Source organism: Agrococcus casei LMG 22410 (assembly GCF_900163565.1).
GTDB classification, from domain to species: domain Bacteria; phylum Actinomycetota; class Actinomycetes; order Actinomycetales; family Microbacteriaceae; genus Agrococcus; species Agrococcus casei.
Window position 1 is genome coordinate 1 of record NZ_FUHU01000045.1, and the last position, 57671, is coordinate 57671.

53 protein-coding genes and 1 pseudogene (1 of these 54 running past the window's edge) are annotated in these 57671 nt (G+C 67.1%); 48 read left to right on the forward strand and 6 right to left on the reverse strand.

Annotated features, from left to right (window positions below; genetic code table 11):
• Positions 1 to 176, forward strand: a pseudogene (locus CZ674_RS14440) (IS30 family transposase); the annotation flags it as partial.
• 111 nt (positions 177 to 287) lie between these two features.
• Here CZ674_RS14440 and CZ674_RS12250 read toward each other — a convergent pair.
• The gene (locus CZ674_RS12250) at positions 288 to 1202 is read right to left on the reverse strand and encodes a LysR family transcriptional regulator (RefSeq protein WP_086992806.1); all 915 of its coding nucleotides are present in this window, start codon (positions 1200 to 1202) and stop codon (positions 288 to 290) included.
• Between the two features lie 167 nt (positions 1203 to 1369).
• Between CZ674_RS12250 and CZ674_RS12255 the strand changes: the two genes are divergently transcribed.
• The 5 genes from CZ674_RS12255 (at position 1370) to CZ674_RS12275 (ending at position 7331) form a co-directional block, all read left to right on the forward strand.
• Positions 1370 to 2953, forward strand: a complete 1584-nt coding sequence (locus CZ674_RS12255) for an amidohydrolase (RefSeq protein WP_086992807.1) — start codon at positions 1370 to 1372, stop codon at positions 2951 to 2953.
• Positions 2954 to 2962: 9 nt separating this feature from the next.
• The gene (locus tag CZ674_RS12260) at positions 2963 to 3934 is read left to right on the forward strand and encodes an ABC transporter substrate-binding protein (RefSeq protein WP_086992808.1); all 972 of its coding nucleotides are present in this window, start codon (positions 2963 to 2965) and stop codon (positions 3932 to 3934) included.
• 25 nt (positions 3935 to 3959) lie between these two features.
• Positions 3960 to 4916: an amino acid ABC transporter permease gene (locus CZ674_RS12265; protein ID WP_086992809.1), complete on the forward strand. Its 957-nt coding sequence runs from the start codon at positions 3960 to 3962 to the stop codon at positions 4914 to 4916.
• Positions 4913 to 5683, forward strand: coding sequence for an amino acid ABC transporter ATP-binding protein (locus tag CZ674_RS12270; protein ID WP_086992810.1), 771 nt, complete (start codon positions 4913 to 4915; stop codon positions 5681 to 5683). The genes CZ674_RS12265 and CZ674_RS12270 overlap by 4 nt, the downstream gene beginning before the upstream one ends.
• A 64-nt stretch (positions 5684 to 5747) precedes the next feature.
• Positions 5748 to 7331, forward strand: a complete 1584-nt coding sequence (locus CZ674_RS12275; protein WP_086992811.1) for an amidohydrolase — start codon at positions 5748 to 5750, stop codon at positions 7329 to 7331.
• 18 nt (positions 7332 to 7349) lie between these two features.
• On the opposite strand, the gene epsC is transcribed toward CZ674_RS12275, so the two are convergent.
• Positions 7350 to 7904, reverse strand: a complete 555-nt coding sequence (gene epsC, locus CZ674_RS12280; RefSeq protein ID WP_086992812.1) for a serine O-acetyltransferase EpsC — start codon at positions 7902 to 7904, stop codon at positions 7350 to 7352.
• 1 nt (position 7905) lies between these two features.
• The gene (gene cysK, locus CZ674_RS12285; protein ID WP_086992813.1) at positions 7906 to 8835 is read right to left on the reverse strand and encodes a cysteine synthase A; all 930 of its coding nucleotides are present in this window, start codon (positions 8833 to 8835) and stop codon (positions 7906 to 7908) included.
• Between the two features lie 143 nt (positions 8836 to 8978).
• Here cysK and prmC point away from each other — a divergent pair, with 143 nt between their 5' ends.
• The 23 genes from prmC (at position 8979) to CZ674_RS12400 (ending at position 37402) form a co-directional block, all read left to right on the forward strand.
• The gene (gene prmC, locus CZ674_RS12290; protein ID WP_234988577.1) at positions 8979 to 9833 is read left to right on the forward strand and encodes a peptide chain release factor N(5)-glutamine methyltransferase; all 855 of its coding nucleotides are present in this window, start codon (positions 8979 to 8981) and stop codon (positions 9831 to 9833) included.
• 18 nt (positions 9834 to 9851) lie between these two features.
• Complete coding sequence (locus CZ674_RS12295; protein WP_086992815.1) at positions 9852 to 10607, forward strand: L-threonylcarbamoyladenylate synthase; 756 nt, start codon at positions 9852 to 9854, stop codon at positions 10605 to 10607.
• Between the two features lie 2 nt (positions 10608 to 10609).
• On the forward strand, positions 10610 to 11806 hold the full coding sequence (locus CZ674_RS12300; protein WP_234988578.1) for an MraY family glycosyltransferase: 1197 nt from the start codon (positions 10610 to 10612) through the stop codon (positions 11804 to 11806).
• Complete coding sequence (locus CZ674_RS12305; protein ID WP_086992816.1) at positions 11803 to 12261, forward strand: hypothetical protein; 459 nt, start codon at positions 11803 to 11805, stop codon at positions 12259 to 12261. The genes CZ674_RS12300 and CZ674_RS12305 overlap by 4 nt, the downstream gene beginning before the upstream one ends.
• A 145-nt stretch (positions 12262 to 12406) precedes the next feature.
• Entirely contained in the window at positions 12407 to 13246 is an 840-nt protein-coding gene (gene atpB, locus CZ674_RS12310) for a F0F1 ATP synthase subunit A (protein WP_086992817.1), read from the forward strand.
• A 60-nt stretch (positions 13247 to 13306) separates the two neighbouring features.
• Complete coding sequence (gene atpE / locus CZ674_RS12315; RefSeq protein WP_086992818.1) at positions 13307 to 13543, forward strand: ATP synthase F0 subunit C; 237 nt, start codon at positions 13307 to 13309, stop codon at positions 13541 to 13543.
• A 10-nt stretch (positions 13544 to 13553) separates the two neighbouring features.
• Entirely contained in the window at positions 13554 to 14093 is a 540-nt protein-coding gene (locus CZ674_RS12320) for a F0F1 ATP synthase subunit B (protein ID WP_086992819.1), read from the forward strand.
• Positions 14093 to 14878 carry a F0F1 ATP synthase subunit delta gene (locus tag CZ674_RS12325; protein WP_086992820.1) on the forward strand — a complete coding sequence of 262 codons (786 nt, stop codon included), beginning with the start codon at positions 14093 to 14095 and terminating at the stop codon, positions 14876 to 14878. The genes CZ674_RS12320 and CZ674_RS12325 overlap by 1 nt, the downstream gene beginning before the upstream one ends.
• A 31-nt stretch (positions 14879 to 14909) precedes the next feature.
• Positions 14910 to 16538, forward strand: coding sequence for a F0F1 ATP synthase subunit alpha (gene atpA / locus CZ674_RS12330; protein WP_086992821.1), 1629 nt, complete (start codon positions 14910 to 14912; stop codon positions 16536 to 16538).
• Between the two features lie 3 nt (positions 16539 to 16541).
• Positions 16542 to 17432 (forward strand): F0F1 ATP synthase subunit gamma, encoded by an 891-nt coding sequence (locus CZ674_RS12335; RefSeq protein WP_086992822.1) that lies wholly within the window; start codon positions 16542 to 16544, stop codon positions 17430 to 17432.
• A gap of 23 nt (positions 17433 to 17455) precedes the next feature.
• Positions 17456 to 18919, forward strand: a complete 1464-nt coding sequence (gene atpD / locus CZ674_RS12340) for a F0F1 ATP synthase subunit beta (RefSeq protein ID WP_086992823.1) — start codon at positions 17456 to 17458, stop codon at positions 18917 to 18919.
• A complete protein-coding gene (locus tag CZ674_RS12345; RefSeq protein ID WP_086992824.1) occupies positions 18919 to 19176 on the forward strand; it encodes a F0F1 ATP synthase subunit epsilon in 258 nt (85 codons plus the stop codon). Before atpD ends, CZ674_RS12345 begins: the two co-directional genes overlap by 1 nt.
• The gene (locus CZ674_RS12350) at positions 19177 to 19890 is read left to right on the forward strand and encodes a YaaA family protein (RefSeq protein WP_086992825.1); all 714 of its coding nucleotides are present in this window, start codon (positions 19177 to 19179) and stop codon (positions 19888 to 19890) included.
• A gap of 91 nt (positions 19891 to 19981) precedes the next feature.
• Positions 19982 to 20170: a hypothetical protein gene (locus tag CZ674_RS12355; protein WP_086992826.1), complete on the forward strand. Its 189-nt coding sequence runs from the start codon at positions 19982 to 19984 to the stop codon at positions 20168 to 20170.
• A gap of 5 nt (positions 20171 to 20175) precedes the next feature.
• Positions 20176 to 21129: an aldo/keto reductase gene (locus tag CZ674_RS12360; protein WP_086992827.1), complete on the forward strand. Its 954-nt coding sequence runs from the start codon at positions 20176 to 20178 to the stop codon at positions 21127 to 21129.
• Between the two features lie 80 nt (positions 21130 to 21209).
• Entirely contained in the window at positions 21210 to 22352 is a 1143-nt protein-coding gene (locus CZ674_RS12365; protein ID WP_086992828.1) for a DUF4192 family protein, read from the forward strand.
• Between the two features lie 54 nt (positions 22353 to 22406).
• Positions 22407 to 23219 (forward strand): PP2C family protein-serine/threonine phosphatase, encoded by an 813-nt coding sequence (locus CZ674_RS12370; RefSeq protein WP_086992918.1) that lies wholly within the window; start codon positions 22407 to 22409, stop codon positions 23217 to 23219.
• A gap of 65 nt (positions 23220 to 23284) precedes the next feature.
• Positions 23285 to 24643, forward strand: coding sequence for a serine/threonine-protein kinase (locus tag CZ674_RS12375; RefSeq protein WP_159456994.1), 1359 nt, complete (start codon positions 23285 to 23287; stop codon positions 24641 to 24643).
• Positions 24640 to 30345 (forward strand): Ig-like domain-containing protein, encoded by a 5706-nt coding sequence (locus CZ674_RS12380; protein WP_086992830.1) that lies wholly within the window; start codon positions 24640 to 24642, stop codon positions 30343 to 30345. The genes CZ674_RS12375 and CZ674_RS12380 overlap by 4 nt, the downstream gene beginning before the upstream one ends.
• A gap of 12 nt (positions 30346 to 30357) precedes the next feature.
• On the forward strand, positions 30358 to 31311 hold the full coding sequence (locus CZ674_RS12385) for an AAA family ATPase (protein WP_086992831.1): 954 nt from the start codon (positions 30358 to 30360) through the stop codon (positions 31309 to 31311).
• Between the two features lie 2 nt (positions 31312 to 31313).
• On the forward strand, positions 31314 to 32492 hold the full coding sequence (locus tag CZ674_RS12390) for a DUF58 domain-containing protein (RefSeq protein ID WP_086992832.1): 1179 nt from the start codon (positions 31314 to 31316) through the stop codon (positions 32490 to 32492).
• Positions 32489 to 34717, forward strand: coding sequence for a transglutaminase-like domain-containing protein (locus CZ674_RS12395; RefSeq protein ID WP_086992833.1), 2229 nt, complete (start codon positions 32489 to 32491; stop codon positions 34715 to 34717). Before CZ674_RS12390 ends, CZ674_RS12395 begins: the two co-directional genes overlap by 4 nt.
• Positions 34718 to 34750: 33 nt before the next feature.
• A complete protein-coding gene (locus CZ674_RS12400; protein WP_086992834.1) occupies positions 34751 to 37402 on the forward strand; it encodes an FtsK/SpoIIIE domain-containing protein in 2652 nt (883 codons plus the stop codon).
• Between the two features lie 8 nt (positions 37403 to 37410).
• On the opposite strand, the gene CZ674_RS12405 is transcribed toward CZ674_RS12400, so the two are convergent.
• Entirely contained in the window at positions 37411 to 38742 is a 1332-nt protein-coding gene (locus CZ674_RS12405; RefSeq protein ID WP_086992835.1) for an aminotransferase class III-fold pyridoxal phosphate-dependent enzyme, read from the reverse strand.
• An 81-nt stretch (positions 38743 to 38823) separates the two neighbouring features.
• Between CZ674_RS12405 and CZ674_RS12410 the strand changes: the two genes are divergently transcribed.
• The 16 genes from CZ674_RS12410 to dapF all read left to right on the forward strand — a co-directional run bounded on the left by CZ674_RS12410 (position 38824) and on the right by dapF (position 53967).
• Positions 38824 to 39318, forward strand: a complete 495-nt coding sequence (locus CZ674_RS12410; protein ID WP_086992919.1) for an OsmC family protein — start codon at positions 38824 to 38826, stop codon at positions 39316 to 39318.
• Complete coding sequence (gene dxr, locus CZ674_RS12415; protein WP_086992836.1) at positions 39318 to 40391, forward strand: 1-deoxy-D-xylulose-5-phosphate reductoisomerase; 1074 nt, start codon at positions 39318 to 39320, stop codon at positions 40389 to 40391. Before CZ674_RS12410 ends, dxr begins: the two co-directional genes overlap by 1 nt.
• A gap of 92 nt (positions 40392 to 40483) precedes the next feature.
• On the forward strand, positions 40484 to 41614 hold the full coding sequence (locus CZ674_RS12420; protein ID WP_086992837.1) for an efflux RND transporter periplasmic adaptor subunit: 1131 nt from the start codon (positions 40484 to 40486) through the stop codon (positions 41612 to 41614).
• Positions 41611 to 42315: an ABC transporter ATP-binding protein gene (locus tag CZ674_RS12425; protein WP_086992838.1), complete on the forward strand. Its 705-nt coding sequence runs from the start codon at positions 41611 to 41613 to the stop codon at positions 42313 to 42315. The genes CZ674_RS12420 and CZ674_RS12425 overlap by 4 nt, the downstream gene beginning before the upstream one ends.
• Positions 42312 to 43526: an ABC transporter permease gene (locus CZ674_RS12430; protein WP_086992839.1), complete on the forward strand. Its 1215-nt coding sequence runs from the start codon at positions 42312 to 42314 to the stop codon at positions 43524 to 43526. The genes CZ674_RS12425 and CZ674_RS12430 overlap by 4 nt, the downstream gene beginning before the upstream one ends.
• A gap of 66 nt (positions 43527 to 43592) precedes the next feature.
• On the forward strand, positions 43593 to 46298 hold the full coding sequence (locus CZ674_RS12435; RefSeq protein ID WP_086992840.1) for an FtsK/SpoIIIE family DNA translocase: 2706 nt from the start codon (positions 43593 to 43595) through the stop codon (positions 46296 to 46298).
• A 9-nt stretch (positions 46299 to 46307) separates the two neighbouring features.
• Complete coding sequence (gene pgsA, locus CZ674_RS12440) at positions 46308 to 46964, forward strand: CDP-diacylglycerol--glycerol-3-phosphate 3-phosphatidyltransferase (protein WP_086992841.1); 657 nt, start codon at positions 46308 to 46310, stop codon at positions 46962 to 46964.
• Positions 46961 to 47464 (forward strand): CinA family protein, encoded by a 504-nt coding sequence (locus CZ674_RS12445; protein WP_200810108.1) that lies wholly within the window; start codon positions 46961 to 46963, stop codon positions 47462 to 47464. The genes pgsA and CZ674_RS12445 overlap by 4 nt, the downstream gene beginning before the upstream one ends.
• Positions 47465 to 47556: 92 nt before the next feature.
• Positions 47557 to 47904, forward strand: a complete 348-nt coding sequence (locus CZ674_RS12450) for a helix-turn-helix domain-containing protein (RefSeq protein WP_086992842.1) — start codon at positions 47557 to 47559, stop codon at positions 47902 to 47904.
• Positions 47905 to 47910: 6 nt separating this feature from the next.
• Positions 47911 to 48135, forward strand: coding sequence for a DUF3046 domain-containing protein (locus tag CZ674_RS12455; RefSeq protein WP_086992843.1), 225 nt, complete (start codon positions 47911 to 47913; stop codon positions 48133 to 48135).
• A 152-nt stretch (positions 48136 to 48287) separates the two neighbouring features.
• Complete coding sequence (gene recA / locus CZ674_RS12460) at positions 48288 to 49349, forward strand: recombinase RecA (RefSeq protein WP_086992844.1); 1062 nt, start codon at positions 48288 to 48290, stop codon at positions 49347 to 49349.
• A 6-nt stretch (positions 49350 to 49355) separates the two neighbouring features.
• Positions 49356 to 50033: a regulatory protein RecX gene (locus tag CZ674_RS12465; RefSeq protein ID WP_086992845.1), complete on the forward strand. Its 678-nt coding sequence runs from the start codon at positions 49356 to 49358 to the stop codon at positions 50031 to 50033.
• A 78-nt stretch (positions 50034 to 50111) separates the two neighbouring features.
• Positions 50112 to 50612, forward strand: coding sequence for a hypothetical protein (locus CZ674_RS12470; RefSeq protein ID WP_086992846.1), 501 nt, complete (start codon positions 50112 to 50114; stop codon positions 50610 to 50612).
• Between the two features lie 88 nt (positions 50613 to 50700).
• Positions 50701 to 52185: a tRNA (N6-isopentenyl adenosine(37)-C2)-methylthiotransferase MiaB gene (miaB, locus tag CZ674_RS12475; RefSeq protein ID WP_086992847.1), complete on the forward strand. Its 1485-nt coding sequence runs from the start codon at positions 50701 to 50703 to the stop codon at positions 52183 to 52185.
• Positions 52185 to 53090: a tRNA (adenosine(37)-N6)-dimethylallyltransferase MiaA gene (miaA, locus tag CZ674_RS12480; protein WP_086992848.1), complete on the forward strand. Its 906-nt coding sequence runs from the start codon at positions 52185 to 52187 to the stop codon at positions 53088 to 53090. Before miaB ends, miaA begins: the two co-directional genes overlap by 1 nt.
• A gap of 4 nt (positions 53091 to 53094) precedes the next feature.
• On the forward strand, positions 53095 to 53967 hold the full coding sequence (gene dapF / locus CZ674_RS12485) for a diaminopimelate epimerase (RefSeq protein WP_086992849.1): 873 nt from the start codon (positions 53095 to 53097) through the stop codon (positions 53965 to 53967).
• Here the strand turns inward: dapF and CZ674_RS12490 are convergent.
• A complete protein-coding gene (locus CZ674_RS12490) occupies positions 53964 to 54560 on the reverse strand; it encodes a class I SAM-dependent methyltransferase (RefSeq protein ID WP_086992850.1) in 597 nt (198 codons plus the stop codon). The genes dapF and CZ674_RS12490 overlap by 4 nt on opposite strands.
• 16 nt (positions 54561 to 54576) lie before the next feature.
• Between CZ674_RS12490 and hflX the strand changes: the two genes are divergently transcribed.
• On the forward strand, positions 54577 to 56088 hold the full coding sequence (hflX, locus tag CZ674_RS12495) for a GTPase HflX (RefSeq protein ID WP_086992851.1): 1512 nt from the start codon (positions 54577 to 54579) through the stop codon (positions 56086 to 56088).
• A gap of 22 nt (positions 56089 to 56110) precedes the next feature.
• Here the strand turns inward: hflX and lexA are convergent, their stop codons facing one another.
• Complete coding sequence (gene lexA / locus CZ674_RS12500; RefSeq protein ID WP_086992852.1) at positions 56111 to 56731, reverse strand: transcriptional repressor LexA; 621 nt, start codon at positions 56729 to 56731, stop codon at positions 56111 to 56113.
• Positions 56732 to 56987: 256 nt separating this feature from the next.
• Here lexA and CZ674_RS12505 point away from each other — a divergent pair, with 256 nt between their 5' ends.
• Entirely contained in the window at positions 56988 to 57347 is a 360-nt protein-coding gene (locus CZ674_RS12505) for a LysM peptidoglycan-binding domain-containing protein (RefSeq protein WP_086992853.1), read from the forward strand.
• A 65-nt stretch (positions 57348 to 57412) separates the two neighbouring features.
• On the forward strand, positions 57413 to 57671 hold the 5' end (the start) of the coding sequence (locus CZ674_RS12510) for a histidinol-phosphate transaminase (RefSeq protein ID WP_086992854.1). 854 nt of this gene lie beyond the right edge of the window; the window shows 259 of its 1113 coding nt (coding positions 1–259); its start codon is at positions 57413 to 57415; its stop codon lies off the right edge, out of view.

Genomic DNA, 57671 nt, shown 5'->3' on the forward strand with positions numbered 1-57671 from the left:
ACACCAACGGACTCTTACGCCAGTACTACCCGAAATCCGTCACCGATTTCCGCACCATCACACAAGACGACCTCGACACCACAGCCCACGAACTAAACACCCGACCACGCCAAACACTGCAATGGGCCACCCCAGCTGACAAACTGAACCAACTACTCGTTGCAACGACCATCTGAAACCGCCCACGAGAAGCCGCAGAATCTGCGGTTTCTGGTGACATTGCGGCATCTCGTGACGCGCCGGCGCAGCACGCACCGCGCACGCGCCGCCGCACCGCAGCACCGCCGTCACTCGTACCCGAGCTGCCCCATCGCCTCGCGAACTGCAGACATCACAGTGTCGATCCGCGCAGCCGGAGCAACGGTCGACCGCAGGGCATAGATCTCACGCCGCATCGGAAAGTCGTCGACTTCGACCTTCATCACACCTGCCGGCATGCGCTCGACGATGGGCCGCGGCACGAACGCCGCAGCCATGCCAGAGGCCACCAGGTCGAGTGTCGCAGCATAGTCATCAGACCGGCCGACAACCTGCGGCCGGATGCCGCGGGACGCGAACAGCTCGGCGATCACCTCGGCGTCGCTCGAGTTCGGGTGGTGCAGTATCCACGGCCGCTCGGCGAAATCGTGAATCGACGCACCGCCACCGTCGCCGCCGCGCATGCCCCACGCCGCCGGCGCGACGACCGTGAACTCGTCGTGCGCGAGATGCTCCGGCTCGTACGACGAAGGCCACCAGAGTCCCGTGCCGCCCATCCGGTAGACGAGGGCGACGTCGATCGTGCCGTGAGCGCGTAGCTCCTGAATTGCCAGCGACGGGTCGTGCAGGCTGACCGAGACAGACAGCTGCGCCGCAGCCAGGTCGGGGGAGTCGAGCAGCAGGGGCACGATGCGCGAGCCGAGGCTCGGATACGCACTCAGCCGCGCAACCCCTTCCTGCCTGTGCGTCGCGGTCGTCGCCGCGATCATCGACTCCATGCTCGCCAGCACGGCTGCGGCGCGCTCGGCCATGGCAGCGGCCGCGGCGTTGGGGCGAACGCGCCTGGCAGACCTGTCGAAGAGCTCGATGCCGAGCTCGGTCTCGAGTGCGGCCATCTGCTGCGACACCGCAGACGGCGTGTACCCGAGGCGATTCGCAGCTCCGACGAAGCTGCCCTGGCGCACTGCCTCCTGCAGCGTGCGCAGGTGGACGGGGTTCAGCATGTCGGTCCTTCCGCTTCACGAGCGACTTCTCTCCCAACAGTTAAGCATTGCTAATTCTCGTCATGTCGAGCCCGCGCGCAGACGTGACGGTTCTGTGACCGAATCCGGCGCATCGCACCGTAGAGTCAAATCACTGTTCAACATCGCTGTTGATTCGAAAGGCTGCAATGACCACCGCCCTCTACTTGCACCCGCGCATCCGCACTCTCGCGGACGACCGCCACATCGACGGCGCGATCGCCGTCCGTGATGGCCGCATCGCACACGTGGGCACGATCCAAGAGGCGCGCGATGCCCTCGGGCGGTCAGCAGACGAGATCGAGCTGCCGGGCGCAGCGGTCATTCCGGCATTCCACGATGCGCACATCCACTGCGGCAACCTGGCCCGCGAGATGGTCGCGCCAGACCTGCGCGATGCCCTGTCGCACGATGACGTGGTGAGCCGACTGCGCAGCTACGTGATTCCCGCAGGAGCAGAGTGGGTCGTCGGCGGCCGCTGGGACCGCAACGCCTGGAGCGACCGCACGGCACCGCACCGCAGCACCCTCGACGCGATCTTCGGCGATGCTCCCGTCTCGATGCCGAGCATCGACGGCCACGCCAACTGGGTCAACAGCGCAGCCCTCCGCATTGCCGGCATCGACAGCTCGACCCCAGACCCGGCCGGCGGCAGGATCGAGCGCGACGAGCACGGCGAGCCGACCGGCCTGCTGCTCGAATCGGCGGCGAGCCAGGTGCGCGTCATCGCCGAGGCATCGCTCGACAAGCAGCTGCCGGCGCTCATGCTCAGCGTGCAACGCGAGCTGCTCACGGCTGGCATCAGCCATGTCACAGACCTCGACGGCGAAGACGTGCGCGCTGCGCTGCTCGCCATGCACTCCAGGGGCGAGCTCACCGTGCGAGTGCACAAGGGCGTGCAGGCGAAGTTCCTCGACATCGCAATCGAAGAGGGCCGTCGCACCGGCGAAGGCGACGCACGCTTCACCAACGGCCCCGCCAAGTTCTTCGCAGACGGAGCCCTCGGCCCCAAGAGCGCACTCATGCACGCGGCCTACGAAGGCACCGATGACACCGGCATCGCCGTGACAGAGGCGGATGCGCTGCTCGACGGAGTGCGACGTGCAAACGAGCGCGGCATCGCGGCGGCGGTGCACGCCATCGGCGACCTGGCCAACTCCACCGTGCTCGACGTGTTCGCGCGGGTGGCCGAGACTGCACACGCCCACGGCCTGCGGAACCGCATCGAACACGCGCAGCACCTCCGCCCATCCGACCTCGCCCGCTTCGCCAGGCTGGGCGTGATTCCCTCGCAGCAGCCGGTGCACGCGACGACAGACTTTCCGCTCAGCGTGCAGCTGCTGGGCGACCGGGCCACCATGCACTACCCGTGGCGATCGCTGCTGGGCTCAGGAGCAACGCTCGCATTCGGGTCGGATGCGCCGGTCGAGCCGATCAATCCGTTCTACGGGGTGCACGCCGCAGTCACGCGCAAGACGAGAGACGGCGAACCCGATGGCGGCCGCGAGCCGCAGGAGCGGCTGAGCGTGCTCGACGCCCTGCGCGGATTCACCTCAGGCCCTGCATACGCAGCCGGCCTCGAAGACTCGACCGGCGGCGTCGAGGTCGGCAAGCACGCCGACTTCATCGCCGTCGACCAAGACCCATTCACCATGAGCGGCGACGACCTGTGGAAGGCCAAGACGCTGACCACGGTCGTCGCAGGCGCAATCGCACACACAACAGCAAGTTAGGAAGACATCATGAAGAACACCAGAACCATGCGTCGGGCGATGGCGCTCGCCCTTGCCGGCATTCTCGCAACGTCGCTCGTCGCCTGCGGCGGCCAGTCGCTCGAAGAGGTCGAAGGCGGCGGCGACGGCGAGGCAGTCGACCTCTCGTCGGTCGAATTCGCCGAGGTGCACGACGAAGAGGCAGCGAAGGACATCATCGAGGCACTCGAGCCCGTGCAGGAGATCCACGACCTGCTGCCAAACGAGTACAAGACCGGCCTCACCTGGACGACCTCGAGCGGCTACCCGCCCATGGAGATCTTCGCCTCGAACAACAAGGACCTCCTCGGCGTCGACCCCGCCATGGCCCACGCCATCTCGCGTGTGCTCGGCGTGCCGATGACGATGGAAGACGCTGACTTCAACGCGATGATCCCGGGCCTCGTCTCTGGCCGCTACGACGTGCTCGTCTCGTCGATGACCGACACCGAAGAGCGCCGCGAGACGACCACGTTCGTCAACTACGTGCAGTCGGGCAACGCGTTCCTCGTCGAGGGCGGCAACCCGCTCGGCATCGAAGAGCCCATGGACCTCTGCGGCAAGACCGTCGCAGTCGTCGACGCGGGCTCGAGCGCAGCATTGGCAGAAGAGCTGTCGGCTGCATGCGAGGAAGCCGGTGAGGCTCCCTACGACATCCTGCCGTTCCCCGGAGACCAGGACGCCAACCTCTCGCTCGAGAGCGGACGCTCGCAGGCGACCGTGACCGACTACCCGGTCGCAGTGGCTCGCGCCGCCGACGAGAACAACAACATGGACGCAGTCGTCATCGAAGGCGGCGAGTCGGTGTGGGGCATCGGAGTCGACAACGCCAACGCCGACCTCGCGGTCGCAATCCAGGCTGCGCTCCAGCACCTGATGGACGACGGCGCATACGCCGAGATCCTGGCCGCATGGGAAGTCGACGCCATGGCGCTCGACACCGCGACCATCAACGGCGAATAGGCATCAGGGCAGAAGGAGGCACGCAGTGACTCGCAGAACGGCACCATTCATAGGCCCGCAGGGCGAAGAGCTCTCGATTGCGCGGCGATGGCACATCAGACGCTGGATCGTCGGCGCGATCGCGCTGGCGGCAGTGCTCTGGTTCGTGAGCATCTTCGTGTTCAGCGACCGCATCCGCTGGGAGCGCGTCGGAGAGTACCTCTTCTACGAGCACATCCTGAACGGTGTCGTCGCGACGATCTGGATCAGCCTCGCGGCAACGGTGCTGGGCCTCGTGCTCGGCGTGCTCTTCGCGATCATGAAGCTCGCGAAGAACCCGGTGCTGAAGTGGATCGCAGAAGCCTACATCTGGTTCTTCAGAGGCACCCCGGTGCTGGTGCAGCTGATCTTCTGGTTCAACCTCGCCCTCCTTCTGCCCTACATCACCCTCAAGATCCCCTTCACCTCGATCGGGATGCGCTGGGACACCAACTCGCTCATCTCGGGCGACACCGCGGCGATCCTCGGCCTCGGCCTCAACCTCTCGGCCTACTTCGCCGAGACGGTGCGCGCCGGCATCATGGCCGTCGACCGCGGCCAGACCGAGGCGGCGAAGGCCGGTGGCATGACGAGCTCGCAGACGATGCGCATCATCGTGCTGCCGCAGGCGCTCAAGATCATCATCCCGCCGACGGCCAACGAGTTCATCTCGATGCTGAAGACGACCTCGCTGATCGTCGTGGTGGCCGGAAACGACCTCATGACCAACGCGAGCAACATCTACAAGCAGAACAACCTCGTGATCGAGCTGCTCATCGTCTGCAGCATCTGGTACATGTTCATGACAGCGATCGCGACGTATCTGCAGTCGCTGCTCGAGAAGCGATTCGGAGCAGACCGGGTGCGTGCCATCCGAGGCACATCGATAGGACAGCGGATGCTCGATGCGGCGACGGGCGCCATTCGGCTTCCCGTGCGCAACGGCGGAAAGGGAGCGCGATGAGCGAGTCGAACAGCCTGCTGGTGCAGGCAAAGGGAGTCCGAAAGTCGTTCGGCACGCACGAAGTGCTCAAGGGCATCGACTTCCAGGTGCACAAGGGCGAGGTGAGCGTCATCGTCGGGCCCTCGGGCTCGGGCAAGTCGACGTTCCTGCGAGCCATGAACGGTCTCGAGCTGATCGACGCCGGCAGCCTCATCGTCGACGGCGAGCAGGTCGGCTACAGCCTCAGCGACGGACGCTACCGTGAATGGGGCGACGGCGACTGGGCGAAGTTCCGCAGCCGAATCGGCATGGTGTTCCAGCGCTTCAACCTCTACGCGCACTTCGACGCCCTCGAGAATGTCGCCGCCAGCCTCATCCACGTCAAGAAGCTCTCGAAGGCGAAGGCTCGTGAGCGCGCTCGCGAGCAGCTCGACCGCGTGGGCCTCGCCGACCACTCGCACAAGCGGCCGCACCAGCTCTCGGGCGGCCAGCAGCAGCGCGTGGCGATCGCAAGGGCGCTCGCGATGGACCCCGACCTGATGCTCTTCGACGAGCCCACCAGCGCGCTCGACCCCGAGCTCGTCGACGAGGTGCTCGAGACGATGAAGGCGCTCGCAGAAGGCGGCATGACGATGGTCGTCGTGACGCACGAGGTCGGATTCGCACGCGAAGTCGGCGACTCGCTGGCCTTCTTCGACGAGGGAATCGTCATGGAGAAGGACGAGCCCGAGCTGCTGCTGAAGACCGAGAATCCTCGTGTGCGCAGCTTCCTCGATCGTGTCCGCTGAGGCAGGCGGCGCGTCGTGTGCTGGGGTGCATCTGACCGCGCAGAAACTCGGCTAGCGTCTAACCATGCCGAAGTCGACGCTGTTCCTGCACCCCCGCATCCGCACCCTCGCAGACCCCGAGCCGTTCGACGGCGGCATAGTCGCCGTCGACGGCCGGATCGCGTTCATCGGCGCTCCTGACGAGGCGCGCGAGTTCGCGGGCCACGGCGCAGAGACCGTCGAGCTCGGGGGTGCGGCGCTGCTGCCCGCGTTCCATGACGCGCACATCCACACGGGCATGATGGCGATCGACAGGCTCGGCCCCGACCTGCGCGGCATCGGGTCCTACGCAGAGGCGCTCGAGGCTCTGAAGGTCTTCCGCGACGAGAACCCCGGAGACGGATGGGTTGTCGGAGGCAGCTGGGATGCCAATCCGTGGACAGACGGCGCACCGCACAAGTCTGATCTCGACGCCATCTTCGGCAGCCGCCCGGTCATGCTCGCCACCATCGACGGGCACGCCGACTGGGCGAACTCTGCAGCCCTCGAACTCGGCGGAATCGGCCCCGACTCGGTCGACCCGGAAGGCGGGCGCATCGAGCGCGACGCACAGGGCGAAGTCACGGGCGTGCTGCTCGAGTCGGCGTCAGCGCCGCTTTCAGCAGTTGCGATGCCCACCCTCGAGCACCGCATGGCTGAGCTGCTCGACGAGCTCCAGCATGAGCTGCTCGCAACCGGCCTGGCACACGTCACCGACATCGACGGCGAATCGGTGCGCGAAGGCTACCTGCAGCTGCGCGACGCCGGGCGACTGCACCTGCGCGTGCACAAGGCGGTGCAGGGCGGCGACCTGCAGAGGGCCATCGCCGAGGGCCGCCGCACGGGCGACGGCGACGACTGGGTCACGACAGGCCCCGTCAAGCTCTTCTCAGACGGAGCACTCGGCCCCCACACCGCGCACTTCCACGAGGAGTTCGAGGGCGAGCCGGGCAACACCGGCATCGCCGTGACGTCGGCCGAGCAGCTGCGCGAGTCGATGCGCGCGGCGTCAGAGGCTGGGCTCGCCATCGCCGTGCACGCGATCGGCGACATGGCCAACACGATCGTGCTCGACGCATTCGAGGCGACCGCGAAGCATGCGCCTCAGACCGGGCTGCGCAACCGCATCGAGCACGCGCAGCACATCAAGCCCGCTGACCTGGCGCGGTTCCACGAGCTCTCGGTGATCGCTTCCATGCAGCCGACCCACTGCACGAGCGACTATCCGCTCAGCATTCGCCTGCTGGGCGAGCGCGACACCCTGCACTACCCGTGGCAGACGCTGCTGAACGACGGCGCTGCGCTAGCATTCGGGTCGGATGCGCCGGTCGAGCCCGCAGACCCATTCTTCGGCATTCACGCGGCGGTGACCAGACAGCGTCGTGACGACGAGCCTGCCGGCGGGCGCGAGCCGCACGAGCGGCTGACGGTCTGGGATGCGATGCGGGCCTACACGCTCGGCGCCGCATACGCGGCAGGCCTCGAGCACGAGACCGGAACCCTCGAGACGGGCAAGTTCGCCGACTTCATGGTCGTCGACCAGGATCCGTTCGACATCGATCCAGAGGCCCTGTGGCGCACACAGGTGCTGACGACAGTCGTCGGGGGAGTCGTGCGCTTCGAGCGCTGACCAGGCGGCCTGAAGCCGTCAGATCACGTACTCGATCAGCCCGACGTCGGCTGCGCTGCTCGGCTCGAGCAGCTTGGCCGGAATGCCGACTGCGGTGTGCTCTGCCGGCACGTCCTTCAGCACGACGGCGTTGGCGCCGACCTTCGCGCCGTCGCCGAGTGTGATGGGGCCGAGGATCTTCGCCCCTGCGCCGACCAGCACGCCGTTGCCGAGCGTGGGGTGGCGCTTCTTCTGCTCCATCGAGGTGCCTCCGAGGGTCACCCCGTGGTAGAGCATGACGTCGTCGCCGACCTCTGCCGTCTCGCCGATCACGACGCCCATGCCGTGGTCGATGAAGAAGCGACGGCCGATGGCTGCGCCCGGGTGGATCTCGACGCCCGTGAGGAATCGGGTCCACTGTGAGCCGGCACGTGCGAGCGCGCTCATGCCGCGCTGCCAGAGCCAGTGGTTCCAACGATGGCCCCACACGGCGTGCAGGGTCGAGTAGGTCAGGAAGACACCGAGCGAACCGCGCGCCGCCGGGTCATGGCGGCGCGCGTTCGCGATGTCCTCACGGATTCGGAGGAGGCTCAACTCAGCCGAGCTCCGCCCAGACCGGCATCGAGAGGTAGCGCTCTCCGGTGTCGGGGAGGATCACGACGATCGTCTTGCCGGCGCTCTCGGGCTTCTGCGCCTCCTGCAGAGCAGCCCAGACGGCAGCGCCTGACGAGATGCCGGCGAAGATGCCCTCCTTCGCAGCCAACTCGCGAGTGGTCGAGATGGCGTCGTCGAGCTGCACGGGAGCGACTGCGTCGTAGACCTCGCGGTCGAGCACGTCGGGCACGAAGTTGGCGCCCAGGCCCTGGATCTTGTGGGGTCCGGCCTTGCCCTCAGAGAGCAGCGGCGAGTCAGCGGGCTCGACGGCGATGACCTTGACGTCTGCATTGCGCTCACGCAGCAGGCCGCCGGCGCCCGTGATGGTGCCGCCGGTGCCGATGCCCGAGACGAACACGTCGACGTTGCCGTCGGTGTCGCGCCAGATCTCTTCACCAGTGGTCTCGCGGTGCACGCGGGGGTTGGCCTCGTTGGCGAACTGGCTGGCCAGCACGGCGTTCTCGGTCTCGTCGGCGATCTGCTGCGCCTTCTCGACTGCTCCGCGCATGCCGTCAGGGCCGGGGGTCAGCACGAGCTCTGCTCCGAACGCCTTCAGGATCGAGCGGCGCTCGACCGACATGGTCTCGGGCATCGTGAGCACGACGCGGTAGCCCTTGGCGGCGCCGACGAATGCGAGCGCAATGCCGGTGTTGCCGCTGGTTCCCTCGACGATCGTGCCGCCGGGCTTCAGCTTGCCGGACTGCTCGGCGGCTTCGATGATCGCGAGGCCGATGCGGTCCTTCACGCTCGAGGCCGGGTTGCCTGCCTCGAGCTTCGCGAGCACCGTGGCGTCGCCGGTGTTGAGGGCGTTGAGCTTGACGAGCGGGGTGTTTCCGATGGTCTTCGTGATGTTCTCAGCGATGTTTGCCATTAGTAAGCCTTTCATGTGCTCTGAGCAATGCTTTTATCCTATGCAGTATTCAACGGAGCCGCGACTTCAGAATTCCACATGCGACACGGTTCGTCACACTGCTGCGGGCAATCTGCGGCGTTCTGCATGCGACGATGGGACTCGTGACTGACTCTGAGCCTGCCGACAGCGCGCATGACCTGCTCTCTTCGGCGCGGCGTCAGCTGTCGAACGCAGGAGTGGTGGGGCCGGATGCGCAGCTGCTGCTCGCAGACGCGCTCGGCGAGTCGCTGGGTCGCGTGCGGATGCTCGAGGCCATCGACGCAGCAGTCGAGGCCGGCGCGGCCCTCCGCTTCAGGCGAGCGGTCGACAGGCGCGCCGCTCGTGAGCCGCTCCAGCACATCGTCGGCCACGCCCCCTTCAGATTCCTCAGCCTCGCGACAGGGCCGGGCGCGCTCGTCCCCAGGCCCGAGACCGAGCTGCTGGCCGAGCTCGCCATGCAGCGGCTGCCGCAGGGTGGCAGAGTGCTCGACGCAGGCACCGGCACCGGAGCGATCGCCGTGTCGATCGCGACCGAGCGCCCCGATGCCGAGGTCATCGCCGTCGAGCTCTCGCCTGCCGCGTTCGTGTGGGCGAAGTGCAACATCACGACCCTCGCTCCATCGGTTCGGCTGCTGCATGACGACTTCGCTCGTGCGCTGACCGAACAGGCCGACCTCGACGTGCTGGTGTCGAACCCTCCATACGTGCCGTTCTCGAGCATCCCGCGCGATCCCGAGGTGTTTCTGCACGACCCGGGCTTCGCGCTCTACTCAGGCAGCGACGGACTCGACGCCATCAGGCAGCTGAGCATCTCGGGGCATGCGGCGGTGCGCTCGGGCGGCAGCATCGTGCTCGAGCACACAGAAGACCAGGGAGAGCGGATTCGCGAGCTCCTCGCACAGGACGGCTGGCAGCAGGCGTCCACCTCAGAGGACCTCACAGGTCGGCCGCGGTTCACGGCAGCCGTCCGCCCGTAGGCGACTACCATTGGGGACGTGCCAGACACCTACGATCTCTCGGACTCCGCCCAGCTGCTCGCGGGCATGCGCCAGGCGCGCCAGGCGATCGGCCGCGGCGAGCTCGTCATCGTGCCGACCGACACCGTGTACGGGGTCGCAGCAGACGCCTTCAGCGCGGCTGCGGTTGCGAAGCTGCTGAGCGCGAAGGGCCGCGACCGCACGTCGCCCCCTCCCGTGCTCATCGCCAACAGGGCCATGGCCACAGCACTGGCCGAGCACTTGCCCGAGAGCCTCGACCCGCTGCTTGAGATGCACTGGCCCGGCCCGCTGACGATCATCGTCCGCGCCCGCCCGAGCCTCGGCTGGGACTTGGGCGACACCAACGGCACCGTCGCGCTGCGCATCCCTGCGCACCCGCTCACGGCTGAGCTGCTCGAAGACACCGGACCGCTCGCGGTCTCGAGCGCCAATCTGCACGGCATGCCGGCACCGCACACGGCCGGCCGCGCCGCCGGCATGATCGGGGGAGCAGTCGCAGTCGTGCTCGACGCCGGCGAAGTGGGCGAGGGCTACGAGCCGCACGAGAAGCAGAACGGTTCGACCATCATCGACGCCTCCCGCGACGACGGCTTGCTGCGCATCGTGCGCCAGGGCGTGCTGAGCGAGGAGACGATCCGCGAGCTTGTCGGCGACGACGCGCTCACGGTCGATGCTCCCGAGGCTGAGCCGCCGGTCGAAGAAGCGCCGGTCGAAGAGCCTCCCGTCGAAGAAGCATCCGCCAAGGACGACTGACCTTGCTGCTGTTCCTGCTCATCACAGCCATCGCGGCGGTTGCGACCTGGCTCACGAGCCTCGTCGTCTATCGCGTGGCGATGAACTACAAGATCCACCCGCCGCTGCGCGAGCGCGACGTGCACTCGCGGCCGACGCCTCGGCTCGGGGGAGTGGCGATGTTCATCGGCGTCCTCGTGGCGATGCTGGTCGCATCGTTCATCCCATCGTTCCAGCGCGTCTTCGACGAGCCGTTTCGCATCCTGACGCTGCTCGGGGCCGTGACGCTGATCGTTGCTGTCGGCGTGCTCGACGACCTCGTCGACCTCGATTGGATGCTCAAGCTCGGCGCCCAGCTGGCCGTCGCCATCGCCATCGCGCTCTTCAGCGTGCAGATCGTGTCGCTGCCGATCGCGGGGCTCACCGTCGGGTCGTCCACGCTGTCCATCTCGCTCACGGTGCTCGTGCTGGTGCTGATCATGAACGCGGTGAACTTCATAGACGGGCTCGACGCGCTCGTGGCGGGTACGACCATCATCGGCTCTGCCGCGTTCTTCGCCTACATCTGGATGCTGAGCCAGAACCTCGGCCAGCAGAATGCCACCTTCTCGCTCGCGAGCCTGCTCACGGCGATCGTCATCGGCGTGTGCATCGGCGTGCTGCCGCTCAACTGGCACCCCGCCAAGATGTTCATCGGCGACGCAGGGGCGCTCATGGTCGGCCTGCTCACCGCTGTCAGCGCAGTCGCGGTGACGGGGCAGATCGACATCGCGGTCGTCGGCGGACGTTCGCAGATCCTTCCCGCGTTCATCCCCATCCTGCTGCCGCTCGCCATCCTGCTGATGCCGCTGCTCGACTTCGTGCTCGCAGTGGTGCGCAGGCTGCTCAACGGCCAGAGCCCGTTCGCGGCCGACCGCAAGCACCTGCACCACAGGCTGCTCGACATGGGGCACTCGCACTTCGGCGCCGTGCTCATCTTCTACAGCTGGACGGCGGTCGTCTCGGTCGGCTGCCTGCTGTTCATGCTTGTTCCGGCATGGGGCGCTCTGCTGTTCGTCGGAGTCGGATTCCTGCTCTGCGCCGTCTTCACCGCGCTGCCGGTGACCGGCAGACTGTGGCATTCTTTTCTGAGGCTCGTCATGGTGCGCTCCCAGGAGATGCGCGGGCGGGCTCAGCTGACCGAAGACGACCGCGAACCACATGAGGAGACCAGAGCATGAACACCCAGGCGATACTGAAGCGCATCCTCCTCTGGAGCGCCATACTCGCAGGGCTCGTGGCCGTCATCGGCGGAATCGTCGGATTCGCTGTAGCGGGCACCGCAGGACTCCTCGGCGCAGTCGTGGGCACCGCAGTGGCCGCGCTGTTCGGGGCACTCACCGCCCTCTCGATCCTGCTGGCGATCAAGGTGTCGGGCGGAGACATGTTCTCAGGGGCATTCTTCGGCATCGTCCTCGGCGGCTGGCTGGTGAAGTTCATCGCGTTCATCGCACTCATCTTCGTCATCCGCGACGCAGACTGGATCAACCCGATCGCCGCATTCGTGAGCATCGTGGCCGCGGTGGTCGGCTCGCTGATCGTCGACCTCGTCGTCATCGCCCGGTCGCGTCAGCCGATCATCGAGGACGACCGTCCAGACGAGTCGACCCTCGGCAGGCCCGCCGGCCAGCGCTGACCTTCGCATCCGGTCAGAACCCGCTCTGCCTTCTGATAGGCTCTTGCAGTCCCTTCCGCGCGCGATTCTGCTGTTCTGCTCGCGAAAGGCAACCACGAATCTTACGACGTAGGCGCCACGGCGCCTTGAGTGTACGGAGACAGCGCTGAACCCCCTAACTGCACTTCTTCCCGCTGCTGAAGGCGGAGCCGACGAGTTCCACCCACCGTCGATCAGCGACTTCTTCCCTCCCATCTTCCTCTTCGACAGTCCCACGATTCCGTGGTTCGACGGCGAAGAGCCGCTCTTCGGCATCAACCGCATCATCCTGATGCGTCTGATCGCACTGCTTGCGCTCGTGCTGATCTTCTGGCTCGGCACGAGGCGGCTCCGCCTCATCCCCGGTCGCGGCCAGTCGCTCGTCGAGATGGGCCTCGGCTTCGTCCGCACGAACATCGCGGTCGAGCTGCTGGGCGAGAAGGACGGCAAGCGCTTCCTGCCGCTGCTGACGACGATCTTCTTCGTGGTGCTGTTCTCGAACCTGACGGGTGTGATCCCGGGGCTCAACATCGCCGGCACCAGCGTCATCGGCCTGCCGCTCGTGCTCGCCGTCGTCGCGTATGTCGCGTTCATGTACGCGGGCATCAAGAAGAACCCCGGCGGCTTCTTCCGCAACGCGCTGCTGCCGAAGGGCGTGCCGTGGCCGCTCTACATCATCCTCACGCCGATCGAGTTCATCTCGACCTTCATCCTGCGTCCGATCACGCTGACGCTTCGACTGATGATGAACATGTTCGTCGGGCACATCATGCTCGTCCTGTTCTTCTCGGCAACCCACTTCTTCTTCCTGAGCGCACCCGGCGCCATGAAGCTGATCGGAGTCGGCTCGCTCGGCATGGGCTTCGCCTTCACGCTCTTCGAGCTGATGGTCTCGGCCCTGCAGGCGTACGTCTTCGCTGTCCTGACCGCGGTCTACATCCAGCTTGCGCTGGCTGAAGACCACTAGAGCAACAACAACAAATCCACTGACCTGGCACTCCTGCCAGACCAATAGGAAGGAAACACCGTGGACACTGCCACGACTCTGCTTGCCGCTATCGAGGGCAACATCGCGACTGTCGGCTACGGCCTCGCAGCAATCGGCCCCGCAATCGGTGTGGGCATCATCGTCGGAAAGACCGTCGAAGCCATGGCCCGTCAGCCCGAGATGTCGGGACGCCTGATGATCACCATGTTCATCGGTGTCGCATTCGCTGAGGCTCTGGCCTTCATCGGCATCGCCACCTACTTCTTCATGGTTTAAGGACGACACAATGATCCGCACCGTTGTCACCGCGGCCGAGGAGACGGTCAATCCGCTCCTCTCCGCGCCTTATGACATCATCTGGTCTGCGGTCGTCTTCGTCGTCGCCCTGCTGCTCTTCTGGAAGTTCGCGCTTCCGAAGATGCAGAACCTCCTCGACGAGCGCGCCGCGGCTATCGAGGGTGGCATCAAGAAGGCTGAAGAGGCTCAGGCCGAAGCAGCCGCCGCTCTCGAGAAGAACAACGCTGAGCTCGCAAGGGCTCGTGAAGAGGCCGCTGAGATCCGCGAGAAGGCTCGTGCGAACGCAGCCAGCCTCGAGATCGAGCTCAAGGAGCAGGCCAACGAAGAGGCAGCTCGCATCGTGACGAACGCCCAGGCTCGCATCGAGTCCGAGCGTTCGGCCGCCGCATCGCAGCTCCGACACGAAGTGGGCACGCTGGCCCTCGACCTGTCAGAGAAGGTCGTCGGCGAGAGCATGAGCGACGAGCGCGCATCAGGCATCGTCGACCGATTCCTCGCTGACCTCGAGACCCAGGAGGCTGGTCGCTAGTGAGCAGCACATCCCGAGCGTCGTTCGAAGCCGTCCAGTCGGCGTCGAACGCAGCTCTGACCCCGTCTGCAGCCGAGGCTCGCGAGATCCTCGCAGCGGCACGCCTGATCGAGACGAACAGTCAGCTGCAGGCTGCGCTGAGCGATGCAGTCGCGAGCCAGGATGCACGAGCGGCACTTGCCGAGCGAGTCTTCGGACAGCTCTCGGCGACCGCCCGCACGGTGGTCGTGAGCGCAGCTCGGGGCCGCTGGTCGCAGCCGACCGACATGATCGACGCACTCGAGGCGGTCGGCATTCAGCTGGCAGCCAAGAGCGGCGACGCCCGGGCCATCGGCGACGAGCTGGGCCAGTTCGCGAAGTCGGTTGCCTCGGCACCCGATCTCGAGCTCGCGCTCAGCGATCGCCGTGCCGCAGGCGACGCCAAGGCATCGGTCACCGACCGTCTCCTCGAGGGCAAGGCCTCCGAGCAGACCGTCGCGATCGTGCGCCACCTCGTTCTCAGCCCTCGGGGCCGACGCATCCGCCCGATGCTCGCTTCCGCGCAGAAGTCCGTCGCAGACGCGACCGGCGAGAGCCTGGCTACGGTCACGACCGCGCGCCAGCTCCCTGCCGCACAGCTCTCGAGACTCACAGAGCGTCTGCAGCAGCGCTACGGCCGCTCCCTGCGACTCTCACAGGTCATCGATCCGTCGATCATCGGCGGACTCCGTGTCACTGTCGGCGACGAAGTCATCGACGGCACGATCCGCTCCAAGTACAACGACCTCCGACTGAAGCTCGGCTAGGTCGGGCACTACAAACCCAAGAGGGAAGACAATGTCTGACATCACCATCAGCCCTGAAGAGATCAAGGGCGCACTCGCCGATTTTGTGTCGTCGTACGAGTCCGAGAACTCGAAGACCGCTGAAGTCGGCCACGTCACCGACGCAGCTGACGGCATCGCCCACGTCGAGGGACTCCCCGGCGTCATGGCGAACGAGCTCGTTCGTTTCGCGGACGGCACGCTCGGCCTCGCGCAGAACCTCGACGAGACCGAAATCGGCTGTGTCGTGCTGGGCGAGTTCGCCGGCATCGAAGCAGGCATGGAAGTCACGCGCACCGGAGAGGTCCTGTCCGTTCCGATCGGCGACGGCTACCTCGGTCGCGTCGTCGACCCCCTCGGTGCTCCGATCGACGGTCTCGGCGAGATCGCCTCGGAAGGCCGCCGCGCCCTCGAGCTCCAGGCTCCCGGCGTCATGCAGCGCAAAAGCGTGCACGAGCCCATGCAGACCGGCATCAAGGCGATCGACGCCATGATCCCCGTCGGCCGCGGACAGCGTCAGCTGATCATCGGCGACCGCCAGACCGGCAAGACCGCACTCGCGATCGACACGATCATCAACCAGAAGTCCAACTGGGACTCGGGCGATGTCAACAAGCAGGTTCGCTGCATCTACGTCGCCGTCGGCCAGAAGGGCTCGACCATCGCTTCGGTGAAGGGCGCCCTCGAAGACGCTGGTGCAATGGAGTACACGACGATCGTCGCTGCCCCCGCATCCGACCCCGCCGGCTTCAAGTACCTCGCCCCCTACACAGGCTCGGCCATCGGGCAGCACTGGATGTACGGCGGCAAGCACGTCCTCATCATCTTTGACGACCTGTCGAAGCAGGCTGAGGCATACCGCGCCGTGTCGCTGCTCCTCCGCCGCCCGCCGGGCCGCGAGGCATACCCCGGTGACGTGTTCTACCTCCACTCGCGTCTGCTCGAGCGCTGCGCGAAGCTCTCCGACGAGCTCGGAGCGGGTTCGATGACGGGTCTGCCGATCATCGAGACCAAGGCGAACGACGTCTCGGCATACATCCCGACCAACGTAATCTCGATCACCGACGGCCAGATCTTCCTGCAGTCCGACCTCTTCAACGCCAACCAGCGCCCTGCGGTCGACGTCGGAATCTCGGTCTCGCGAGTCGGCGGCGACGCTCAGGTGAAGTCGATCAAGAAGGTCTCCGGAACCCTGAAGCTCGAGCTTGCCCAGTACCGCTCGCTCGAGGCATTCGCGATGTTCGCATCCGACCTCGACGCGGCAAGCCGTCGTCAGCTCGAGCGAGGCGCACGCCTCACCGAGCTGCTCAAGCAGCCGCAGTACTCGCCCTACCCGGTCGAGGACCAGGTCGTCTCGATCTGGGCCGGCACCAACGGCAAGCTCGACACCGTGCCCGTCGAAGACGTGCTGCGCTTCGAGCGCGAACTGCTCGACCACCTGAAGTCGAACACCTCGGTGCTCACCACGCTGCGCGACAGCAACGTGCTCGACGACGACACCAAGGCGACCCTTGAGACCGAGGTCGACTCGTTCCTGCAGACGTTCAAGCGCTCTGAAGAGGCTCCCCTCGGCACCGAGTCCGGCAACGAGCAGGAGCTCGAGGACGTCAACCAGGAGAAAATCGTCAAGGGCAAGCGATAGCCCATGGGTGCTCAGCTCAGGGTCTACACGCAGAAGATCAAGTCTGCGCAGACGACCAAGAAGATCACGAAGGCGATGGAGCTCATCGCAGCTTCGCGCATTCAGAAGGCACTCGCTCGGGTGCACGCGTCGGCGCCGTATGCGCGCGCCGTCACGCGTGCCGTGAGCGCGGTCTCGGCGCACAGCGACGAGAACCACGCACTCACGACCGAGCGCGACAGCATCACTCGCAGCGCGATCGTCGTGCTGACCAGCGACCGCGGTCTTGCTGGCGCGTTCAACTCGCAGCTGCTCCGCGAGGCGACCGAGCTCAAGACCCGTCTTGAGAACGAGGGCAAAGAGGTCGACCACTACCTGGTCGGTCGAAAGGCTGTGCAGTTCTTCGAGTTCCGTCGTCGTTCATTCGAGCGCGAGTGGCAGGGCATCACCGATGCTCCGACAGCCGCGGTGGCACGTGAGATCGCGGATGCCGTGATCGAGTCGTACAACCTCGGCGGAGCAGAGGGCGGGGTCGACGAGATCCACGTCGTCTACAACCGCTTCGTCAGCATGATGACGCAGGAGGCCTCGACCATTCGTCTGCTGCCTCTCGAGGTCGTCGAGGCCGACGAGGTCGGAGACAACGAGGCGCTTCCGCTCTACGAGTTCGAGCCCGAGCCCGACAACGTGCTCGACGCGCTGCTCCCGGTCTACATCGAGAGCCGCATCCTGAATGCGCTGCTGCAGTCTGCCGCAGCGAAGCAGGCTGCGACGCAGAAGGCCATGAAGTCGGCGAGCGACAACGCAGACAACCTCATTACGGACTACACCCGCCTGCGCAACAATGCACGTCAGGCGGAGATCACACAGCAGATCAGCGAGATCGTGGGCGGCGCAGACGCCCTGGCCTCGTAACCCGCCAGGAAGGGCAAACAGCTATGACCATCACAGAGACGAACACGACGGGGACCAAGACCCCGGGCGTCGGTCGCGTCGCTCGCGTCACCGGCCCCGTGGTCGACATCGAGTTCCCGCACGACTCGATCCCCAAGATCTACAACGCGCTCAAGACGACTGTCAGCTTCGGTGAGGGCCACGAGGAGTCCACACTGGTGCTCGAGGTTGCGCAGCACCTCGGCGACGACCTCATCCGCGCCATCGCGCTGAAGCCGACTGACGGACTCGTCCGCGGCCAGGAAGTCCACGACACGGGCGAGGCAATCTCGGTCCCCGTCGGCGACATCACCAAGGGCAAGGTCTTCAACGTGACCGGCGACGTGCTCAACCTCGGCGAGGGCGAGACGTTCGAGGCGACTGAGCGCTGGCCGATCCACCGCAAGGCACCCGCATTCGACCAGCTCGAGTCGAAGACCGAGATGTTCGAGACGGGCATCAAGTCGATCGACCTCCTGACACCGTACGTGCAGGGTGGAAAGATCGGCCTCTTCGGAGGTGCCGGTGTCGGCAAGACTGTGCTCATCCAGGAGATGATCCAGCGAGTCGCACAGGACCACGGTGGCGTCTCGGTGTTCGCCGGTGTCGGCGAGCGCACCCGTGAGGGCAACGACCTGATCCACGAGATGGACGAAGCGGGGGTCTTCGACAAGACCGCTCTTGTCTTCGGCCAGATGGACGAGCCGCCGGGAACGCGTCTTCGTGTCGCCCTGTCGGCACTGACCATGGCGGAGTACTTCCGCGATGTGCAGAAGCAGGACGTCCTGCTGTTCATCGACAACATCTTCCGCTTCACGCAGGCGGGCTCCGAGGTCTCGACGCTGCTCGGCCGCATGCCTTCGGCAGTGGGTTACCAGCCCAACCTCGCTGACGAGATGGGTGTGCTCCAGGAGCGCATCACCTCGACGCGCGGCCACTCGATCACGTCGCTCCAGGCAATCTACGTGCCCGCTGACGACTACACCGACCCGGCTCCGGCAACGACGTTCGCGCACCTCGACGCGACGACCGAGCTCAGCCGTGAGATCGCGTCGAAGGGCCTTTACCCGGCCATCGACCCGCTCACGTCGAGCAGCCGCATCCTCGACCCGCGCTACATCGGTGAAGACCACTACCGCGTGGCCACGGCCGTGAAGCAGATCCTGCAGAAGAACAAGGAGCTGCAGGAGATCATCGCGATCCTCGGTGTCGACGAGCTCAGCGAAGAAGACAAGATCACGGTGTCGCGTGCACGCCGCATCCAGCAGTTCCTCTCGCAGAACACCTACATGGCGAAGAAGTTCACCGGTGTCGACGGCTCGACCGTGTCGATCAAGGAGACCATCGAGTCGTTCGATGCGATCAGCAAGGGCGAGTTCGACCACGTCGCTGAGCAGGCGTTCTTCAACGTCGGCGGCATCACCGATGTCGAAGAGAAGTGGGCGCAGATCCAGAAGGAGAACGGCTGATGCCACTCCAGGTCAACGTCGTCTCGGCAGAGCGCGAAGTGTGGTCCGGCGAGGCGAAGCAGGTCTCTGCTCGCACCGCAGAGGGCGAGATCGGCCTGATGGCCAATCACACGCCGATTCTGGCGATGCTCGACGAGGGCCGTGTGCGCATTGCGCAGGCTGATGGCACCACCGTGCTGATCCAGGCAGACGAGGGCTTCCTCTCGTTTGACCGCGACGTCGTGCAGATCGTGGCACGGAACGCTGATCTCGTATAGATGCTGATCCTGCTTCCGCCGAGCGAGACGAAGATCTCGGGCGGCGAAGGCAGACTGACACTGGCCAGCCTCGGGTTTCCCGGGCTGGCCAGTGGTCGTTCTGCAGCGATATCCGCGGTTCGGGAGCTCGTCGCAGCGGGCCAGGACGAGTCGACGCCTGCCAAGCAGCGAGCAGCGCAGGCCAATGCCTCGCTCGAGTCATCGCCGGTCATGCCGGCGATCGAGCGGTACACAGGCGTGCTCTACGACGGGCTGAGCTTCGGCACGCTCGACGATCTCGGCCGAACGTGGGTCGGCGACCACGTCGCGATCGGTTCGGCGCTCTTCGGACTGCTGCGCGCATCCGACTCGATCCCCGACTACAAGGTGTCGCACGGCACCAGGGTTCCGGGCACGACCTTCGCCCGCATCTGGAAGTCGGTGCCGCCCCTCACCGCAGCGGCACTCGCTGACGACTCGCTCGTGATCGACATGCGCTCGAAGGCGTACGCGGCGCAGCTTCCGGTCGAGGGAGCCGTCTCGTTCGACGTGGTCGACGAGCGCGGCAAGGCGCTCTCGCACTGGAACAAGCACGCCAAGGGCGCCTTTGTCCGGATGCTTGCCGAAGCGCGGGCAGAGCCTGGCGACATCGAGTCGCTGTTGCGCGCCGCCCGCGGTGCAGGAGCCGACGTGTCGATGCGAGACGGCGAGCTGCTGCTGCTCGACCGCCGCTGAGCCAGCCGGATCTCGGCCGCACACAGACAGCAGATAGAGACTGCACAGGTGCATCCGCTCTGATGGAGACATCAGCAAGAGGGGAGCAGTCATGACCATTCGGCCCAGGATGCCCGCGGCCCTTGCAGCTGCCGCGCTGCTGACGCTCGCAGGATGCAGTGACGCCGTCGCCGACGACATCATGAGCTCGACCCCTGTCGACGATCGTCAGCCGTGGACCGCTGCCGCGCCCGACGAAGTCGGAGGCACGCTCGAACAGGGCAGCGGCGAGCTAGGCTGACACGTATGAGTCGCACCCTCGGAACCTCAGGAATCGAAGTCTCGGCAATCGGCCTCGGATGCAACAACTTCGGCAGGGGCGGCACCGTCACCGAGCACCAGAGTGGCTCGACACGAGTGCTGCACGCGGCCGTCGACCACGGGATCACCCTGCTCGACACGGCCGAGATGTACGGGGTGCCGCCGACGACCAGCGAGACGCACATGGGCGTTGCGCTCAAGGGGCGTCGCGACAGCGTCGTGATCGCCACGAAGTGGGGCAACCGCGACTTTCCGATTCCCGGGCAGGAGGGGTGGGGCCCCATGGGTGCCGCGCCCTACATCCGCAAGGCCGTCGACGCTTCGCTGACCCGTCTGCAGACCGACTGGATCGACCTCTATCAGCTGCACACGCCCGATGACGAGACGCCCATCGGCGAAACCGTGCAGGTGCTCGACGAGCTCGTGCAAGCGGGCAAGATCCGCGCATACGGCCACTCGAACTTCAGTGCCGCGCAGATCGCCGAGGCTGATGCGGCACCGGCCCAGTCAGGGTTTCAGACCGCCCAGAGCGAGTACTCGCTGCTGCAGCGCGGAGTCGAGCAGGATGTGCTGCCTGCTGCGCGTGAGGCAGGGCTCGGCTTCCTGCCGTTCTTCCCGCTGGCCAACGGCCTGCTGACCGGCAAGTACACACGCACGGAGCGGCCCGCAGACGGCCGCCTCACGAACCTCAAGCCGCAGATGCTTGAGTCAGCGAACTGGGACGCGCTTGAGCAGTACGCAGCGGCTGTGCGCTCCTGGGGCGTGTCGATGCTGGATGCGACGTTCGCGTGGATGCTCGCCCAGTCGCCCGTGGTCAGCGTGATCGCCGGGGCCACGACCCCCGAGCAGATCGCAGCCAATGCCGCGGCCGCAAACACGACGCTCGACGCCGAGCAGCTCGATCGCATCTCCGAGATCTTCGCGGTCAGGGCTGGCTGACAGCTTCTCCACAGCCCGACGCTCTCCACAGGCGGCCGGCTGAGCAAGCCGTGCGCTCTGGGCGGCGGCACGCTGTCTGCATGACACAGATCATCAGAACCAGTGACCCCCGCCGATTCCTCACCCTTGCGCCGCAGCTGGCAGGAGGCACGCCGAGCGACAGCGCGCTCGTGCTTCCGTTCATGGGCAAGCGCGCGTGGAGCGCCATCCGCATCGATCTGCCTGCCGGAACATGCGGCAGCGACTGCAGCGTGCTCGAGCCGCAGGCCGACTGCATCGACCCGCATCACGCGACTGCGATCGACTGGGCGGTCTCGATCACGAGAACCGTGAAAGACCTCGGAGCCGACGGGCTCGCCGTCGTCGTCTACCCGGGCTGCGACCTCGGCATCGGCGCTCTGCCGTTTCAGACCGCACTCGAAGCGCTCATGATCGACTGCGAGATGAATGGCCTCGGAGTCGTCACGGCGCTCGTCGCAGGAACAGACAGCTGGGGCGACTACCGGCACCCCGAATCTGCACGCGGACCCCTGGCCGAGCTTGACGGGATCGTCGAGGACGGCATCGACAGCGTCGACCCCGGTCGTCTCCTCACAGGGGCAGAGGCGCTGCCGGAGGCGCCGTCGCAGGAGTGGTGCGAAGAGCAGACGGACCTGCTGAGCAGCCTCGAGGACGTCACCCCGGTGCTGTTCGACGATCCTGTGCACGCCGTGGGCATGGCGCTCGAGTGTGCGACCGACGAGCTGACTGACACCCACATCGCGATGCTGACAACCCAGGTGCAGCGACCCGTCGTCCGCGACGAGATGCTCATGACGATGATCGGGGGAGAAGGCGAGGGGTATCGCACCCGCGCCGCGGCACTCGAGTGGAACGCCTGCGGCCAGTCGAAGCGAGTCGAAGAGGAGGCGGCGCTCATCATGGGCATGGCCGGCAGCCCCGAGCGCGCGCGCATCCGTCGCGCCCTCGAGCTCTGGACCCACGTCGCCTCGCGCACCGTTCCCGAGCAGGAGGCGGCTGTCTACGCGGTGCTCGGCTGGCTGCACTGGGCCATCGGCACCTCCAGCGCGGCCGACGCGTGCGTGGAGCGTGCGCTCGCGGGGGATCCTGACCACGGCTTCGCCCGCATCGTCGCCTCGATCCTCGACGCCGGCCACGTGCCCTGCTGGGTGGTCGACGCATTCCGCGACCGTAGCCCGCAGGACGCCGGACAGATCGTCTGACAGGAGAGATTTCGCATGAACGTCGAAACGTGGGAAGATTCCACAGTGACTTTGATGGGCTCTAGCGTCGGTGAGCACCTGGGCGTCGGCCCCGGTGGGCAGTCTTTCCGCGTTCGATGGGCCGGTGCAACCGACACCGGACTCCGCCGTGCGCACAACGAGGACTCCCTCATCATGAAGCCGCCGCTGTTCGCCATCGCCGACGGAATGGGCGGGCACGCGCACGGTGATCTCGCATCACGCGCCGTCGTCGAGGCCCTCGCCGACCTCTCGTCGCTCGAGCGAGTCGAGCCGAGCGACGTCATCGAGGCGCTTCGCGAGGCGACGACGTACATCTCCGAGAACACCGACGAGGGCGACAACGGCACCGGCACGACGGTGACCGGATGCGCGTTCGCGGCACACGAGCAGGAGCCGTACTTCGCCGTGTTCAACGTCGGCGACTCGCGCACGTACGCGCTGCTCGGCGAACGGCTGACGCGCATCACCGTCGACCACTCGGTCGTGCAGGAGCTCATCAACGCGGGCCTCCTGGCTGAAGAAGAGGCTGAATCGCACCCTGAGGCCAACGTCGTCACGCGGGCCGTCGGATTCGGCGCTGAGCCGGTTCCCGACTACTTCCTTGTGCCGATCATGCCGAATCTGCGGCTGCTGTCGTGCTCAGACGGTCTCACGAAAGAGCTGCACGACGACCAGATCGAGCAGATCATGAACGAGAACAGCGACCCGGCGAAGGCAGTCGACGCACTCGTGAACGCGGCGCTCGACTCGGGCGGTCGCGACAACGTGACGGCGATCATCCTCGAGGTCGTGCAGGCTCCCTCCATCGACGACATCGACAGAACGGTTCCGAGAGCCACGGTCTGACGACCCTGTCGGTATCGTTGACAGGTAGCAATCGTCAACGGAACGGGGTATGCATGGCGCAGCGCTTGCCATCACCGCCCCCTGTCCTGCCCGGATTCGAGCATGTGCACATCCTCGGCCGCGGCGGCTTTGCCGATGTGTTCCTCTTCGAGCAGTCGCTGCCGCGCAGAAACGTCGCGGTCAAGGTGGTGCTCGCAGACCTGATCTCAGACATCGAGCGAAAGCAGTTCCGCAACGAGGTCGACGTCATGGGCCGCCTGTCGGCGCACCCCAACATCGTCACGATCTACTCGGCGTCGGTGTCAGACGACGGCAGGCCGTATCTGGTGATGGAGCTGTGCACGACCGAGGTCGGAGCCCGCTACCGCGAAGACCCCTACGACGTCGAGTCCGTGCTCGACATCGGCATTCAGATCGGCTCGGCGCTCGACGCCGTGCACGCGGCGGGAATGCTGCACCGCGACCTGAAGCCGTCGAACATCATGACCACCTCGTACGGAACCCCGGTGCTGAGCGACTTCGGCATCGCCGCCATGCACGAGCAGGTCGATGCGCCGCTCATGGCGGTCTCGGTGCCCTGGACGGCCCCTGAGGTGCTGGACGAGTCGTCGAACGGATCGGTTGCCGCAGATGTCTACGCGTTCGGCGCGACGCTGCACTCGCTGCTGGCCGGACGCAGCCCTGCCGAGCGCCCGCACGCCTCGAACCGGCCCGAGAAAGTCGCTGAGCGCATCCGCCAAGGAGAGCTCGACCGGCTGCCGTCGCACGTGCCCGTGCAGCTGCGCACCGTCATCGAGCGGGCGCTCTCGCGCAAGGCCGCAGAGCGCTACGCGTCGGTCGGCGAGATGCTGGCCGAGCTGCGCCGAGCACAGACCGACCTCGAGCTTGCGCCGACGGCTGTGCACCAGCTGGTTCCGTCGTGGGAGCCCGTGCGCCGAGACGCCGAGGAAGCGCCTGACGACGGTGCTATTCCGCTGCGACGCCACAAGCAGCGGCGCACCCGCGACTCGGGGCTGCCAGGGCTCATCGACGTCTCGACCTCGTCTCGGCCCGTCAGCGTGCAGCGCAGAAGGCGCAAGCGCGCGACCTGGGGGCTGCTGGTCGCCGGCGGGAGCTTCGCAGCGCTCGCGATCCTCGCGATCGTGGCCGTCGCCCTCTCTCAGCTGGCCGGCAGCATCCCGAATGTCGAGACCGTGACCGCCCGGCCGTCCGAATCGGGCGTGACGTTCGTCTGGGACGACCCGGGGCTCGTCGACAGCGATTCGTTCCTGGTGCGCACATCCGACGGCGACGCGATCATCCAGAGCGGCACCCAGCACTTCATGACGGGCGACCCGGGCGAAGAGCTGTGCGTGACCGTCCTGGTCAATCGCGACGGCTCCACAGGCGAGGGCGCTGAAGCCTGCGGCAAGGTCGCTCAGTGAGACGCCGCACGAAGAACCGGCTGGCAGCGGGCATCGGCCTGGGGCTCGCTCTCGCTGTCGCGATCGCCGCAGTGCTCGTTCCGGGCTACAGCTCGATCCAGCCCGATCTCGACTCGGGCTCGGTGTGGGTGGCGAACGGCAGGTCGAACCAGATCGGCGCCGCGAACGCGAGTATCGACGGGCTGCAGGACATCCTGCGGGTTCCGCCCGGCGACGTGCGCATGGAGCAGTCGGATGCGGGGGTGCTGCTGATCGACGACACCAACGGCACGCTGCGCGCGGTGGTGCCGAGCAACGCGACGCTGGGGCCGACCGTGCCGATTCCTCCGGGCGCGGATGTGCAGCTGCGGCAGGACCGAGTGCTGCTGACCGACCCGGCGACCGGTGACGTGTTCTCGGCGACGTTCGAATCGATCGCGGCGGGCGAGCCGATCGAGAGTCCCGTAGTGCAGCTGGGCCGCGGAGGCGTGGCCGTGCTCGGCGAGACGCAGATCCTCGCGGCGTCGGCCGGGCTCGGGCGAGTGATCACGGTCGACCCCGGCACCGGTGAGACGGTGAAGTCAGAGCCCGTGTCGATGTCGGCAGGTGCGCCGAAGCTGCAGGTGACGGCGCTCGGCGACCGCTGGGTGCTCTACGACAGCACATCGCACACGATCTCGTCGGGCGGCTGGAGCAAGCCGCTCGACCACTCGCTCGTCACCCTGCAGGAGCCGGGGGAGGCATCGAACCAGGTGCTCTTCGCAACGCAGAACGGTCTGGTCAGCGCGACGATCGGGCTCGGCGCCGAAGACGTGCTGATGGCCGGCGTCGAGGGAACCCCGACGGCGCCGCTCCTGCACGAGGGCTGTGTCTACGGGGTCTGGTCGTCGGGCGCGGCGTGGCGCGACTGCGGCGAAGGCGAGCTGCTGCAGCTCTTCAGGCCCAGCGGCGACGCTGACGTGCGGATCTCGGCTCGTGGCGCATCCGTCGTGGCCAGCGAGCCCTCGAACGGCAACACCTGGGCGCTCTCGGGCAGCGGTGATCTCATCAGCGACTGGCTCGAGCCCAGCGACGTCGACCCCGAGCAGGACGACGGCCAGCAGGAGACCCCCATCGAGCAGGAGATCGAAGAGACAGCGCAGGAGCCTCCCGTCGCAGAAGACGATGAGCTCGGTGCGCGCGCGGGGCAGGTGACGGTGCTCTCTGTGCTGCGCAACGACTCGGATCCGAACAACGATCCGCTCATGATCACAGAGGTGACCGGGCACAGCGGCGCCACGATCACCGACTCCGGGCAGGAGATCCGGCTCGAGCTCGCAGACAACGCCAGGAGCGCCGAGCTGCAGTACACGGTCTCAGACGGCCATGGCGGTGAAGACTCGGCGACCGTCACGGTCGATGTGCGGCGCTCGGGCAACGAGCCGCCCCAGCAGCAGCGGCAGACCACCGTGACTATGGGCGCCGGGGGCAGCACGTCGATCGACGCTCTCGCCGACTGGGTGGATCCAGAAGGAGACCCGCTCACCCTGGAATCGGTCGAGGCGTCAGGCCCCGACTCGGCCACGACCCGCCCCGACGGCCGGCTCGAGATCCGCGACGGCGGCGCAGGCGGCGTGCGGCAGTACACGATCACCGTCTCCGACGGCGTGTCGACAGAAGAGGGGGTCGTCATCGTCACGACCACCGAGCAGCCGCCCATCCACGCTGAGCCGGTGACAGCGACCGCCGCGGTCGGATCGACGATCGAGATCGACCCCATGCTGAGCGCCTCGGGCGGCGAGGGAGAGCTTCGGCTGCACAACGTGCAGCTGCCCGAGTCGGTCGGAGGCGAAGTCCGGTACGACAAGGGCACGCTGACGCTCACGCCTGACACAGAGGGCGATTACGTGTTCCCGTATGTCGTGACAGACGGCACGTCGACGAAGCAGGGGCAGATCAGGCTGCAGGCGACCGAGCCGCTGACGGCCTCGAGTCCTCCGCTGCCGATTCCCCACGCGGTGACGATGCTGCCGCTCGGCAATGCCGAGATCGACGTCTCCGAGATCGTCTCCGACCCGGCGGGCGGAGCGCTCATGGTCACAGACGTGTCGACGGATGCGCAGAACGTCTCAGTCTCGCTGCGCGACCTCCAGCGCATCGGCATCGACATCACCGGCCCGCTCGACGAGCGCGCCACGATCTCGTACACGGTGTCGAACGGAACAGCCAGCGCGACCGGCGTCGTCAGCGTGAGCGAGTCTGCATCGTCCGGCGCGCAGGCCCCGATCGCCCGAGAAGACGAGGTGCGAGTCTCGCCGGGCTCGGCTGTCGCCGTGCCTGTGCTCTCGAACGACGAGCACCCCGACCTCGAGGCCGTGTCGCTCGAGCCGGAGCTGCTCGAGGGGCCGCAGGACGGCATCATGTTCGTCTCCGGCAATCAGATCAAGTTCCTGGCGCCGGAGGAGGAGGGCGTCTACTCGGGCGTCTACGAGATCACGGCTCCTGACGGCCAGCGTGACAGGGCCAGAGTGACGGTCACGGTGGGCGCCCAGGGGAGCGGCACGAACCAGCCGCCGAACGCCCCGAATCTCGATGCCAAGGTGCTTGCCGGATCGAGCGTCGAGATCTCGGTGCCGCTCGCCGGAAGCGACCCCAACGGCGACAGCGTGCAGCTGCTCGGCCAGTCGAGCACGCCCTCCCTCGGAACACTGTCGCGCATCGACGCAGACACCTTCAGATACACCGCCGGCCCGTACTCGACCGGAACCGACGTGATCACCTACCTCGTGGCAGACGAGGGCGGCGCCCAGTCGGAGGGAACGCTCACGGTGGCGGTCGCACAGCCGGCCGACGTGCCGCTGGGACCCAATGCCTATGCCGATCATGTCGAGATGCGACCGGACACGCTGCTGGCGGTCGACGTGCTCGCGAACGACGTCGATGCCGCCGGACTGCCGCTTCGGCTCAAGAGCGTCGAAGTCCTGCGCGGCGATGCCGAAGCAGAAGTGCGCGAGGGCGCACTCGTCGTCACTGCCGGAGCAGACGAGGGAGAAGTCGGCCTGGTCTACACCGTCGAGAATGAGCGCGGCGCGACGTCAGTCGCGTGGGTGACGGTCGACGTCGACGAGAACGCCGAGCCGCCGCCTCCTGTCGCCGACGATGTCGAGGTGTCGCTCGCATCCATCCTCGATCGCGAGAGCGTGTCGGTGCAGCCCCTCGACGTGGTCTCTGTCGCCGACGGGCGCAGCGACCTGCTCGTCGCATCCGTGGTGGCGGGCGGCGAAGAGGTGACGCAGCGCGGCGACGGCGCCTTCGACATTCCGCTCAGCGAGACCCGGCAGGAGCTCGCCTACAAGATCGTCAGAACTGACACGGGCGCAGAGACGTTCGGCATCATCCACGTGCCCGGCACGCGCGACTCGCTGCCGCAGCTGCGCGACGGCACGAATCCGATCACCGTGCCCAGCGGCCAGACGCTGTCGATCGACATCAACGACCACATCATCGCGGCAACCGGCAGGCCGGTGTGGATCACCGACGCGTCGCTCGTGCAGGCGACCAACTCCAATGACGCCCCGCTCGTGCGTGACTCCCAGACGATCGAGTTCACGAGCGCCCCCGGGTACTTCGGACCCGCGAACGTGTCGCTCGAAGTGACCGACGGCGACTCTCCGAGCGACCCGGACGGCCGCGTGGGATTCATCGTCCTGCCGATAGAGGTCGTCGCCGACGCCTCGATTCCGGCCGCGGTGCAGAACACGACCCTGCAGATGGAGCCGGGGTCGACCCGTGACATCAGCCTGTCGCTCATCACGACGAACCCGGCGGCCGCTGCCCTGAATTACAGCGTGCTCGAAGGCGCTGGCGGCGACTTCACGCTGAGCATCGTGGGCGACACGCTTCGGGTCCAGGCATCGCCAAGGGCCGAGGTCGGAGCCGTGTCGTCGGCCCGGATAGGCGTGCGCAGCCCCGACGTCGACGGGGTGCCCGGCACGCTCTCGCTGCAGGTGGTGTCGTCGACGAGGCCCCTGGTCAGCACTGCCCGCGACTTGGTCGATCTGCAGCGAGGCACGACCGAGAATGTGCAGCCGCTGCTGAACGACGAAGCGACGAATCCGTTCTCGGATCCGCTCATGATCGACCAGGTGGAGTCTGCGTCGTCCGATGTCACAGCGACCCTCGCGGCTGACGGCCGGACCGTGACGGTGCAGGCAGACGCCGATGCCGACATCGAGACGGTCAGTGTGCGATATCGCGTGCTCGATGCCACGCGTGATTCCGCGCGGGCCGTGTGGGGCGTCATCTCGGTGCGCCTCCAGGATGTTCCCGAGGCGCCGGCGGCTCCCGTGCAGCGAACCGATGACCACATCGACGGCGTGCTGCTGATCGACGTCGAGACGCCGGACGAGAACAACAGTCCGCTCACGGGATACACGCTGACCGATCAGAACGGCGCGGAGTACGACTGCCCCGCCTCGGGCCAGTGTCAGGTCGAGGGCCTGCCGAGCGGCGTCGACTACCGGTTCACCGCGGTCGCGCACAATGAGCTCGGATCCAGCGAGCCCAGCCAGCAGAGCGATGTCATGCGATCCGACTCGCTGCCGAACGCCGTCGCGGGCGTCACGTCGAGACCGACCGGCACTCCGGGCACGATGCAGGTGAGCTGGAGGGCGGCAACCGTGCCCGAAGGCGGAAGCCCCGTCGACGGCTACATCGTGCAGGTGCAGGGGCCGGGCGCCAACATCACGCAGCGCGTCGACGGCAGCACGCTGTCGGCGACAATCCGCGGCCTCTCGGCAGGCGAGACCTACAGCGTCACAGTCGCCGCCACGAACGGGGCCCAGGTCGCAGACGACGTCTGGCAGCGCACGAGCCCGCCGCACTCGATGACTGCGGTCGGGCGGCCGAGCGAGACGACCGTCGTGCTTCGCGACTATAAGCAGGCCGAGAGCACGGTGGGTGCCACATGGGACGCCGCCTCCGCCGGCGGCGCCTCGCGGGTGCGCTACCGGATTCAGGTCATTGCGGCCAGCGAGCAGAGCTCGTTCGCGTGCACCAGCGCGGGCGGCGGCAACCCGCAGGGGCAGCAGGCGCGATCCGTCGACGGGCTGCAGATTGAACGAGGCAGTCGCAGTGTCGTGGCGGTCATTGCTGACAACGGCTGGTTCTGTCAGACCTCGTTCTCGCCGATCGTGCAGGGAGCCCCGGATCCGCTGCCGAGCACGCCCGCTGTGGTGCTTGTCGAGGCCGGTGACTCGGTGGATCCGAACGTCGGCGAGACGCCCACGCTGCGCCCCGGCCACACCCTCGAGGCGCGAGTGCGACAGGGCGCCGACACGCTGCAGGGATGGCGTGCCGCCGCAGAAGGCGATCGCCTGACGTCGCCGATGACCGGCAGGCTCGAATACAGTCAGCCGGTGAGCATCGACTTCCGTCAGTGCGTCCGGGATGCGAGCTTCGGCAAGCAATGCAGCGACCCGACGAGCGCTGTGCTCGTCACGCCGTTCTCGCTCAAGGTCGACACCGTCTGCCGACCCGGCTCGCCACTCGACCACTCCGCGCAGCTGCCGATCGGCGCATCCGCCCGCTACGAGAGCGAACTGCGCGTCGACGGCGACTGGACCGACCACCCCGAGAACGCCGCCGTTCCCGGTGACGCGACAGACGGACGCACGACACTGTTCGTGACCTACCAAGGCAAGGTCTACGAATCCAGCCAGCAGGGATTCACATGCCAGAACTGATGAGGAGCACACATGAGCGATGACATCGCACGCCTGCAGGAGACTGCCCAGGCGCTGACAGACAGCATCTCGCGCGTGCTGGTGGGCAAGGAGCACACGATCCGGCTCACGCTCACGAGCCTGTTCGCCGGCGGCCACCTGCTGCTCGAGGACAACCCCGGAACCGGCAAGACGTCGCTTGCGAAGGCGCTCGCGAAGTCGGTCGAGGGCAGCGTCTCGAGGCTGCAGTTCACGCCCGACCTGCTGCCCGGCGACATCACGGGCATGAGCATCTGGAACCAGGGCACAGGGTCGTTCGAGTTCCACAACGGCCCGGTGTTCGCGAACATCCTGCTCGCAGACGAGATCAACCGCGCAAGCCCCAAGACGCAGTCGGCGCTGCTCGAGGTCATGCAGGAGCGCCGAGTCACCGTCGACGGCGTCTCTCGGCCCGTTCCCACGCCGTTCATGGTGATCGCGACCCAGAACCCCATCGAGCAGGCGGGCACGTATCGGCTGCCGGAGGCGCAGCTCGACCGGTTCATGCTGAAGTCGTCGATCGGGTATCCCGACCATGCGACGCTCGTCGACATCCTGTCGCAGGAGCGCGAGATCGACGCGTCCGAGCTCGACTCGGTGGTCACCACGGCCGAGATCGATGCGCTGCAGACCGTCGTCGACAAGGTGCACGCGGCGCCTGCGATCGTCGACTACGTCGCGAGGCTGGTGGGGGCGAGCCGTCGCGCAGAAGAGGTGCGACTCGGCGTGAGCGTGCGCGGAGCGAAGGCGTTCCTGCGCGCGGCCAAGTCGTATGCGGCCATCGACGGCCGCGACTTCGTGACGCCCGACGACGTGAAGGCACTTGCGTCTCCTGCGCTTGCGCACCGGCTCGTGCTGGCGCCCGAGGCCGAGTTCGACGGCGTCACGCCCGAGGTCATCGTGCAGCAGATCGTGCTCGAGGCGAAGCCTCCGAGGGAGCGCGGATAGGCGTGCACCAGATTCGTCAGGCGTTCAAGGCGCTCACCGGGTGGGGGTGGGCGCTTGTCGCCACCGCGCTCGTCGGGCCTCTTGCCGCCTGGCTGCTCGGCTGGCAGGAGCTGCTGCTGTTCGGCGTCGGCGCTATCGTGCTGCTGGTGAGCGCCGTGCCGTGGGTGCTGCGAGGACGCAGCATCGGCATCGAGCTGTCGCTGTCGGCTCCGCGCGTTGCGGTCGGGGCTCCCGCCCAGGCCCTCCTTCGGGTGCGCCGCAGCGGGCGGTTCGCCCTGCCGAACTCGGTTGATCTCGAGCTCGGCGGCGTGCCGGTGACGATTGCGCTGCCGAAGCTGTCGCGCGGCGACCAGCACGACATCCGCCTGCCAATTGACACGTCGAGCCGCGGGCGGATCGACGTCGGTCCCGTGCACCTGTCGCACACCGACCCGCTGGGCATCCTCGAGCGCCGGACTCGCCTGAGCGAAGGGCTCTCGCTCATGGTGCACCCGCGCACGGTGCGCATCCCGGCTGCCAGCTCGGGGCTTGTGCGTGACCTCGAGGGCGAGGCGTCACAGGATCTCTCTGCTGACGACGTCGCCTTCCACTCGCTCCGCGACTACCAGCCCGGCGATGATCCGCGCATCGTGCACTGGCGAACGAGCGCGAAGCACGGCACGCTGCTGGTTCGGCAGTTCGAGCCCTCGCGTCGCAGCGACACCGTCATCTGCTTCACGAGCGCGCCCGAAGAGGTCTCGAGGGAGGACTTCGAGCTCGCGCTCTCGATCGTCGCCACGATCGGATCGGCGACGCTCATGGATCGCCGTGCGCTGCGCGTGATCCACAGTGCGGCGGCAAAGGAGGTCGGTGCACCCGAGCTCGACGTCGTCACGCGCGACCGCATGCTTGACGCGCTGACCGAAGTGGATCGCGCTGAGGCCCTGCCGCTGCAGGAGACCCTGAATTCGCTCGCGGCCACTCGTGAGGCGGCGATCCTGTGGCTCGTCGTCGGGGGTGACACCGGCACCCGCACGCTTCGCGAGGCCCTGGCCCGTGTGCCGGTCGACGTCGCACCGGTCATCGTGCGCGCGCACGAGTCGGCGCCTCCGCAGATCTCGAAGCTCGGCAGTGTTCCGGTGCTGACGATCGGCGTGCTCGAAGACCTCATCCGCGAGCTCAGCCACGGGGTCAGCGCATGATGGCCGGAAGGCTTGCGTCGGCCTCGTTCTTCTCCGCTTCGGTCGCTGTCTCAGCGTCGATGGCGTATCCGATGTACGGAACCCCGCAGCTGCTGGTGGCGATCACGGTCACCATGACCACCGCGGTGCTGATCGCAGCCGTGGCGCACATCCGCCGATGGACGCCGCTGCTGCAGCTGGGCGCGACCATCGCCGCACTGGCCGTCCTGGCCATCCCGCTTGCTGCTCCAGGAGCTCTGAGGGGCGCCATGCCCCTGGGCGAGAGCGCAGTCAACGTCTTCAGCGCCATCTGGACGTCGTGGCGTCGTCTCACCACGATCGACCTACCGGTCGGAACCGACGACGGCCTGCTGATGCCCGTCATCCTGCTCGTGCTCACGAGCACTGTCATCGGCGTCGGCATGATCCTTCGCACGTCTCGCGGCGAGCTGGCGGCGCTGTTTCCGATCGCGATCATGTGCTGGGCGCTGCTGTGGGGAACCCCGAGCCCCTCACCGATCTGGCAGCCGCTGCTGCTCGCGACGACGACGGTCGCGCATGTCACGATCCTCAGGCAGGCGCGTCGGCGCCGCCGCGCTGAGCGCACGACCTCGTCGCTGCCGCGCAGATTCGGCGCAGGTCTCGTCGCGGTCGTGCTGGCCGTGCTGATCGGAGCCGGTGCAGCGCTCGCCGCCGACCTCGGCGACAGGGTCGTGCTGCGCGAGAGCCCGCGCGACCCGGAGGTCGAGCTTGTGGCGACGAGTCCGCTGGCGCAGTTCCGTGCGAACTTCGACCCCGAGACACGCGGCGACGTGCTCATGACCGTGTCGGGCCTCTCGACTGACGACCGCATCCGTGTCGCGACCCTCGACCAGTACGACGGCGAGGTGTTCTCGGCCGGCACTTCTGATCTGGCTCGCACCAGCGGACGAGCCCAGGGCGCAGTCGATAGCCGCCAGATCGGCGTGTCGATCCAGGGATACGAGGGCGTGTGGATTCCGACGGTCGGCCAGGTTGAGTCGCTCACCTTCGTCGGCCCGCGCGCGCCGCTGCTCTCGCAGTCGCTGGTGTCGGACCGTGACGAGACGCTGCTGGCTGCGACCGAGGGCCTCGTCGCAGACGATGGCTATTCGCTCATGGTGCAGCCGTCGCCGACAGCCGATTCGCTGCAGCAGCTCGAGCCGGTCGACTCCGAAGGCAACGGTGCACAGCTGCCGGTCTCAGCCCTCGACTGGTTGGCCGGCACGACCGCTGAGGCGTCGACCCCCGGCGAGGCGCTCGCGAGCATCGTGCACTCGATCCGCGACGAGGCCTACCTGAGCCACGGAACCGACGACAGCGAGGCTGCCTCGCGCCCCGGTCATTCGTCGGCCCGGCTCGATGCCGTCTTCTCGGGCGAGCATCTGATCGGCGACCAGGAGCAGTTCGCCGCAGCGACTGCGCTCATGGCGAGGGAGATCGGATTCCCGTCTCGCGTCGTCGTCGGATACATGCCTCCTGAAGGCGGCACAGTGTCGATTCGCGGCCATGATGCGACTGCCTGGGTCGAGGTGCACACCTCGATCGGCTGGGTCGCCATCGACGTCGTGCCGAGCAACACCGGCATTCCGGAGGAGCAGGAGACGAGCTCGCAGCCCGACCAGCAGCCGCTCCCGCCGGTTCCGCCCGCGCTTCCGGAGGGCGGCCAGCCGAACACCGACGATGCCGGCATGCACACGAATCCCGTGCAGCCGCCTGTCGACCCCGCCGACCGCATGCTCTGGCTGCGCTGGGTGCTGGTCGTCGTCGGGCTGCTCCTGCTGCTCGCGCTGCCCCTGGCGACGATCGTCGTCATCAAGCTGCTCAGGACGAGGTACCGGCGATCCGTCGGCGATCCCGAGCAACGGGCGCTCGGAGCCTGGCGCGACTTCGTCGACCTCGCGATAGACAGGGGCAGAGACCTCGAAGGCGACCGCACCCGTCAGGAGTATGCGGGGGAGGACTCCCAGGTGCTCGCGTTCGCAAAGGCGACGGATGCGGCCGTGTTCAGCAGATCGCAGACCGACGAGGAGACGGTCGACGACCTGTGGCGTCGGCGCGCCGAGCTGCTGGGCGAGATCGACCGCTCGAGATCGGGCTTCGACCGGCTGCTGTCGCACGTCACGCTGCGCTCGCTCACTCCGCAGCTGTTCGGCGTGCCCGCCTCTGACGCCGAACAGACCGCTCTCCACAGACGCCGAGAGTCCACAGTCGCGCTGCAGGAGTGACGCGAAGGCGCCGACTGTGGTGCGCTTGCTCGCATGACGAGTCAGCGCTTTCATCTTCCCTCTGCTCCCTCTGACCCGCCGCCGAACTCGTTTCCGGTGTTCGCAGTGCTGGCGCCTGTCGTGGGGGCACTCGTGATGTTCGCGATCCTGCAGTCGCCGTACGTGCTGATGTTCGCGGTGCTCTCGCCGATCATCGCCATTGCCAGCACGATCGACGGGCGCATGGCCAGGCGCCGGCACCGGCGACTTGAGACCGGCAGGTTCGACGGCCGCGCCGAGCGACTCCGCGAGGCCGTCGATAAGCATGCAGAGGCCGCCCTGCAGGAGAGCATCAGGCAGCGCCCCGAGGCGCGCGCCCTGCTGCGCCGCGATGACCGGCACCCAGAGCGCTGGCGCTGGAAGGGCGGGAGCCTGCCCGCGACGCTGGGCATAGGGCCCATGGGAGGCCGTCTGCCCATCGATGAGCCGCAGGAGCTCGAAGGACTGCAGCGAGAGCTGTACGAGTCGCTGCAGAGCGAGCACAGGAAGCGGCGAGGTCCCGTGGCCATCGACGTTGCCGACGGCGTGGGGCTGTACGGCGAGCCCGTTGCTGCCCAGGCGATCGCGAGGGGCCTGCTGGCGCAGGTGCTCGAGGCGGTGCCGCCTGAGGGTGCATCCGTCATGGCCCCCGAGACTGAGGCCTGGAACTGGCTGGCGGAAGGCGCGCATCCGATCGTCCGCGCGGCCGACGACGGCAGCAGCACCGTCATCAGGGTGCTGACCGACTCCGGCGACTTTACGGTCGCGACCGCCGCCGAACGCGAGAGCCTGCCGCGCGAGTGCCGCATCCGGCTCGATGCATCGCTCGCCGGCATCGACACCGACGAGGGCCGGGTGCTGCCGTTCGCGCTGTCGCGGCATGACGCGGCGGCCCACGTGCGGCTGCTGTCGACTGCGGCCCGCGCCGCTGGCATGCAGGCTGCCGGAGCGATTCCCTCCTCGGTCGACCTCGGCGACCTCATCGAACGAGAGCCGGGGAGTGGCGGAGCACTCGCCGCCAGATTCCTGGTCGGGCAGAGCGAGATCGATGTCGACATCGTCGCAGACGGCCCGCACGCGGTCGTCGGCGGCACGACCGGCAGCGGCAAGAGCGAGCTGCTGATCGCGTGGGTGTGCGCGCTCGCGAATGCCTACTCGAGTGCAGAGCTGAATGTGCTGCTGGTCGACTTCAAGGGCGGGGCGTCGTTCGCGGGCCTTGAGGATCTGCAGCACTGCGTCGGCCTCATGACCGACCTCGACGAGGCCGGGGCGCTGCGAGCCATCGAGAGCCTCCGCAGCGAGCTGCGCCGACGCGAGCGCGTGCTCGCCGTCGAGGGCGTGCGGTCGGTCGAAGAGACGAGTGCGCTGCCTCGGCTGCTCGTGGTGGTCGACGAGTTCGCCGCGATGCTGCAGGAGCATCCCGACCTGCACAGGCTCTTCGTCGATATAGCGGCGCGCGGCAGATCGCTCGGCGTGCACCTCGTGCTCTGCACGCAGCGGCCAGCAGACGCCGTGCGCGACGCCCTGCTGACCAACTGCGGGCTGCGCATCTGCCTGCGAGTCAACGACGACGCCGACTCGGTCGCGGTCGTCGGAGCGCCTGACGCAGCGCGCATTCCGCTGGAGGCGAGAGGCAGGTGCATCGTGCAGATCTCGGGGCGAAGCCGCACCGCTACCCAGGCGGCGCTCGCGGGGCCGGAAGTCATCGGTGCCACGGTGCAGCGGTCGAAGCAGGGGCCCAGGCCGCGCAGGCCGTACCTGCCTCCGCTGCCGAAGACGATCGAGGCGCGTGACATCAAGGCCGCCGCGCGTGACGGCGGGGTCGTGTTCGCGGTTGCGGACCGGCCGGGCCAGCAGCGGCAGGATGCGGTGCAGTGGGCTCCCGAAGACGGCAGCGTGCTCGTGCTCGGCGGCGCAGGCTGCGGCAAGACCACCCTCGCCGGGAGGTTCGCCGAGGCGAAGGGCTCCGTCTTCGTCAACGACGTCGAGGCGCTGTGGGACGTGCTCGACGACCCGGCGGACGCCAGCGTCATCGTCGTGGACGACCTCGACCTGCTGCTCATGCAGGCGGGTGACGAGCATGCGCACGACATCACGACAGCACTGGCGAGGCGGATGCGCGAGGGTCGCGGGCGCGGACGCGCGTTCGTGCTCGCAGCAAGGCGCACGAATGGCGCGATCGCGAATGCGGCAGGGCTCGCAGAGCTGCAGATCGTCATGCGCATGCCGACGAGGCAGGAGCACATGCTCGCCGACGCGTCAGGGGAGTTCGACTCGAGGATGCAGCCAGGGGGCGCGTGGCTGCTGGGGGAGCGTGTGCAGGCAGTGCGGCCGGGCAGGCAGCCGACGCCGCTTCCGGCCGCCCGGAAGGCATACGACTTCAGCCGGTGTGCGGTGGTTGCCGCGCATCCGGAGACGCTTCCGATCGACCTCGGTCGAGCGGTGGCCCCCGGGGCAGTCGGCGACCTTGTGGTCGGAACCCCCGCCCAGTGGGAGCAGGCATGGGGCGCGCTCGACGCGATTGCTGCGGAGCGGCCCGTGGTGCTGGCAGATGTGACAGATCGGCAGCTGCGATCGCTGTGGCGTTCAGCGGTGCGGCTGCCGATCTGTCAGGGACCGGGGCGGTGGCTCGTCGAAGGAGGACGAGCCACGCGCCTGCAGTGGTGAGGGTCAGCTCAGGCCGAGGCGACCTCGCGGAAGACCTCGCCGATGACGTCGAATGCGTCGTCGAGCTGCTCGTCTGTGATGACGAGCGAGGGCAGGAAGCGCAGGATGTTGCCGTCGGCGCCAGCCGTCAGCACCATGACGCCGAGCTTGCCGGCAGCCTCTGCGATGGGGCCTGCCGAAACGGGCGTGCCCGCCTCGGTCTGCAGCTCGACTGCGATCATGGCGCCGCGTCCGCGGATGTCGGCGATGATCGGGTACGACTCCTGCAGCTTGCGGAGGTGGCCGGTGATGACCTCTTCGATGTGCTTGGCCTTGCCGTTGAGGTCACGGCTGGTGACCTGCTCGAGCACTGCGACTGCCGCTGCACACGAGACGGGGTTGCCGCCGAACGTGCCGCCGACGCCGCCCGAGTGCATTGCGTCGATGATCTCGGCGCGACCGGTGACACCAGCGAGCGGCATGCCGCCTGCGATGCCCTTGGCCGAGAGCACGATGTCAGGGGTCCAGCCGAGCTGCTCGGATGCGAAGTTCGTGCCGGTGCGGCAGACGCCCGACTGCACCTCGTCGGCGATCATGACGATGCCGTTCTTGGTGCACCACTCCTGCATGGCAGGCAGGTAGCCGTCGGCCGGAACGATGAAGCCGCCCTCGCCCTGGATGGGCTCGACGACGAGGCACGCGAGCTCTTCGACGCCGACGTGCTTCTCGAGGTACCACTGGGTGCGCTTGGCAGCGTCGGGGCCCGAGAGTCCGTCGCGGAAGGGGTACGAGTTGGGTGCGTGGAAGACGCTGGATGCGAGCGGGCCCTGGCCGTTGCCGTAGGGCGCGATCTTGAAGTTCATCGCAGCGGTCAGGTTGGTGCGGCCGTGGTAGCCGTGCTCGAGCACTGCGACGCCGCCGCGGCCCGTGTACTTGCGAGCGACCTTGACGCCGTTCTCGACGGCTTCAGCGCCCGAGTTGACGAAGAACGACTTCTTCTTGAAGTCGCCGGGGGTCAGTTCGGCGAGCAGCTCTGCTGCGCGAACGTAGGGCTCGTAGGGGGTCTGGCCGACGAGGGAGTGGGTCAGCTTGCCGACCTGCTCGCGAACGGCGGCGACGACTGCGTCGTCGGTGTGGCCGATCGTCGTCACGCCGATGCCGCAGCCGAGGTCGAGGAAGGTGTTTCCGTCGACGTCGGTGAACGTGGCGCCGTGTGCAGACTCGATGAACACAGGAAGGTTGGCGGGAATCGCATTTGCGACTGCCTCGGCCTTGCGGGCAAGGAGCTCCTGGCTCTTGGGGCCGGGGATCTCGGTCACGACCGAGCGGGCGGGGGCTTGAGTGGCGATGGTGTCAGTCATGTCTCTGACTGTACATGCCGGAACGTTCCAGCACCAGACCGCAAGAGGATGATCTTCGCGTGTCGCGGCTACGCTGATGGCATGAGCATGCAACACGGATACGACGTCGAAGTCGAATGGACGGGGGCAGGCGACGAGGGCACGGCCACGTACCGCTCGTACTCCCGCCAGCACGTCGTCAGGATCGACGGCCTTCCCGACATTCAGGGGTCTGCAGACCGCACCTTCCACGGCGACGCCGACCGGCACAATCCCGAGCAGCTGCTCGTCACCGCGCTCGCTCAGTGCCACATGCTCTCGTACCTGCACCAGGCCGCGAAGAACGGCATCGTCGTGACCGCGTACGAAGACACGGCCCACGGAACGATGGAGACCGAAGGCCAGGGCGGCAGGTTCACCGAGGTCACGCTGCGGCCCGTCATCGCGATCACCGATGCCGCCAGAGCACAGGAGGCGATGGATGCGCACCTGCAGGCGAGCGCGAACTGCTTCATCGCGCAGTCGGTCGCGTTCCCGGTGCACCACGAGCCGACCATCGTCGTCGACGGCGAAGTCGTGGCAGGAGGGGCGGCCTGATGCGCCGCGTCATCCTGCTCGGCTCGACCGGGTCGGTCGGCACACAGGCGCTCGACGTCGTCCGGACGAATCCCGATCTGTTCGAGGTCGTCGGGCTCACGGCAGGAACGAATGCGAAGCAGCTGGCAGAGCAGGCCGCCGAGTTCGGCGTCAGCGACACCGCTCTCGGCGCTGACGGCGCGGTCGCCCTGATCGAGCGGGTCGAGGCCGACGTCATCGTCAACGGCATCACCGGCTCTGTCGGCCTGGCCCCGACGCTCGCCGCGCTGCGCACAGGCGCGCTGCTGGCGCTCGCGAACAAGGAGAGCCTCATCGTCGGGGGCGACCTCGTCAAGCGCGAAGCGTCAGAAGGGCAGATCATCTCGGTCGACTCCGAGCACTCTGCGATCACGCAGGCACTGCGCAGCGGCACCCCCGACGAGGTGCGCAGACTCGTGCTCACCGCCAGCGGCGGGCCCTTCCGCGGCCGGACGCGCGCTGAGCTCGAGGGCGTGACGCCCGAGCAGGCGCTTGCGCACCCGACCTGGAACATGGGCCGTGTCATCACGACCAACTCGGCGACCCTGGTCAACAAGGCTCTCGAAGTCATCGAAGCGCACCTGCTGTTCGACGTGCCGCTGGACCGCATCGAGGTCACGGTGCATCCGCAGTCCATCGTGCACTCGATGGTCGAGTTCATCGACGGCTCGACGATCGCTCAGGCGTCTCCTCCCGACATGCGGCTGCCGCTCGCGCTCGGCATGCACTGGCCGGCTCGCGTTCCGGGAGCGGGGGCGCCGCTCGACTGGAGCACCGCATCCGACTGGCACTTCGAACCGGTCGACCACGAGACCTTTCCGGCGATCGAGCTCGCCAAGCACGCTGCGGGCCTCGGCGGCACGCACCCGGCCGTGTTCAACGCCGCGAACGAGGTCGCGGTCGACGCCTTCCACGACGGGCAGATCGGCTTTCTCGACATCGTCGAGGCGGCGCGCGCTGCGGTCGAGGCGCACGAGGGATTCGAGCTCACGCTCGAGGGCGTGCTCGAGGCTGAGACATGGGCGAGGGCGCACGCTGCAGAGCGCCTCAGCTGAGAGATCAGCCGTTGGGATGACATCGCCTGCAGAAGCGAGACTCGTGCATGCACGCGCGCATATGCTGATCGCACAACACGACAGGATTCCCAGTGCAGCCGAACCACGAAGCGCCCAGCGCGAAGCAGCAGAAGGCACTCGATCGCGAACGAGCACGGCTCGAGCGCGCTGAGTTCAGAGACCGAGAGCGTGCCGAGAAGGCAGCCAGGGGTCCCGGCGCCTGGAAGACCACGGTGCTGCCGATCCTGCGAGTGGCGCTGCTGGCAGTGATCGCCGTCGCCCTGGTCAAGTTCGCGTTCTTTCCGGCGAACGCGCCGGATGCCGCTGAGGCGCTCTACCCCGACGGCGCGCTGATCGATCCGGTCATCGCCGTCGAGACGGGCGACATCGTCAACGACATCGAGCTCGAGGGCAGTGTCGTTCGCGACCCCACGACGAAGGTGCTGGCAGATGTGCAGGGCGAGATCGGCACGATCTTCGTCACCGAGGGCGCGTCGGTCGAGCGCGGCGAGCCGATCTACCAGATCCGCACCGAGCACGAGCCAGAGCCCGTCATGCCCACAGAAGACGAGCCCGATCCCGAGCAGCCGCAGCCGTACTACACGTTCACCGACGTCGTATCGCCGGCGTCGGGTGTTCTGGTCGGCTTCCCGTTCCTGGTGGGCATGCCCGTAGACATCGGCCTCGAGACCGGCGCGGTGCAGCCGTCGTCGTTCCATGTCGAGGCGCCGCTCACGGCAGCGCAGCAGTATCGCCTGCTCGATCAGCCGAAGACCGCCACGATCGAGATCACCGACGGCCCCGCGCCCTTCGAGTGCGAAGACGTCGAGATCGTCGAGGCTGAGGCCGGCGAAGACGGGCAGGGCGGCGGTGCGCAGATCAGCTGTGCGATTCCGTCGGATGTACGGGTCTTTCCGGGTCTCGCGCTGAAGGTCACAGTCGCCGGCGGCAGTGCGGAGGGCGTGCTCACGCTGCCCACCACGGCCGTGATCGGCACGAGCGGCCAGGGCGTCGTGTACCTGCCGGCCGCTGAAGGAGAAGATCCCGAAGCAGTCAATGTGGGCCTCGGACTCAACGACGGCAGCTTCGTCGAGATCACAGAGGGGCTCTCTGAGGGCGACGAGGTGCTCGAGTTCGCACCGGGCGCCGAGCCCGACGTCGACTGTGAAGACCCCGAGCAGTACGATCCGACCGTCTGCGACGACTTCGGCATGTTCCCGTGAGCCTGGTGAGGCTCGAAGACGTCACGCGGCAGATCGTCCTGCGTGACGCCCCGCCGCTGCAGATCCTGAAGGGCATCTCGATCGAGATAGAAGCAGGAGACCGGGTGTCGATCGTGGGCCGCTCCGGCAGCGGCAAGTCGACGCTGCTGAACATCCTCGGCCTCGTCGACTCGCCGTCCACGGGCCGCATGAGCTTCGACGACCGGCCGGTGCAGCTCATGCGCGCAAAAGACCGCGACCGTCTGCGCGGCAGCAGCGTCGGCTTCATCTTCCAGCAGTTCAACCTCATCGACGGCCTCACGGCAACCGAGAACGTCGCGATGCCGCTGACGTACTCGGGCGACTCCACGTTCTGGCGCAGGCACGACCTGGCTCGCGAGATGCTGCACAGGGTCGGCCTCGGCCACCGTCTCGACTCGCCGGTGTCGACGCTCTCGGGCGGCGAGCAGCAGCGCGTCGCCATCGCCCGCTCGCTCGTGCGCTCGCCTCGGCTGATCCTGGCCGACGAGCCGACGGGCGCGCTCGACATCGACACGGGCGAGTCGGTCATGCGGCTGCTCGACGAGACTGCGACCGAGATCGGGGCAGCCCTCGTCGTCATCACGCACGATCAGGCTGTCGCCCAGCGCGCGCGAAGCCGCTACCAGCTCGACGCAGGAGTGCTCACGCCCGCGACAGCCGCAGCGCAGGCGGCATCATGACGCGGCTGCTGTCGGTCTTCATCGATGCGTGGGAGCAGCTGCGCCTGCAGCGCGTCCGCGTGCTCATGAGCCTCATCGGCGTCACGCTCGCGGTCGCCGCCCTCACGGCGTCGCTAGCCCTCGGCAACATCATGGCGAAGGTGCAGGAAGACACCTCGATCAGACATGCCGGCCCCGAGGCGACGTACAGTCTCACCGCCAGCGGCCCTGGCCCGCAGCCAGCGAGCGAAGACCTGGTCGCCGACCTGCGCGAGGCTGCCGACCGCTACGGCATCACGTATGCGACGCCGGTCATCAGCTTTGACCCCGTAGTGCCCCAGCACCCGGGCTACGTCAGCGGCTACGCGGTCGATCCTGCGTTCTTCCCGATGCACGCCCGCACCATCGAAGACGGCCGCGCACTCGAGCCGCAGGACGCCGAGCGTCTCGCGCCAGTCGGCGTGATATCGCGGGGAATGGCGGATGCGCTGGGCATCCAGTCCGTCGCAGAGCACCCGACCCTGCAGGTCGGCGATTCACGTGTCGCAGTGGTCGGCATCGTGGCGAACCAATGGCAGGACGACGCAAGCATCTACGTGCTGCCGGAGAGCTACTTCTCGCACTTCGAGGCAGCTACCGCAGAAGAAGGCGAGATGGGCGGAGGCGCATACACCGAGCTGAAGATCTGGATTCCCGCTGACGCTGACCCAGATGCGCTCGCGAAGCGCGTCGCGAGCGACATCGCGGCGGGACATGAAGGCCTGCGGGTCTCTGCAGACCGCATCGACGCCGGTGCGTACGCCGACTTCGGGCCAGACCCTGCCGTGATCACCACGATCGTGCTGGCAAGCGTCTCGGTGGCGATCCTGGCGCTCGGAGCGCTCTCGCTCATCAACATCGCCGTCGTGACTGTTCGGTACCGCATCCGCGAGTTCGGCATCCGAAGGGCATTCGGCGCATCGCAGCGGCGCATCTTCGTGGGCGTGATGATGGAGTCGGTCGTCGGCACGTTCATCGCCGGTCTCGTCGGCGTGGGCATCGTCGCGGTCGTCTACCGCAGCCCGTGGGCGCAGAGCATGTTCGGCACCGCCGGCATCGCAGGGCTGCCGCCGTTCCCCGTCGAGGCGGCGGTGGCAGGAGTCGTCACGTCGATCGTCACCGGTGTGATCGCAGGCATGATCCCGGCAGTCATCGCAGTGCGCTCGAAGGTGATCGACGCCATCCGCTTCTGATCCCGATTCTGCCGGAATCGGAGCGCCTCGCGGGCCTGTCGGAGGCCCGCGGTTACGCTGATCCGCATGGCCACATCTGCGAAGCAGAACACGAAGCGCACCCGCTCGTCCAGCCCCGCCAAGAGCGAGGCCGCGACGAAGGTGCTCGTCGCCGACAGCGGCCCGAACGCCGGTGTCAGATTCTGGATGGCGCTCGCACACGCGACAGGCGGCGCCGCACGAGTCTTCGGGCGCGAATCGCTCGCGAAGGAGGAGCGCCGCGACGGCGTCCCGTTCTTCCTGACGCTCGTGGCGATCGCCGGCGCGGTCGTCGAGTGGTTCCTGCCGACCAACGCGGTCGCCCAGGCGATCAGCGCGTACACGTTCGGCGGCCTCTTCGGCCAGGTCGCCGTCGCATTGCCGGTGGTATTCGTGCTGCTGGCCCTCTGGATGTTCCGCCACCCGGCATCCGTCAGCGACAACGGCCGCGTTGGCGTCGGCATCACGATGCTCCTGGTGTCGATCAGCGCCGCATGCCACGCGCTGCTCGGTGCCCCTGCAGCAGCCGAGGGCATGCCCGTCCTCGCAGAGGCCGGGGGAGTGTTCGGGTGGGTGCTCGGCGCTCCGCTGGTTGCACTCACGACCGTGGTCGGCGCGACGATCATCAGCATCCTGCTCGCGCTGCTGAGCGTGCTCATCATCACGGGCACAGCGCCCACGAGAATCCCCGAGCGACTCGGCGACCTCTACCGCTACCTCTTCGGCATCAGGCAGCTGACTGATGAAGAGAAGGAGGAGGCACGCGAAGAGCGCGCTCGTCTGCGCGACGAGCGCAAGAGCCTCGAAGCCGCTGACGAGTCAGACGAAGACACCGACTCGCTGCCCTTCTGGCGCCGCAACAAGACCGGTCGCGAGGTCGACCCCGATCCCGCCTACGACAGCCCGATCATGCTCGACGATGCTGGGGCGGATGCGCCGCATCCGTCTCCCGACGACCGCACCGCGGTCATCGACAACACGCCGCCCGAGGATGCGTCGTTCGACCCGTTCGCCGGCATCGCAGGCGACGACAGCGAGTACGAGAACGGCGTGCTGGCCGACCTGCAGGCTGCCGAGAGCGCAGTGCAGCGAGCCACGGGCGAGGTGCCAGAAGCAGCAGAGGGTCAGACAGACATCGACCGCGACGCGGCCAAGCCCCTTTCGGAGCGCCCGTACCGGCTGCCGTCCGTCGCCTCGCTGGCCGAGGGCGACGCCCCGAAGTCGCGCACGCAGGCCAACGACGACATCGTCGAAGCCATTACGCAGGTGCTCGACAACTTCAAGGTCGACGCCAAAGTCACCGGCTTCTCGCGCGGCCCGACGGTCACGCGATACGAAGTCGAGGTTGCTCCCGGCGTGAAGGTCGAGCGCGTCACGGCCCTGTCGAAGAACCTCTCGTACGCCGTCGCCTCGAACGAGGTGCGCATCCTCTCGCCCATTCCCGGCAAGAGCGCGATCGGCATCGAGATTCCGAACACCGACCGCGAGACGGTCAAGCTGGGCGACGTGTTGCGCTCGAAGGCGGCACAGAACTCGACGCACCCGATGACGATCGGCATCGGCAAGGACGTCGAGGGCGGCTTCGTGGTCGCGAACCTCGCGAAGATGCCGCACCTGCTGGTCGCTGGCGCCACGGGCTCCGGAAAGTCGTCGTTCGTGAACGCAATGATCACGAGCCTGCTGATGAGCGCGACTCCGGCAGATGTGCGCATGGTGCTGGTCGACCCGAAGCGCGTCGAGCTGACGATCTACCAGGGCGTGCCGCATCTGATCACCCCCATCATCACCGACGCCAAGAAGGCAGCAGAGGCGCTGCAGTGGGTCGTCAAGGAGATGGACATGCGCTACGACGACCTGGCGTCGTTCGGGTACAAGCACATCGACGACTTCAACAAGGCCGTGCGGTCTGGCAGCGTTCGCCTGCCGGAGGGCAGCGAGCGCAAGCTCAAGCCCTACCCGTACCTGCTGGTCGTCGTCGACGAGCTGGCAGACCTCATGATGGTGGCGCCTCGCGACGTCGAAGACTCGATTGTGCGCATCACCCAGCTTGCCCGCGCCGCTGGCATCCACCTCGTGCTCGCGACGCAGCGTCCGAGCGTCGATGTCGTCACGGGCCTCATCAAGGCGAACGTTCCCAGCCGCTACGCATTCGGCGTCTCGAGCGTCACTGACTCGCGCGTGATCCTCGACGCTCCCGGAGCCGAGAAGCTGATCGGCCAGGGCGACGGGCTCTTCCTGCCGATGGGCTCGACCAAGTCGATGCGCGTGCAGGGCGCCTGGGTCGACGAGGCCGAGATCCACAGAGTCGTGCAGCATGTCACGGGCCAGGCCCAGCCGGAGTACCGCGAGGATGTGCAGCAAGCTGTGCAGAAGAAGGAGATCGACGCAGACATCGGCGGCGACCTCGATGACCTGCTCGCAGCAGCCGAGCTGGTCATCACGACGCAGTTCGGCTCGACCTCGATGCTGCAGCGCAAGCTGCGCGTCGGATTCGCGAAGGCCGGCCGCCTCATGGACCTGCTCGAGTCGCGAGAGATCGTGGGCGCATCCGAGGGGTCGAAGGCGCGCGACGTGCTGGTGCCCGCGGAGGGGCTCGCGGGGGTTCTGGCACAGCTGCGCGGAGAAGACGCGCCGCCTCCCGCAGCGCCGCCCGCAGAGGTGTCAGAGCCGTACGACGACCCGCTGTCGACCGAGGGACTCGAGGTCGTCGAGGGCGATGACGACGAAGACGCGTGGGGGCTCACGGGACGGTAGCCTGGGAGCATGAGCATTCTCGGGCCGTGGCGCGGGCGAGTCTGGGCCAAGGGCGAGAGCCCGGCATCTGTAGCCAGCGTGCCCAACCTCATCTCCGTCTTCCGCATACTGCTGACGCCCGTGTTCGTCATCGTGCTGCTGGCCGACGACGGTCGGCTCGGTGCCGAGCGAATCATCGCCGCGGTGCTGTTCGTCGTGCTGATCGCAACCGACTTCGTCGACGGGCAGATCGCCAGGCGCCGCAATCTGGTGACCGACTTCGGCAAGCTGATCGACCCGATCGCCGACAAGATCATCACGGGAGCCGGCTTCGTCATGCTCTCGGTGCTCGGCGAGCTGCCGTGGATCGTCACCATCATCATCCTGCTGCGCGAATGGGGCATCACGCTGCACAGGCTCATCGTGAGCGAGCGAACCGTGATCGCCGCAGCGTGGTCCGGCAAGGCGAAGACCTTCGCGCAGGCCATTGCCGTGCCCCTTGCCCTGATGCCGCTGTGGCTGTGGCTCGGCGACTGGGTGCACGCGGTCAACACGATTGCGATGACGGCAGCGCTCCTGCTGACGCTGTGGTCGGGGATCGACTACGTGTGGCAAGCTGTGCGGCAGAGGGGCGGCGCCGTTGATGCTCCGTCGACGGTCGACCCGAAGCACAGGAGCACCGAGTGAAATCCTTGACGAAGCAGGCCAAGCAGATCGTGCGCGACGCCAGGCGCCGCGGCGTGACGATCGCGGTTGCTGAGTCGATCACCGGCGGCAAGATCGCAAGCACGCTCGTCGGCATCCCGGGCGCATCGGCCGTGCTGCGCCTCGGAATCGTCGCCTACGCGACGGAGATGAAACGGCGTGTGCTCGGTGTCGACGGCCGTCTGCTCGACAAGCACGGCGCCGTGCACCCGAAGGTCGCGAAGCAGATGGCGCTGGGCGTCCGCAAGCTCGGCGCGATCGGCAAGGACGCAGTGACGATCGGCATCGCCACGACGGGCGTCGCCGGTCCAGACCCGCAGGACGGCGCCGAGGTGGGGCTCACCTTCATTGCAGTCTCGGTCGGAGACGAGACCGAAGTGCACGAGTATCGCTTCGAGGGCGGCCGCAACGAGATCCGCTACGAGGCGACGCAGGTCGCGCTCGCGCTGGTCGAAGAAGTTCTCAGGCAATTCAAAGCCTGATCCGACGCTTCCCTGGAATGAACAAGGTTGAGTCGATGTTAATCAAGATTAGACGGTCACGATAAGATGATCGCCAAGGAAACGGGGGACTCATGGTTCTAGTCAGGCAGGAAATCGGCGACGTGCTTCGCGACGTTCGCCTGCAGAAGGCTTTCACGCTGCGCCAGGTGGCACAGCGCGCTTCCGTCGCACTCGGCTACCTCAGCGAAGTCGAGCGCGGCCAGAAAGAGGCTTCGAGTGAGATTCTGGCGTCAGTGGCTGACGCACTCGAGGTGCCGCTTTCGATGATCATGCGAGAGGTGGGGGACCGACTCGCAGTATTCGAAGGTGTCTACGACATGCAGGCTCCGTACGGGGCAGGCATCGAAGTCGACTCGGCACGGGTGCCCGACACGCTCCCGCAGGAGCTCGTCGACGAGTACCAGCGCGTCACTCGCTGACATCCGGTGAGAAAGACCGAGCTGCTGCGCGCAGTCGCAGCAGAGTTCCAGCCCCTCGAACAAGTGATCATGCATGATCAGGTGCTCGAGGGGCTGAGCGGTCTCACTCCCAACGAAGCCCTCGCTCAGGGCTTCTCGCCCCGCAGCGTCTGGGAAGCACTGTGCAGCGCCCATGCGATTCCGGCCAGCCGGCGCAGCGGCACCAGGCTTCCCGATCCCGATCGCAATTGACTGACACGCCGCTGGTCATTCGAAACTTCGTACTACTTCCATTACGCTGGCAACGGCACTCTCCACAGGCGGAGTTGTCAACAGTTGTTCGATAGGCGACACCCGTGTCAGTGGCTCGCCGTAACGTCTCCGGCAACGGGAAGGACACACCAATGGCTACAGACAAAGATCGCGAGAAGGCGCTCGAGACAGCGCTCGCACACATCGACCGGCAGTTCGGCAAGGGCAGCGTCATGCGCCTCGGCTCAGAAGAGCGCGCCCCAGTCGATGTCATCCAGACGGGTTCGGTCGCACTCGATGCAGCACTCGGAGTCGGGGGGCTTCCCCGCGGCCGCATCATCGAGATCTACGGACCGGAGTCGTCAGGAAAGACGACGCTGACGCTGCACGCAATCGCGAATGCGCAGCGCAACGGCGGCATCGCCGCCTTCATCGACGCAGAGCACGCGCTCGACCCTGTGTATGCGGCAAAGCTGGGCGTCGACATCGACGCGCTGCTGGTCTCGCAGCCCGACACGGGTGAGCAGGCGCTCGAGATCGCAGACATGCTGGTTCGCTCCGGCTCGATCGACCTCGTCGTCGTCGACTCCGTCGCGGCACTCGTGCCCCGCGCTGAGATCGAAGGCGAGATGGGCGACAGCCACGTCGGCCTCCAGGCACGACTCATGTCGCAGGCGCTGCGAAAGCTCACCGGCGGTCTGCACCAGACCAAGACCACGGCGATCTTCATCAACCAGCTGCGCGAGAAGATCGGCGTGTTCTTCGGCAGCCCCGAGACGACCTCCGGCGGAAAGGCGCTCAAGTTCTACGCGTCGGTTCGACTCGACATCCGTCGCATCGAGACGCTGAAGGACGGCGGCGAAGCTGTCGGCAACCGCACCCGAGTCAAGGTCGTCAAGAACAAGATGGCGCCTCCCTTCAAGCAGGCGGAGTTCGACATCCTGTACGGCACGGGCATCTCGCGCGAGGGCAGCCTGATCGACTTCGGTGTCGACAAGAACATCGTCAAGAAGTCGGGTGCCTGGTACACCTACGAGGGCGATCAGCTGGGTCAGGGCAAGGAGAACGCCCGCAGGTTCCTGCTGCAGAACCCCGAGATCGCGGCAGAGATCGAGCACAAGATCCTCGTCGACCTCGGCATCAAGACCGACCCGAACGCGGCCGTCGAGGCAAGCGTCGAATCCCTCGACGAACGTCGGGCGGCAGGCGCGTAAGGCACCATGTCCGACAACGTCACGCCAATCGGCAGCGCCCCCTCGCTTCGCGGCGATGGGGCGCTTGCCGCTTCCGGCCGCACCGACGCACCCGAACCCGCGCCTGAGTCAGACGCCACGACTGTCTCAGCAGTCGAGCCCGAGGAGTGGGCAGTCCCTGTGGCCATTCACGGGGCCAGCGTCCCAGACTCCGCAGCTGATGACGCCACAGCTGATGACGAAGAGGGCCACTACCAGTTCGCCCTGCGTTCTCTCGGCGCTCGCGCCATGTCCACTGGAGGGCTGGTCAAGCGGCTCCAGAAGAAGGGGCTGACATACGCTGAGGCACAGCGCGTCGTCGAGCGCGTCGCCTCCGCCGGCTACCTCGACGATGCCGAGTTCGCTCGCGTGCGCATCGAGCGGCTGCGCGAGCGAGGCCAATACGGCGATCGCGCGATTCGGCAGCGGCTCATGCAAGACGGAGTGCCGAACACGGTGATCGACGAGGCGCTCAGCGAGTCCCCGCTCGACGACCCGGCAGATCTCGTGCTGCAGGCGGCCCGTGACCGCGCATCCCGGCTCCGTGGGCTCGACCGTGCCGTCGCAGAGCGCCGGCTGACCTCGTACCTGCAGCGTCGAGGGCATTCGGGCTCAGAGATTCGCGCCGCAGTGCAGCAGGCTCTTGACGAGGGAGACGATGACTGATCGTCAGCTGAGCCGAATCCATAGCTTTGCCAGCAGGCGCTCAGGAAACACTCACTGTCGATGCGTAGGCTGACGCCCATGAAGACTTCCAATCGACTCCTTGCATTCACTTCGCTGCTCGGTGTTTCAGCACTGGGCCTCACTGGCTGCGTCCTCCCCTTCGGCGGTGGCGACGAGCCCCCTGCTCCTCCGACAGAGACCGGCACGACCGAGACCGAGCCGACAGAGACCGACACGACCGAGACTGAGCCGACAGAGACAGAGACCGACGCTCCTGTCGACGTCGACCTCGGCGACACGGCCTGGACCGGCACGATCGACGGCGAAGACGTCGAGCTGACGTTCAACGCCGACGGCACCATCGACTTCGACTCATGGGGCGAGCTTGGTGAGCTCGACTCCGACAAAGACACTTGGGAAGTCACCGACGGTGAGCTGACCATCTCGCTGGCTTACGAAGACAACGAAGACAAGAGCCTCATCCAGGCTGAGATGAGTGGTCCTGTCGCAGAAGACTCGCTCTCGCTCTCGGGCACCCTCCAGGGCTACCCGATGACCGCTGAGCTCGATCGCGCATAGTACGACGCACGAGAACACGAGAAGGCACCCGCTTCGGCGGGTGCCTTCTTCGTTCGCCAACGAGCGGCGGGCCGGTATTCTGGAGAGCATGACTGTGACGATCGACCGCACCTATGAAGTGAAGACGTTCGGGTGCCAGATGAACGTGCACGACTCCGAGCGCATGAGCGGCTCCCTCGAGAGCGCTGGGTATGCGCGCTCGCTCGACGGCAAGCCCGATGTGCTGGTGATCAACACCTGCGCTGTGCGCGAGAACGCCGCTGACAAGCTGTACGGCACGCTCGGCAGCCTCGCGCAGGTCAAGCGCGAGCGGCCCGGCTTCCAGATCGCCGTCGGCGGCTGCCTCGCGCAGAAGGACCGCGACACGATCGTCGATCGCGCTCCGTGGGTCGACGTGGTGTTCGGCACCCACAACATGGGCTCGCTTCCGACGCTGCTCGATCGTGCGAAGCACAACGACGAGGCGCAGGTCGAGATTCTCGAGTCCCTCGAGACGTTCCCGTCGACGCTGCCCACCAAGCGCGAGTCGACCTACTCGGGCTGGGTCTCGATCTCGGTCGGCTGCAACAACACGTGCACCTTCTGCATCGTGCCGTCGCTGCGCGGCAAAGAGAAGGATCGCCGTCCCGGTGAGATCCTCGCCGAGATCGAGGCGCTGGTCGCAGACGGTGCCGTCGAGGTCACGCTGCTCGGCCAGAACGTGAACACCTACGGCGTCGAATTCGGCGACCGCCTGGCCTTCGGCAAGCTGCTGCGGGCCGCCGGGGCCATCGAGGGCCTCGAGCGCATCCGGTTCACGAGCCCACACCCGGCCGCCTTCACCGACGACGTGATCACAGCCATGGCCGAGACCCCTGAGGTCATGCCGCAGCTGCACATGCCGCTCCAGTCGGGCTCTGACGCCGTGCTGAAGGCCATGCGCCGCTCGTACCGATCGAAGCGCTTCCTCGGCATTCTCGACCGAGTGCGCGAGCAGATTCCGAACGCCGCAATCACGACCGACATCATCGTGGGATTCCCGGGCGAGACAGAAGAGGACTTCGCCGACACGCTGCGAGTGGTCGAGGAGTCGCGCTTCGCCAGCGCCTTCACCTTCCAGTACTCGATCCGGCCCGGCACGCCCGCCGCGACCATGCCGGACCAAGTGCCCAAGGAGGTCGTGCAGGAGCGCTTCGAGCGGCTGACGGCGCTGCAGGACCGAATCTCGCGTGAAGAGAACGAACGACAGGTGGGCACCACCGTCGAGGTGCTCGTCTCCGCTGCCGAAGGCAAGAAGGACGCAGCGACGCATCGGCTCACGGGCCGTGCCGAAGACGGCAGGCTCGTGCACTTCACGGTCGCCGCAGACGGCGAGCAGCCGCGTCCCGGCGACGTCGTCACTGTTGAGGTGACCGAGGCCGCAACGTTCCACCTTCTGGCGGATGCGGGCATCCAGCGACTGCGTCGCACGCGGGCGGGCGACGCCTGGGATCGCAGTCAGGCTGACTCCTGCGGTGTCCCCGCGACACCGGGAGCTGAGACGGCCGGCAAGGGGCCGGTCTCGCTGGGCATCCCGCTCATGCGGGCGCGCTGATGCTCCTGACCGTCGTCGGAGCGACGGGAACAGGCAAGAGCGAGTTCGCGCTCGACGCCGTCGAGGCGCTGGCCTCGCGAGGCATCGAAGCAGAGATCGTGAACGCCGATGCTCTGCAGCTCTACCGCGGCATGGACATCGCGACGGCGAAGCTGCCGCCGGCTGCCCGACGCGGCGTGCCGCACCACATGCTCGATGTGCTGGACGTGCACGAGGAGTCGACGGTCGCCGGCTACCAGCGGCGTGCCGGTGACGCGATCGCCGAGATCGAGTCGCGTGGCGCGTGGCCGATCCTGGTGGGCGGCAGCGGCCTCTACGTCAGCGCGGTCGTGTTTGGGTTCGAGTTTCCGCCACGAGACCCCGCGCTGCGCGCACGACTCGAGCAGCAGCTCGACGAACTGGGCGCATCCGCAATGCACGCCACCCTCGCTGTGCTCGATGCCGATGCGGCAGCAAGCATCGACCCGGCCAACGGTCGCCGCATCGTGCGTGCGATCGAAGCGGTGACCGTCACGGGCGAGCCGTTTCAGGCATCGCTGCCCAGCACCGAGCCGGTTCGCCCGACCCGGATCGCGCACCTGCGCTGCGACCGGGAGATACTCGTGCACCGTCTCAATGCCCGCGCGGCGGGGTTCTGGCAGCAGGGTCTGCTCGACGAAGTCGAGGATCTGCGAGGCCGGGGGCTCGAGAGGGGCGTCACAGCCAGGCAGGCGATCGGCTACTCCCAGGCCCTGGCGCAGCTGCGCGGAGAGCTGAACGAGCAGCAGGCCATCGAGGCGGCGCAGCTCGCCACGCGCAAGTACTCGCGCCGGCAGGTCTCGTGGTTCAAGCGGTATGCCGCCGACGAGCCCGATCCGCTCATGGCGGACGCATGGGTCGAACAGGTGCTCGAGACCGTACACTGAGAGCATGCAGCTTCGAATCACCAAGGGCCACGGCACAGGCAACGACTTCGTGCTGTTCACCGACCCGGACGCCGCCGTCGACCTGACCGACGAGCGCGTGCGGTGGCTGGCCGACCGTCACGTCGGCGTCGGAGCCGACGGTGTGATCCGCGCGGCTCGGGCATCGAGCATCGAGGGCACAGAGAGCACGACGGCCGTGTGGTTCATGGACTATCGCAATGCCGATGGGTCGGTGAGCGAGATGTGCGGCAACGGCGTGCGGGTGTTCGCCAAGTACCTGCTCGACGAACAGCTCGTCGCCCCCGACGCCGACGGCGCCATCGAGATCGGCACCCGGGCCGGAACAAAGCGTGTCGTCATCGGCACCGACGAGACCGGTGCCGACGCGTTCACCGTCTCGATGGGCGACTTCACGATCGGCGACGACCTCGCACTCGTCTCAGCGGTCGGGCTCGACGTTGCTCGGCCTGCCCTTGCAGTCGATGTCGGCAATCCTCACTTGGTCGTGACGCTCGCAGAAGAGAGCGAGCTGTCACGGCTGCAGCTGGCAGTCGCTCCCCAGACCGATCCCGAGCCGGTCAGCGGCGCGAACATCGAGTTCACGGTGCCGGGCGACATCGACGACGAGACGGGCGAGATCACGATGCGCGTGCACGAGCGCGGCGTCGGCGAGACGCTCTCGTGCGGAACAGGAGCCGTTGCCGCCGCAATGGCGATGCGGCACTGGGCGAATGACGCAGGCAAGCTCGACACGGCGCCGAACACGTGGCTCGTGCGTGTGCCCGGCGGCACGCTCGTCGTCACGGCAGACGGCACCTCGGCGACGCTCTCCGGGCCCGCTGAGCTCGTGTTCTCTGCCGACGTGACCCTCGACTAGGCCCGAAAGACCCGCAGAATCCTGAAGTTCTTCTTCGACTCGACGCGCTCGGCGTCGAAGCCGTCCAGCTGCTGCAGCCAGCGCAGGAGCGAGTCAGAGCCAAGGTGCTTCTGCACGACCAGCCAGGCTTCGCCGTCATCCGTGAGTCGTGGCAGCCAGCGCAGCAGCAGCTCGTGCAGCGCCGCCTTGCCGATTCGGATCGGCGGATTCGACCAGATGGCATCGAAGCGCACGGCGTCGTCGACATCGTCAGGCAGGCTCGTGCGCACGTTCGATAGACTGAGGGTGTGCGCATTCCGCGCGGTCGCCGAGAGGGCGTCCGGATTCACATCGACAGCCCACACACTGGCAGTGGGGGCAGAGAGGGCCAGATGTAGCGCTATCGGACCCCAACCGCATCCGAGATCGAGCAGACTGCCGGTCTCCGGAGGCTCAGGTGCGACATCGAGGAGCACCCGGGTGCCGATATCCAGCCCGTCATTCGAGAACACGCCCTTCGGGCTCTCGAGCAGCCGCTCCTCTCCGCCGATCGTCACCGCAATGGGTGAGGCGGCATACGCGCCCCCAGAATCAGAGAAGTAGTGGTCGGTCACTCATAGACCGTACCGAATGAAGGAGCACCTCATCCGAGACGACACGAACAACAGCGACCGAGACGTCGAGCGTATTCTGCGCTGGGCAGGCTCGGCCGATGACGACAAGGGCCGCGCGCAGGCGCTCGATGCAACGACGCACGAAAGCGACAGCGACGGCGACCAGATCGACCGCGAGGCGCGCAAGTCCCTGCGGCGAGTGGCGTGCCTCTCGACAGAGCTCGAAGACGTCACCGAGGTCGAGAACCGGCAGCTGCGACTCGAGCGGGTGGTGCTGATCGGCGTCTACCATTCAGACGCGCAGGAGGCCGAGAACTCGCTGCACGAGCTCGCGGCGCTGGCAGAGACCGCAGGAGCCGAGGTGCTCGACGGCATGCTGCAGCGCAGGCCGAACCCCGATCCCGCAACCTACATCGGCAGCGGCAAGGCCCAGGAGCTGCGCGAGATCGTGGCCGAGACCGGAGCCGACACCGTCGTCGCCGACAGCGAGCTGGCGCCGAGCCAGCGCCGTGCGCTCGAAGACGTGGTGAAGGTCAAGGTCATCGACCGCACCGCCGTCATCCTCGACATCTTCAGCCAGCATGCGACGAGCCGCGAGGGCAAGGCCCAGGTCGAGCTCGCACAGCTCGAGTACCTGCTGCCGAGGCTGCGCGGATGGGGCGAGTCGATGTCGAGGCAGGCTGGCGGCCAGGTGGGCGGCCAGGGTGCCGGCATGGGCTCGAGGGGCCCCGGCGAGACGAAGATCGAGCTCGACCGTCGTCGCATCAACACCCGCATGGCGAAGCTGCGCAAGCAGATCGCGTCGTTTGCTCCCGCCAGGGCGGCGAAGCGCGCCAACCGCGATCGGCATGAGGTGCCGTCGGTGGCGATCGCCGGCTACACGAACGCCGGCAAGTCGTCGCTGCTGAACCGCGTGACCAAAGCCGGCGTGCTGGTCGAGAACGCGCTGTTCGCAACCCTTGACCCCACGGTGAGGCGCACCGAGACGCCCGACGGACGCCTCTACACGCTTTCCGACACCGTCGGCTTCGTGCGCAACCTGCCGCACCAGCTGGTCGAGGCCTTCCGCTCGACACTCGAGGAGGTCGCTGACAGCGACGTCATCGTGCACGTGGTCGACGCCAGCCACGAAGACCCGTCGACGCAGCTCGCAACGGTGCGTGACGTCATCGGCGAGGTCGGGGCACGCGACATCACCGAGATCGTCGTCTTCAACAAGGCCGACCTGGTCGATGATGACGAGCGGCTGCTGCTGCGCGGGCTGGTTCCAAACGCGGTGTTCGTGTCGGCGAGAACCGGCGAGGGCATCGAGACGCTGATGGATCGCATCGCCGACGCCATCCCGCGGCCCGACGTCACGCTCGACCTGCTGATTCCCTACAGCAGGGGAGAGGTCGTGAACGAGCTGCACGAGAGCTTCATCGTCGACACCGAAGAGCACCTGGGCGATGGTACGCGGATGCGCGTCCGAGTCACCGAGGCCGCGAAGCCCCGGTTCGTCGAGTTCGAGTCGGCCAGGAGGGCCTAGCGCGCCAGCCTGGACGGAGGGCCTAGACCGAGCGCAGCACCGCCACGAGCTTGCCGAGGATCTCGGCGTGATCGCCGAGGATGGGCTCGAAGGCCGAGTTTCGCGGCAGCAGCCAGGTGTGTCCGTCGCGCTGGCGGAACACCTTGATGGTTGCCTCGCCGTCGAGCATGGCCGCCACGATGTCGCCGTTCTCGGCCGACTTCTGCTGGCGGATGACCACCCAGTCGCCGTCGCAGATGGCCGCGTCGATCATGCTGTCGCCCGTGACCTTGAGCATGAACAGGTCGCCGCCGCCGACGAGCTTGCGGGGGAGCGGCAGGACCTCTTCGACCTGCTCCTCTGCCGTGATGGGAACACCGGCGGCGATCCGGCCGACCATCGGGACCGCCGTCGTGCGGTCGGGCTGCGGCATGTCGCCGAGCGGCACATCGATGAGCACCTCGATGGCGCGGGGCTTCGCCGGGTCGCGGCGGATGGCGCCGGCGAGCTCGAGCTGGCCGAGGTGGTGCGTGACAGACGAGAGCGATGCCAGGCCGACGCTGTCGCCGATCTCGCGATATGAGGGCGGGTAGCCCCGCGTCAGCACTGAGCGCTGGATGCACTGCAGCACCGCCTGCTGCTTCTCAGAGAGACCTCGTGCCATGTGCGCTCCTTCATCGGGCCCTGAATCAGGGTCTGCGTCGGTCATGTCGGTGCGGGAGCTGACACGCTGCCGAAGCCGTGTCAGTGGTCTGCACTTGACTGACCCCTGTGCGAGAAGAGTATCCGACACAGACAGATGGAGCAAAGACTTGTTCTAGCGTGTCTCGAAACTCGCTTCCGCAGTTTTCTGCAGAAGTTCGCACTTGACAGTTCGAAAAGTAGAACGTAGATTCGATACACAAGTGCTAGGAGGCATCATGAAGAACATCGAGATCGATCACATCGACACTCCTCGTTCGAACGACGGTCGAACAAGGATGCGACTGACCCCGCGCGGTCGCCGTGCGATCCTGACCCTCCTGGCGGTTCCCGCGGTCGCGTTCGGCGCATTCGGCGTGACGCAGGCCGCAACCGCTGAGGCGGGCAGCGAGGCGGCAGACGTCGTGTTCGAGACCGTGACGGTGCAGCCCGGCGACACCCTCTGGGGCATCGCACAAGAGATTGCACCGCACGATGACCCGCGCGACGTGATCATCGACATCCAAGATCTGAACGACGTGACCGGTGCAGTGCAGGCCGGCGCAACGCTGAGCATCCCCGCGCAGTACTCCGAGTAGGCGACGCGGCCGCACCCGGCTGCGCGCATGCTTGGCATCAAAGGTCCGACGACTAGGATTGCCGGGTGACCAGCGCATCCGATTTCCAGCTCAGCGACCTGCCTCTGCGAGACGACCTGGTCGGTCTCGAGCCATACGGGGCTCCGCAGATCGAAGTGCCGGTGCGGCTCAATGTCAACGAGAGCGCGTTCGATGTTCCGGATGCGGTCGTCGAGTCGGTCGTCGAGCGCATCCGCAGCGCGACCAAGGGTGCGAACCGCTATCCAGACCGCGAGTTCACACGACTTCGCGAGCTGCTGGCCGATTATGTCGGCGAAGGCGTCG

What these genes read in the sequence shown, in the direction of transcription:
- CZ674_RS12250 (WP_086992806.1), bottom strand. Translation starts at nt 1,202, where the DNA reads ATGCTGAACCCCGTCCACCTGCGCACGCTGCAGGAGGCAGTGCGCCAG.
- CZ674_RS12255 (WP_086992807.1), top strand. Translation starts at nt 1,370, where the DNA reads ATGACCACCGCCCTCTACTTGCACCCGCGCATCCGCACTCTCGCGGAC.
- CZ674_RS12260 (WP_086992808.1), top strand. Translation starts at nt 2,963, where the DNA reads ATGAAGAACACCAGAACCATGCGTCGGGCGATGGCGCTCGCCCTTGCC.
- CZ674_RS12270 (WP_086992810.1), top strand. Translation starts at nt 4,913, where the DNA reads ATGAGCGAGTCGAACAGCCTGCTGGTGCAGGCAAAGGGAGTCCGAAAG.
- CZ674_RS12275 (WP_086992811.1), top strand. Translation starts at nt 5,748, where the DNA reads ATGCCGAAGTCGACGCTGTTCCTGCACCCCCGCATCCGCACCCTCGCA.
- cysK (WP_086992813.1), bottom strand. Translation starts at nt 8,835, where the DNA reads ATGGCAAACATCGCTGAGAACATCACGAAGACCATCGGAAACACCCCG.
- CZ674_RS12305 (WP_086992816.1), top strand. Translation starts at nt 11,803, where the DNA reads ATGAACACCCAGGCGATACTGAAGCGCATCCTCCTCTGGAGCGCCATA.
- CZ674_RS12320 (WP_086992819.1), top strand. Translation starts at nt 13,554, where the DNA reads ATGATCCGCACCGTTGTCACCGCGGCCGAGGAGACGGTCAATCCGCTC.
- atpA (WP_086992821.1), top strand. Translation starts at nt 14,910, where the DNA reads ATGTCTGACATCACCATCAGCCCTGAAGAGATCAAGGGCGCACTCGCC.
- CZ674_RS12335 (WP_086992822.1), top strand. Translation starts at nt 16,542, where the DNA reads ATGGGTGCTCAGCTCAGGGTCTACACGCAGAAGATCAAGTCTGCGCAG.
- atpD (WP_086992823.1), top strand. Translation starts at nt 17,456, where the DNA reads ATGACCATCACAGAGACGAACACGACGGGGACCAAGACCCCGGGCGTC.
- CZ674_RS12345 (WP_086992824.1), top strand. Translation starts at nt 18,919, where the DNA reads ATGCCACTCCAGGTCAACGTCGTCTCGGCAGAGCGCGAAGTGTGGTCC.
- CZ674_RS12350 (WP_086992825.1), top strand. Translation starts at nt 19,177, where the DNA reads ATGCTGATCCTGCTTCCGCCGAGCGAGACGAAGATCTCGGGCGGCGAA.
- CZ674_RS12355 (WP_086992826.1), top strand. Translation starts at nt 19,982, where the DNA reads ATGACCATTCGGCCCAGGATGCCCGCGGCCCTTGCAGCTGCCGCGCTG.
- CZ674_RS12360 (WP_086992827.1), top strand. Translation starts at nt 20,176, where the DNA reads ATGAGTCGCACCCTCGGAACCTCAGGAATCGAAGTCTCGGCAATCGGC.
- CZ674_RS12365 (WP_086992828.1), top strand. Translation starts at nt 21,210, where the DNA reads ATGACACAGATCATCAGAACCAGTGACCCCCGCCGATTCCTCACCCTT.
- CZ674_RS12370 (WP_086992918.1), top strand. Translation starts at nt 22,407, where the DNA reads ATGGGCTCTAGCGTCGGTGAGCACCTGGGCGTCGGCCCCGGTGGGCAG.
- CZ674_RS12385 (WP_086992831.1), top strand. Translation starts at nt 30,358, where the DNA reads ATGAGCGATGACATCGCACGCCTGCAGGAGACTGCCCAGGCGCTGACA.
- CZ674_RS12395 (WP_086992833.1), top strand. Translation starts at nt 32,489, where the DNA reads ATGATGGCCGGAAGGCTTGCGTCGGCCTCGTTCTTCTCCGCTTCGGTC.
- CZ674_RS12400 (WP_086992834.1), top strand. Translation starts at nt 34,751, where the DNA reads ATGACGAGTCAGCGCTTTCATCTTCCCTCTGCTCCCTCTGACCCGCCG.
- CZ674_RS12405 (WP_086992835.1), bottom strand. Translation starts at nt 38,742, where the DNA reads ATGACTGACACCATCGCCACTCAAGCCCCCGCCCGCTCGGTCGTGACC.
- CZ674_RS12410 (WP_086992919.1), top strand. Translation starts at nt 38,824, where the DNA reads ATGAGCATGCAACACGGATACGACGTCGAAGTCGAATGGACGGGGGCA.
- dxr (WP_086992836.1), top strand. Translation starts at nt 39,318, where the DNA reads ATGCGCCGCGTCATCCTGCTCGGCTCGACCGGGTCGGTCGGCACACAG.
- CZ674_RS12430 (WP_086992839.1), top strand. Translation starts at nt 42,312, where the DNA reads ATGACGCGGCTGCTGTCGGTCTTCATCGATGCGTGGGAGCAGCTGCGC.
- CZ674_RS12435 (WP_086992840.1), top strand. Translation starts at nt 43,593, where the DNA reads ATGGCCACATCTGCGAAGCAGAACACGAAGCGCACCCGCTCGTCCAGC.
- pgsA (WP_086992841.1), top strand. Translation starts at nt 46,308, where the DNA reads ATGAGCATTCTCGGGCCGTGGCGCGGGCGAGTCTGGGCCAAGGGCGAG.
- CZ674_RS12450 (WP_086992842.1), top strand. Translation starts at nt 47,557, where the DNA reads ATGGTTCTAGTCAGGCAGGAAATCGGCGACGTGCTTCGCGACGTTCGC.
- recA (WP_086992844.1), top strand. Translation starts at nt 48,288, where the DNA reads ATGGCTACAGACAAAGATCGCGAGAAGGCGCTCGAGACAGCGCTCGCA.
- CZ674_RS12465 (WP_086992845.1), top strand. Translation starts at nt 49,356, where the DNA reads ATGTCCGACAACGTCACGCCAATCGGCAGCGCCCCCTCGCTTCGCGGC.
- CZ674_RS12470 (WP_086992846.1), top strand. Translation starts at nt 50,112, where the DNA reads ATGAAGACTTCCAATCGACTCCTTGCATTCACTTCGCTGCTCGGTGTT.
- miaB (WP_086992847.1), top strand. Translation starts at nt 50,701, where the DNA reads ATGACTGTGACGATCGACCGCACCTATGAAGTGAAGACGTTCGGGTGC.
- miaA (WP_086992848.1), top strand. Translation starts at nt 52,185, where the DNA reads ATGCTCCTGACCGTCGTCGGAGCGACGGGAACAGGCAAGAGCGAGTTC.
- dapF (WP_086992849.1), top strand. Translation starts at nt 53,095, where the DNA reads ATGCAGCTTCGAATCACCAAGGGCCACGGCACAGGCAACGACTTCGTG.
- hflX (WP_086992851.1), top strand. Translation starts at nt 54,577, where the DNA reads ATGAAGGAGCACCTCATCCGAGACGACACGAACAACAGCGACCGAGAC.
- lexA (WP_086992852.1), bottom strand. Translation starts at nt 56,731, where the DNA reads ATGGCACGAGGTCTCTCTGAGAAGCAGCAGGCGGTGCTGCAGTGCATC.
- CZ674_RS12505 (WP_086992853.1), top strand. Translation starts at nt 56,988, where the DNA reads ATGAAGAACATCGAGATCGATCACATCGACACTCCTCGTTCGAACGAC.